This window comes from Saccharopolyspora sp. NPDC003752, from assembly GCF_053605825.1.
The window spans coordinates 1-54,158 of sequence record NZ_JBSGJZ010000053.1; the positions used below are offsets into that span (position 1 = coordinate 1).

The 54,158-nt window shown below is 70.3% G+C and carries 54 protein-coding genes, 1 tRNA gene and 1 pseudogene; 25 read left to right on the top strand and 31 right to left on the bottom strand.

All coding sequences use genetic code 11. From position 1 onward, the window contains the following. Window positions 1-235: 235 nt before the first annotated feature. The gene (locus ACWEV3_RS38710; protein ID WP_363907283.1) at window positions 236-436 is read left to right on the top strand and encodes a hypothetical protein; all 201 of its coding nucleotides are present in this window, start codon (window positions 236-238) and stop codon (window positions 434-436) included. An 8-nt stretch (window positions 437-444) separates the two neighbouring features. Here the strand turns inward: ACWEV3_RS38710 and ACWEV3_RS38715 are convergent, their stop codons facing one another. The 5 genes from ACWEV3_RS38715 to ACWEV3_RS38735 all read right to left on the bottom strand — a co-directional run bounded on the left by ACWEV3_RS38715 (window position 445) and on the right by ACWEV3_RS38735 (window position 6,068). Further along, window positions 445-2,034, bottom strand: a complete 1,590-nt coding sequence (locus ACWEV3_RS38715) for an ABC transporter ATP-binding protein (RefSeq protein ID WP_452618664.1) — start codon at window positions 2,032-2,034, stop codon at window positions 445-447. Further along, window positions 2,031-2,894, bottom strand: a complete 864-nt coding sequence (locus ACWEV3_RS38720) for an ABC transporter permease (RefSeq protein ID WP_452618665.1) — start codon at window positions 2,892-2,894, stop codon at window positions 2,031-2,033. Before ACWEV3_RS38720 ends, ACWEV3_RS38715 begins: the two co-directional genes overlap by 4 nt. Further along, a complete protein-coding gene (locus ACWEV3_RS38725; RefSeq protein WP_452618666.1) occupies window positions 2,891-3,847 on the bottom strand; it encodes an ABC transporter permease in 957 nt (318 codons plus the stop codon). Before ACWEV3_RS38725 ends, ACWEV3_RS38720 begins: the two co-directional genes overlap by 4 nt. A 1-nt stretch (window position 3,848) precedes the next feature. Then, a complete protein-coding gene (locus ACWEV3_RS38730; protein ID WP_452618667.1) occupies window positions 3,849-5,459 on the bottom strand; it encodes an ABC transporter substrate-binding protein in 1,611 nt (536 codons plus the stop codon). A gap of 162 nt (window positions 5,460-5,621) precedes the next feature. Next, entirely contained in the window at window positions 5,622-6,068 is a 447-nt protein-coding gene (locus tag ACWEV3_RS38735; protein ID WP_452618668.1) for a histone-like nucleoid-structuring protein Lsr2, read from the bottom strand. Window positions 6,069-6,430: 362 nt separating this feature from the next. Between ACWEV3_RS38735 and ACWEV3_RS38740 the strand changes: the two genes are divergently transcribed. Beyond that, window positions 6,431-6,775 (top strand): histone-like nucleoid-structuring protein Lsr2, encoded by a 345-nt coding sequence (locus ACWEV3_RS38740; protein WP_132482616.1) that lies wholly within the window; start codon window positions 6,431-6,433, stop codon window positions 6,773-6,775. A 116-nt stretch (window positions 6,776-6,891) separates the two neighbouring features. Here ACWEV3_RS38740 and rbsK read toward each other — a convergent pair whose 3' ends face one another. Continuing rightward, complete coding sequence (gene rbsK, locus ACWEV3_RS38745) at window positions 6,892-7,791, bottom strand: ribokinase (protein WP_452618669.1); 900 nt, start codon at window positions 7,789-7,791, stop codon at window positions 6,892-6,894. A 103-nt stretch (window positions 7,792-7,894) separates the two neighbouring features. Between rbsK and ACWEV3_RS38750 the strand changes: the two genes are divergently transcribed. Then, window positions 7,895-8,962: a hypothetical protein gene (locus tag ACWEV3_RS38750; protein ID WP_452618670.1), complete on the top strand. Its 1,068-nt coding sequence runs from the start codon at window positions 7,895-7,897 to the stop codon at window positions 8,960-8,962. Between the two features lie 342 nt (window positions 8,963-9,304). Here ACWEV3_RS38750 and ACWEV3_RS38755 read toward each other — a convergent pair whose 3' ends face one another. The 4 genes from ACWEV3_RS38755 to ACWEV3_RS38770 form a co-directional block, all read right to left on the bottom strand. Further along, window positions 9,305-10,177, bottom strand: coding sequence for a spermidine synthase (locus ACWEV3_RS38755; protein WP_452618671.1), 873 nt, complete (start codon window positions 10,175-10,177; stop codon window positions 9,305-9,307). Between the two features lie 243 nt (window positions 10,178-10,420). Next, on the bottom strand, window positions 10,421-10,816 hold the full coding sequence (speD, locus tag ACWEV3_RS38760; RefSeq protein ID WP_397528706.1) for an adenosylmethionine decarboxylase: 396 nt from the start codon (window positions 10,814-10,816) through the stop codon (window positions 10,421-10,423). Between the two features lie 333 nt (window positions 10,817-11,149). Beyond that, entirely contained in the window at window positions 11,150-12,367 is a 1,218-nt protein-coding gene (locus ACWEV3_RS38765; protein WP_397528707.1) for a type III PLP-dependent enzyme, read from the bottom strand. Window positions 12,368-12,714: 347 nt separating this feature from the next. Then, a complete protein-coding gene (locus ACWEV3_RS38770; RefSeq protein WP_452618673.1) occupies window positions 12,715-14,220 on the bottom strand; it encodes a PucR family transcriptional regulator in 1,506 nt (501 codons plus the stop codon). Between the two features lie 238 nt (window positions 14,221-14,458). Here ACWEV3_RS38770 and ACWEV3_RS38775 point away from each other — a divergent pair, with 238 nt between their 5' ends. The 10 genes from ACWEV3_RS38775 (at window position 14,459) to ACWEV3_RS38820 (ending at window position 24,772) form a co-directional block, all read left to right on the top strand. Next, complete coding sequence (locus tag ACWEV3_RS38775) at window positions 14,459-15,328, top strand: FAD binding domain-containing protein (protein WP_452618675.1); 870 nt, start codon at window positions 14,459-14,461, stop codon at window positions 15,326-15,328. After that, complete coding sequence (locus ACWEV3_RS38780) at window positions 15,319-15,804, top strand: (2Fe-2S)-binding protein (RefSeq protein WP_452618676.1); 486 nt, start codon at window positions 15,319-15,321, stop codon at window positions 15,802-15,804. Before ACWEV3_RS38775 ends, ACWEV3_RS38780 begins: the two co-directional genes overlap by 10 nt. 160 nt (window positions 15,805-15,964) lie before the next feature. After that, on the top strand, window positions 15,965-17,329 hold the full coding sequence (locus tag ACWEV3_RS38785) for an 8-oxoguanine deaminase (RefSeq protein WP_452618677.1): 1,365 nt from the start codon (window positions 15,965-15,967) through the stop codon (window positions 17,327-17,329). Continuing rightward, window positions 17,326-19,632, top strand: coding sequence for a xanthine dehydrogenase subunit D (pucD, locus tag ACWEV3_RS38790; protein ID WP_452618678.1), 2,307 nt, complete (start codon window positions 17,326-17,328; stop codon window positions 19,630-19,632). The genes ACWEV3_RS38785 and pucD overlap by 4 nt, the downstream gene beginning before the upstream one ends. 288 nt (window positions 19,633-19,920) lie before the next feature. Then, entirely contained in the window at window positions 19,921-20,409 is a 489-nt protein-coding gene (locus ACWEV3_RS38795) for a nucleoside deaminase (RefSeq protein ID WP_452618679.1), read from the top strand. Window positions 20,410-20,735: 326 nt separating this feature from the next. Continuing rightward, window positions 20,736-22,181 carry an NCS2 family permease gene (locus ACWEV3_RS38800; protein ID WP_452618680.1) on the top strand — a complete coding sequence of 482 codons (1,446 nt, stop codon included), beginning with the start codon at window positions 20,736-20,738 and terminating at the stop codon, window positions 22,179-22,181. 86 nt (window positions 22,182-22,267) lie between these two features. Then, on the top strand, window positions 22,268-22,843 hold the full coding sequence (locus ACWEV3_RS38805; RefSeq protein ID WP_452618682.1) for a nucleotidyltransferase family protein: 576 nt from the start codon (window positions 22,268-22,270) through the stop codon (window positions 22,841-22,843). Between the two features lie 121 nt (window positions 22,844-22,964). Then, a complete protein-coding gene (locus tag ACWEV3_RS38810) occupies window positions 22,965-23,267 on the top strand; it encodes a hypothetical protein (RefSeq protein WP_452618683.1) in 303 nt (100 codons plus the stop codon). A 104-nt stretch (window positions 23,268-23,371) separates the two neighbouring features. Next, window positions 23,372-23,989 carry a TetR/AcrR family transcriptional regulator gene (locus tag ACWEV3_RS38815; protein WP_452618684.1) on the top strand — a complete coding sequence of 206 codons (618 nt, stop codon included), beginning with the start codon at window positions 23,372-23,374 and terminating at the stop codon, window positions 23,987-23,989. A gap of 87 nt (window positions 23,990-24,076) precedes the next feature. Further along, window positions 24,077-24,772 (top strand): MOSC domain-containing protein, encoded by a 696-nt coding sequence (locus ACWEV3_RS38820; protein WP_452618685.1) that lies wholly within the window; start codon window positions 24,077-24,079, stop codon window positions 24,770-24,772. Window positions 24,773-25,010: 238 nt separating this feature from the next. Here the strand turns inward: ACWEV3_RS38820 and ACWEV3_RS38825 are convergent, their stop codons facing one another. Continuing rightward, the gene (locus ACWEV3_RS38825; RefSeq protein ID WP_093261814.1) at window positions 25,011-25,232 is read right to left on the bottom strand and encodes a DUF3618 domain-containing protein; all 222 of its coding nucleotides are present in this window, start codon (window positions 25,230-25,232) and stop codon (window positions 25,011-25,013) included. A 146-nt stretch (window positions 25,233-25,378) separates the two neighbouring features. Between ACWEV3_RS38825 and ACWEV3_RS38830 the strand changes: the two genes are divergently transcribed. Then, window positions 25,379-25,452: transfer RNA gene (locus tag ACWEV3_RS38830), tRNA-Leu, on the top strand. A 449-nt stretch (window positions 25,453-25,901) separates the two neighbouring features. Here the strand turns inward: ACWEV3_RS38830 and ACWEV3_RS38835 are convergent. Beyond that, window positions 25,902-26,747, bottom strand: coding sequence for a hypothetical protein (locus tag ACWEV3_RS38835; RefSeq protein ID WP_452618686.1), 846 nt, complete (start codon window positions 26,745-26,747; stop codon window positions 25,902-25,904). Window positions 26,748-26,883: 136 nt separating this feature from the next. Further along, complete coding sequence (locus tag ACWEV3_RS38840; protein ID WP_452618687.1) at window positions 26,884-27,348, bottom strand: MarR family winged helix-turn-helix transcriptional regulator; 465 nt, start codon at window positions 27,346-27,348, stop codon at window positions 26,884-26,886. A 114-nt stretch (window positions 27,349-27,462) separates the two neighbouring features. Here ACWEV3_RS38840 and ACWEV3_RS38845 point away from each other — a divergent pair, with 114 nt between their 5' ends. Further along, window positions 27,463-28,284 (top strand): endonuclease/exonuclease/phosphatase family protein, encoded by an 822-nt coding sequence (locus tag ACWEV3_RS38845; protein ID WP_452618688.1) that lies wholly within the window; start codon window positions 27,463-27,465, stop codon window positions 28,282-28,284. Between the two features lie 24 nt (window positions 28,285-28,308). Here ACWEV3_RS38845 and ACWEV3_RS38850 read toward each other — a convergent pair whose 3' ends face one another. Continuing rightward, window positions 28,309-28,728 carry a helix-turn-helix domain-containing protein gene (locus ACWEV3_RS38850; RefSeq protein WP_452618689.1) on the bottom strand — a complete coding sequence of 140 codons (420 nt, stop codon included), beginning with the start codon at window positions 28,726-28,728 and terminating at the stop codon, window positions 28,309-28,311. 90 nt (window positions 28,729-28,818) lie between these two features. Here ACWEV3_RS38850 and ACWEV3_RS38855 point away from each other — a divergent pair, with 90 nt between their 5' ends. Next, on the top strand, window positions 28,819-29,655 hold the full coding sequence (locus ACWEV3_RS38855; RefSeq protein ID WP_452618691.1) for an LLM class F420-dependent oxidoreductase: 837 nt from the start codon (window positions 28,819-28,821) through the stop codon (window positions 29,653-29,655). Between the two features lie 35 nt (window positions 29,656-29,690). Continuing rightward, complete coding sequence (locus ACWEV3_RS38860; RefSeq protein ID WP_452618692.1) at window positions 29,691-30,635, top strand: zinc-binding dehydrogenase; 945 nt, start codon at window positions 29,691-29,693, stop codon at window positions 30,633-30,635. A gap of 259 nt (window positions 30,636-30,894) precedes the next feature. On the opposite strand, the gene ACWEV3_RS38865 is transcribed toward ACWEV3_RS38860, so the two are convergent. Both ACWEV3_RS38865 and ACWEV3_RS38870 read right to left on the bottom strand, forming a co-directional pair. Then, complete coding sequence (locus ACWEV3_RS38865; protein WP_452618693.1) at window positions 30,895-31,131, bottom strand: epoxide hydrolase N-terminal domain-containing protein; 237 nt, start codon at window positions 31,129-31,131, stop codon at window positions 30,895-30,897. A 58-nt stretch (window positions 31,132-31,189) separates the two neighbouring features. Next, window positions 31,190-32,149, bottom strand: a complete 960-nt coding sequence (locus ACWEV3_RS38870; RefSeq protein ID WP_452618695.1) for a TetR/AcrR family transcriptional regulator C-terminal domain-containing protein — start codon at window positions 32,147-32,149, stop codon at window positions 31,190-31,192. Between the two features lie 130 nt (window positions 32,150-32,279). On the opposite strand from ACWEV3_RS38870, the gene ACWEV3_RS38875 reads away from it, so the two are divergent. Next, a complete protein-coding gene (locus tag ACWEV3_RS38875; protein ID WP_452618696.1) occupies window positions 32,280-33,401 on the top strand; it encodes an FAD-dependent monooxygenase in 1,122 nt (373 codons plus the stop codon). A gap of 166 nt (window positions 33,402-33,567) precedes the next feature. On the opposite strand, the gene ACWEV3_RS38880 is transcribed toward ACWEV3_RS38875, so the two are convergent. From ACWEV3_RS38880 to ACWEV3_RS38915, 8 genes and pseudogenes are all read right to left on the bottom strand, one after another. Further along, the gene (locus ACWEV3_RS38880; protein WP_452618716.1) at window positions 33,568-34,920 is read right to left on the bottom strand and encodes an MFS transporter; all 1,353 of its coding nucleotides are present in this window, start codon (window positions 34,918-34,920) and stop codon (window positions 33,568-33,570) included. Window positions 34,921-35,111: 191 nt separating this feature from the next. Beyond that, entirely contained in the window at window positions 35,112-35,999 is an 888-nt protein-coding gene (locus tag ACWEV3_RS38885) for a LysR family transcriptional regulator (RefSeq protein ID WP_358576433.1), read from the bottom strand. Window positions 36,000-36,102: 103 nt separating this feature from the next. Further along, window positions 36,103-36,870: a CoA-transferase subunit beta gene (locus tag ACWEV3_RS38890; RefSeq protein ID WP_452618697.1), complete on the bottom strand. Its 768-nt coding sequence runs from the start codon at window positions 36,868-36,870 to the stop codon at window positions 36,103-36,105. Next, window positions 36,867-37,787 (bottom strand): CoA transferase subunit A, encoded by a 921-nt coding sequence (locus tag ACWEV3_RS38895; RefSeq protein ID WP_452618698.1) that lies wholly within the window; start codon window positions 37,785-37,787, stop codon window positions 36,867-36,869. Before ACWEV3_RS38895 ends, ACWEV3_RS38890 begins: the two co-directional genes overlap by 4 nt. 126 nt (window positions 37,788-37,913) lie before the next feature. Then, a pseudogene (locus tag ACWEV3_RS38900) lies at window positions 37,914-38,036 on the bottom strand (IS481 family transposase); the annotation flags it as partial. Next, window positions 38,033-39,214 (bottom strand): Cmx/CmrA family chloramphenicol efflux MFS transporter, encoded by a 1,182-nt coding sequence (locus tag ACWEV3_RS38905; protein ID WP_452618699.1) that lies wholly within the window; start codon window positions 39,212-39,214, stop codon window positions 38,033-38,035. The gene ACWEV3_RS38905 and the pseudogene ACWEV3_RS38900, both read right to left, overlap by 4 nt. Before the next feature lie 296 nt (window positions 39,215-39,510). Continuing rightward, the gene (locus ACWEV3_RS38910; RefSeq protein ID WP_452618700.1) at window positions 39,511-40,011 is read right to left on the bottom strand and encodes a hypothetical protein; all 501 of its coding nucleotides are present in this window, start codon (window positions 40,009-40,011) and stop codon (window positions 39,511-39,513) included. Window positions 40,012-40,020: 9 nt separating this feature from the next. Then, on the bottom strand, window positions 40,021-40,431 hold the full coding sequence (locus tag ACWEV3_RS38915) for a hypothetical protein (protein ID WP_452618701.1): 411 nt from the start codon (window positions 40,429-40,431) through the stop codon (window positions 40,021-40,023). Between the two features lie 11 nt (window positions 40,432-40,442). Between ACWEV3_RS38915 and ACWEV3_RS38920 the strand changes: the two genes are divergently transcribed. Beyond that, window positions 40,443-40,709: a hypothetical protein gene (locus ACWEV3_RS38920; protein WP_452618702.1), complete on the top strand. Its 267-nt coding sequence runs from the start codon at window positions 40,443-40,445 to the stop codon at window positions 40,707-40,709. A 144-nt stretch (window positions 40,710-40,853) separates the two neighbouring features. Here ACWEV3_RS38920 and ACWEV3_RS38925 read toward each other — a convergent pair whose 3' ends face one another. Then, a complete protein-coding gene (locus ACWEV3_RS38925) occupies window positions 40,854-41,348 on the bottom strand; it encodes a winged helix-turn-helix transcriptional regulator (RefSeq protein WP_452618703.1) in 495 nt (164 codons plus the stop codon). A 109-nt stretch (window positions 41,349-41,457) separates the two neighbouring features. On the opposite strand from ACWEV3_RS38925, the gene ACWEV3_RS38930 reads away from it, so the two are divergent. Both ACWEV3_RS38930 and ACWEV3_RS38935 read left to right on the top strand, forming a co-directional pair. Further along, window positions 41,458-42,054 (top strand): dihydrofolate reductase family protein, encoded by a 597-nt coding sequence (locus ACWEV3_RS38930; protein WP_452618704.1) that lies wholly within the window; start codon window positions 41,458-41,460, stop codon window positions 42,052-42,054. Between the two features lie 122 nt (window positions 42,055-42,176). Further along, the gene (locus ACWEV3_RS38935; RefSeq protein ID WP_452618705.1) at window positions 42,177-42,881 is read left to right on the top strand and encodes an SdrD B-like domain-containing protein; all 705 of its coding nucleotides are present in this window, start codon (window positions 42,177-42,179) and stop codon (window positions 42,879-42,881) included. A 6-nt stretch (window positions 42,882-42,887) separates the two neighbouring features. On the opposite strand, the gene ACWEV3_RS38940 is transcribed toward ACWEV3_RS38935, so the two are convergent. Further along, entirely contained in the window at window positions 42,888-43,517 is a 630-nt protein-coding gene (locus ACWEV3_RS38940) for an NAD(P)-dependent oxidoreductase (protein WP_452618706.1), read from the bottom strand. An 85-nt stretch (window positions 43,518-43,602) separates the two neighbouring features. On the opposite strand from ACWEV3_RS38940, the gene ACWEV3_RS38945 reads away from it, so the two are divergent. Then, window positions 43,603-44,184: a TetR/AcrR family transcriptional regulator gene (locus tag ACWEV3_RS38945; protein ID WP_452618707.1), complete on the top strand. Its 582-nt coding sequence runs from the start codon at window positions 43,603-43,605 to the stop codon at window positions 44,182-44,184. Between the two features lie 64 nt (window positions 44,185-44,248). Next, on the top strand, window positions 44,249-44,791 hold the full coding sequence (locus ACWEV3_RS38950) for a DinB family protein (RefSeq protein ID WP_452618708.1): 543 nt from the start codon (window positions 44,249-44,251) through the stop codon (window positions 44,789-44,791). A 37-nt stretch (window positions 44,792-44,828) separates the two neighbouring features. On the opposite strand, the gene ACWEV3_RS38955 is transcribed toward ACWEV3_RS38950, so the two are convergent. From ACWEV3_RS38955 to ACWEV3_RS38965, 3 genes are all read right to left on the bottom strand, one after another. After that, the gene (locus tag ACWEV3_RS38955) at window positions 44,829-46,088 is read right to left on the bottom strand and encodes a M20 family metallopeptidase (protein ID WP_452618709.1); all 1,260 of its coding nucleotides are present in this window, start codon (window positions 46,086-46,088) and stop codon (window positions 44,829-44,831) included. Window positions 46,089-46,177: 89 nt separating this feature from the next. Next, entirely contained in the window at window positions 46,178-49,015 is a 2,838-nt protein-coding gene (locus ACWEV3_RS38960) for a penicillin acylase family protein (protein WP_452618710.1), read from the bottom strand. 325 nt (window positions 49,016-49,340) lie between these two features. Then, window positions 49,341-50,414, bottom strand: coding sequence for a LysR family transcriptional regulator (locus ACWEV3_RS38965; protein WP_452618711.1), 1,074 nt, complete (start codon window positions 50,412-50,414; stop codon window positions 49,341-49,343). A gap of 543 nt (window positions 50,415-50,957) precedes the next feature. Between ACWEV3_RS38965 and ACWEV3_RS38970 the strand changes: the two genes are divergently transcribed. Continuing rightward, window positions 50,958-51,548, top strand: a complete 591-nt coding sequence (locus ACWEV3_RS38970; protein WP_452618712.1) for a hypothetical protein — start codon at window positions 50,958-50,960, stop codon at window positions 51,546-51,548. 116 nt (window positions 51,549-51,664) lie between these two features. On the opposite strand, the gene ACWEV3_RS38975 is transcribed toward ACWEV3_RS38970, so the two are convergent. Both ACWEV3_RS38975 and ACWEV3_RS38980 read right to left on the bottom strand, forming a co-directional pair. Continuing rightward, window positions 51,665-52,528 (bottom strand): fumarylacetoacetate hydrolase family protein, encoded by an 864-nt coding sequence (locus tag ACWEV3_RS38975; protein WP_452618713.1) that lies wholly within the window; start codon window positions 52,526-52,528, stop codon window positions 51,665-51,667. A 238-nt stretch (window positions 52,529-52,766) separates the two neighbouring features. Further along, complete coding sequence (locus ACWEV3_RS38980; protein WP_452618714.1) at window positions 52,767-53,228, bottom strand: MarR family winged helix-turn-helix transcriptional regulator; 462 nt, start codon at window positions 53,226-53,228, stop codon at window positions 52,767-52,769. Between the two features lie 80 nt (window positions 53,229-53,308). Here ACWEV3_RS38980 and ACWEV3_RS38985 point away from each other — a divergent pair, with 80 nt between their 5' ends. Beyond that, window positions 53,309-54,091: a dioxygenase family protein gene (locus tag ACWEV3_RS38985; RefSeq protein WP_452618715.1), complete on the top strand. Its 783-nt coding sequence runs from the start codon at window positions 53,309-53,311 to the stop codon at window positions 54,089-54,091. Window positions 54,092-54,158: the final 67 nt, after the last annotated feature.

Here is a 54,158-nt window from a genome sequence, read left to right on the forward strand (position 1 = left end):
TTTCCCGGCCCGTGTCGCTCTGACTTGGATAAAGTTACACACCCCCGAAACACCCCCTGCAACCACCCCCCCTTAAACATCAAAACACCAGGTCAGAGCCGATCTTGGGGCGCTTGCGCGGGATGACCGCCCGGACCGCGGTTCGAGTCCACGTTCGTGTGGTCCTGCTTCGTCGCCGCGAATCGCCCGGAAAGCGCCGGTAGCCTCCCAGACGATCGTCTGAACGGGGGTAGCAGTGGACTCCACACCGATCTACACCGAGCTGCGCGAGACGCTTGGGGACCCGGAAGACCGGAACTGGGGTCCCAGCGCCCCGCCCGAGTTCGCCGCCGCCCTGGCTGAGCGGGTCGAGCGACCGAAGGCCGAGGCCAAGAAGGCTGCGCGCACCGGGCCCGGTGCGCGCAGCAGGTCGCGACGGCACCGCGCCGAGGACTGACCGCTCCTTCAGGACGCGGCCCGTCGCGCGCGCTGGCGGATCGGGTCGGGCACCGGAGCCGCGGCCAGGAGTCGTCGCGTGTATTCGTGCTGCGGGTCGCCGAGCACCTGGGTGCGGTCTCCCTGCTCGACCACCTCGCCCCGGTGCATGACGGCCACCCGGCGGGCGAGCAGGTTCACCACCGCCAGGTCGTGGCTGATGAACAGGCAGCTGAAGTTCAGCCTGGCCTGGAGCTCTTGGAACAGCCGGAGCACCGCGTCCTGCACCGACACGTCGAGCGCGCTGGTCGGTTCGTCGGCGATCAGCAGTCGCGGCTCCAGCGCCAGCGCCCGCGCGATGCTGACGCGCTGGCGCTGCCCGCCGGACAACTCGTGCGGGTAGCGGCCGCGCATCGACGCCCCGAGCTCCACCGCGTCGAGCAGGTTGTCGACGCGCTCCGCCAGTTCGCGGCCACGTGCAGCTCGGTGCAGGCGCAGTGGCTCGGCGATGCTGTCCGCGATGGTCATGCGCGGGTCCAGCGATGAGCCGGGGTCTTGGAAGACGATGCCGATGTTGCGGCGCACCGAGCGCAGCCGTCGCGCCGGCAGTCGGCTGATGTCCTGGCCGTCGAGCACGATCCGGCCCTCGGCCGGGGTCAGCAGGCGGGCCACCGCCTTGCCCACAGTGGACTTCCCGGAGCCGGATTCGCCGACCAGCGCGAGGACTTCGCCGCGTTCGACGTGCAGCGACACCCCGTCGACGGCGCGCTGGCCGGCGTAGCTCACGACCAGGTCTTCGACCCGGAGCACCGGCTCCGCGGGCTCGGCTTCGGTGCGCTCGCCGATCTCCAGCCTCGGCACTGCCGCCAAGAGCGCCTTGGTGTAGTCGTGCTCGGGCGCGCGGAACAGCTGCTCGACGGGGGCCTGCTCGACCAGGACGCCGCGGTGCATCACCACCACCCGGTCCGCGAGGTCCGCCACCACCCCCATGTCGTGGGTGATCAGCAGGATCGTCATCCCGCGGCGTTCGCGGAGGTCGCGCAGCAGGGCCAGGATCTCGGCCTGCACCGTCACGTCCAGCGCGGTGGTCGGTTCGTCGGCGATCAGCACCCTGGGCTCGCAGGCCAGCGCCATCGCGATCACCACCCGCTGCCGCTGCCCCCCGGAGAGCTGGTGCGGGTAGTGCTTCAGCCGTCGGCGCGGCTCCGGGATGCCGACGACGTCGAGCAGTTCCGCCGCGTGCTCGCGCGCCTCGCCGGCCGGCATGTTCCGGTGCAGCCGGATCGCCTCGACGAGCTGCCAGCCGATGGTGAAGACCGGGTTGAGCGAGGTCATCGGCTCCTGGAAGACCATCGCGAGCTGCTTGCCCCGGATCCGCCGCAGGTCCGGGGCGCTCAGCTCGGCGCCGTCCAGCTCGATGCGCCCGGTGACCTCGGCGGTCGGCGCGAGCAGCCCGAGCGCGGACATCGCGGTGACGCTCTTGCCCGAGCCGGACTCGCCGACCACCGCGAGGATCTCGCCGGGCGCGATGCCGAAGCTGACGCCGCGGACCGCCTCCGCGACGCCGTCCTCGGTGCGGAAGCGCACCCGCAGGTCGGTGAAGGAAAGCACGTCGCTCATCGCTGCCCCTTCGGATCGAGGGCGTCGCGCAGGCCGTCGCCGAGGAGGTTGAAGGCGAGCGTCGCGAGCACGACCGCCAGGCCGGGGAAGACCACCAGCCAGGGCGCCTGCGCGAGGTACGTCTGCGCGGCCGACAGCATCACGCCGAGCGATGCCTCCGGCGGCTGCACGCCCAGCCCCAGGAACGACAGCAGCGCCTCGCCGATGATCGCCAGCGGGATGGCGACCGTGACCTGGACCAGCAGCGCGTTCACCGCGTTGGGCAGGATGTGCCGGAACATCGCGGTCGTGCCGCGCCCACCGGCCGCGACGCAGGCGGCCACGTAGTCCTCGCCGGCCAGCCGCAGGGTCTCCCCGCGCATGACGCGGATCAGGTTCGGCACCTGCGACAGGCCGATCGCGATGGCCGCGTTCACCATCGACGCGCCGAGCACCGCGGCCAGGCCGACGGCCAGCACCAGGAACGGGAACGCCAGCAGGGTGTCGGTGAGGCGCGAGACGACGGTGTCGGCGAAGCCGCGGTAGTAGCCGGCGATCAGGCCGAGCGGCACTGCGACGACCACCGCTAGCAGGACCGACAGCACGCCGACCACGATCGACGCGCGGATGCCGTAGATGACGCGCGCGAGCTGGTCGCGGCCGAGCTCGTCGCTGCCCAGCGGCAGCACGACCGACGGCTGCTGGAGGACCTGGTCGAAGTTCACCGCCGCCGGATCCGCCGGCGCGATCACCGGCGCGGCCGCCGCCACCAGCACGAACAGCGCCGACAGCACGAGCCCGACGACGCCGGTGCGGTGCCGCAGCAGGCGGCGCAGCACCCGTCGCGAACCGCTCACCCGCGGCAGATCCGCCTGGGTCATCCGGCACCTCCACGGACTCTGATTCGCGGATCCACCACCGAATACAGCAGGTCGACGAGCAGGTTCACCAGGATGTAGCCGGCCGCGGAGACCAGCACCGCGGCCTGGATCACCGGGTAGTCGCGGGTGAACACGGCATCGACCATCAATTTGCCGAAGCCCGGCAGCACGAAGATCTGCTCGGTGACCACGGCGCCGGAGATCAGCGTGCCGAGCTGCAGGCCGAGGATCGTCAGGACGGTGATCAGGCTGTTGCGCAGGCCGTGGATGCCGACCACGCGCAACTCCCCGGCGCCCTTGGCGCGCGCGGTCCGCACGTAGTCCGAGCCCAACGCGTCCAACATGGACGATCGCATCTGCCGCATCAGCACCGCGGCCAGGCCGCTGCCGAGCACGAACGCGGGCAGGATCAGCCGTTGCAGGTTGCCCAGCGGCGACTCGGTGAACGGGACGTAGCCGGAGGCGGGCAGCACGCCGAGCCAGACCGCGAACACCAGGACGCACATCAGGCCGAGCCAGAAGTTCGGGATGGACAGGCCGAACAGCGACGCGCCGTTGCCGAGCCAGTCCACCGCGGTGCCGCGGCGCACGGCGCTGAGCACTCCGGCGGTCAGGCCGATCAGCGCGGCGAACAGCAGGCTCAGCACGGCCAGTTCGAGTGTCACCGGCAGCCTGGTGAGGATGATGTCGCCGATCGGCAGGCCGGTCTGGGCAGATTCGCCGAGATCGCCCTGCAGCACGCGGCCGACCCAGGCCGCGTACTGCACGTGGATCGGCTCGTCGAGCAGGTGGGCGCGGCGGATCTCCGCGATCACCGCGTCGTCGGCCTCGATGCCGGCGATCGCGACGGCCGGGTCGCCGGGCAGCGCGCGGAGCCCCGCGAACACCACCAGCGACACCAGCACCAGGGTCACCGCGGACTGCAGGATCCGGTGGAGCGCGTAGCTGCGCATGTCATCCCCCCGCCTGGACGTGGCCCGCGGACTTCATCCGGATGATCCCGTCGGGGAAGGTCTCGACGCCGGCGAGCTGCGCGGTGTGCGCGGTGTAGTACTGCGTGCGGTAGAGGTAGACGACGTTGTTGCGCTGGTGCAGGGCGTCGACGATCTGCTCGTACAGGGCCCGGCGCCGGGGCACGTCCTGCTCGCTGCCGGCCTGCTCGATCAGCTCGTCGGTGGCGGGGCTGAAGTCGCCGCTGTAGTTCTGCGAGCCGCCTTCGGTGTGGAAGGCGGCGATGTTGCCGTCCGGGTCGGGCCGGCCGGACCAGCCGACGAAGAAGGTCTGGAAGCGACCCTGCCGCGCCTCGCTGATCGCCGTCGCCGACTCGGTCGGGCGCAGCACGACGTCGAAGCCCACCTGGGCGGCCATCGCCTGGATGACCTGGCCCGCCCGGAGCTGGGTCGGGTCGTTGGCCAGCGTCATCTCGAACCGCACCGGTGTCCGCACGCCGGTCTCGGCGATGAGCCGGCGGGCCCGCTCCGGGTCGTGCGGCGGGCATTCCTGGGTCTTCGGGGTGGCGTACTCGCTGCTGTCCGGGATGGGCCCGCAGGCGGCCCGGAACAGCCCGTTGAAGGCGATCTTGTTGAGCGTGCGCCGGTCGATGGCCAGCGACAGGGCTTCCCGCAGCCGGGGATCGTCGGCGAGCGGGCCGGTCACCTCACCGGTCTCGCCGCCGACGTTGCGCACGTTGACGGTGATGCCGTAGTACTGCAGCGTCGGCTGGTTGAGCAGCACGATTCCGTTGTCCCGCAACAGGATCGGCACTTCGGGAGTGGGCGCCTCCCAGATCACGTCGAACTCGCCGGAGCGCAGGTTGGCCATCCGGATGTTGTCGTCGGGGACCGTCCGGTACACCAGCCGATCCAGGCGGACGCGATCGCGGTCGTAGTAGAACTCGCTGCGGTCCAGCACGATCCGGTCCTGCGCGACGCGTTCGGTGAACCGGAACGGCCCGACGCAGACCGGGTCGTCGGTGAAGTCCGCGCCGCGTTCGTCGAGCTTCGCCGGGGACATGATCATGCCGGCGCGGTCGGCGAGCATGCTGGTCAGCGGGGCGTACGGCCGGGACAGGGTGAGCCGCACCGTGCTCGGATCCACGACCGCCACCGATTCGACCGCGTTGAGCTCGGTCTTGCGGGCCGAACCCTTGAGCTCGCGGTGCCGGTCCAGGCTCTTCTTGACTGCGGGCGCGTCGAGCGGGGTGCCGTCGTTGAACAGCACCCCGGTGCGCAGCGGGATCGTGAGTTCCCGGCCGTCGGCGGAGATCTGCGGCAGCGCGGCGGCCAGTTGCGGCACCAGGCGGACGGATTCGTCGACGTCGTAGAGCTTCTCGCACATGCTGCTGAAGATCTGGCGGCTGGCCAGCGTCGACGCCAGCGTCGGGTCGAGCTTGTCCGGCTCCTGGTCGAGCGCGATCACCGCCTCGCCGCCGCGCACCGTCGGAGCCTGCACGGAGGAGCGCACCTCGGCGGCGGTCTGCTCGACGTCCACCAGCGGGGCGCAGCCGGTCGCCGCGATCGCGGTGGCCAGCGCCACCAGCACGCCTCGTCTGCAGTGATCCGCCACGCGCGTCTCCCGCCTGCCGCCGGGGTAAACGCGAGCACCGTATTTTGACCGGACCGCGCGTGTCCAGATCCGTGATCATTCCGGCATCTTGCGGAATTCGCTCACGGCATGGCACCGGGCCGGGATGAGCGCGGTTTCGCCGAACGAACCTGCCCGGTGAGCTCAGTCGACGGCGGAGGAGAACGTCGGCAGCGAAACGGCCGGCACGCGGGCGGCGTCCGACTTCGCTTCCTCGGCCGACGTCGTGTCGAAGAGCGTTTCCTCGACCGGCTCCGACTGCTCGGCGGGCTCCGGTTCGGGCTCGGCGGCCTTCTTGCTGAGGTGCTCGCGGGTGCGCTGCGCGGCACCGCGGATCTGCTCCGTCAGCTGCTTGTTGGCCTGCCGGGCCTGTTCCTCTTCGCGCTCCTGCTGGCGGGTGCTGCGCACCGGCTCCGGCTTGGGCGCCCGCGCGGCCTTGATGTAGCGATCGAGCACGGCCCGGAGTTGCTTGGTGTGCTTCTCGTTCAGGTCGATTTCGTAGGTCACACCATCCAGTGCGAAGGTGACGGTGTGGTTGGCTGGGGACCCGTCGATGTCATCGACGAGTTCGACCTGAATCCGCTCGGCCATGATCACCTGTCTCGGGAACGTGCCCCGCCTCGATCCGCGACACTTGCAGGTAAGACTACTGCGAGCCCTGACCACGTTGTAGCACGCGGCATCGCTGTTGTCTCGTACTTAACCATAGAACAACGCGGCGACCTGTCGATAACCGCCGGGCGGGTCACGCGCCACCTCACATGCCGGCGAGCGCCCGACCACCGACTGACAGTAACCGCTGCGGGGCAATCCTGGAAAGTAATCCAGCGCACATCGCAGGAAATTCCGGCCGCGGCTGGATCATTCTTGCGCCGATCGTTTATTGTTCGCTCGCTCTTCTCCGCACGAGGTTCGCGGAGAAGACGGGGAATCGAGCCGGAATGAGGGTTACCGTGGCGCAGAAAGTCACCGTTCAGCTCGTCGACGACGTCGACGGCACAGCAGCCGACAGCACCGTGGAGTTCGCCTTGGACGGGGTGAACTACGCAATTGACCTGTCCACCGAAAATGCGGCCAAACTCCGCGACTCGCTGGCGTCTTTCGTGGCCAACGCCCGGAAGACCGGTGGCCGCAAGCGCGTCGCCGTCAAGCCGGGCAAGCCCTCGGCGACGCCGACCGCGGCCGACCGCGAACGCAACCAGGCCATTCGGGAATGGGCCCGGAATCAGGGCATGCAGGTTTCCGACCGGGGCCGCATTCCGGCGGAGGTCGTCGAGGCCTACGACAACGCTCAGTGAGCACGTGCCACGGGCGGCCGGTTCGAACTCGGGACCAATCCGGCCGCCCGTGAAACTCGTGCAATGACTCCTCGTAACGCGGTCTTGAACGAGCAGTAATTGTCGCGGTGAATCCCTTATGCGGACGCCAAGAAGTCGGTGATTTCCTGACGGGTCGGCATCGAGCTGCTGGCCCCGTTGCGCTGCACCGACACCGCCGCACCGGCGGAGGCCAGCCGCAGTGCCTCGGGCATCTCGGCGCCCTCGCCCAGCGCTGCGCTCAGCACGCCGACGAAGGTGTCGCCCGCGGCCGTGGTGTCGACGGCCTCGACCGGGAAGCTGGGCGCCTCCACGCGCGCTCCGTCGCGGTTGCCGTACAGCGAGCCGCGGGCACCGAGGGTGATCACCACTTCTGGAACCAGCTCCAGCAGCGCGGCGAGCGCGCGGTGCGGGTCGTCGTCGCCCGCCAGGATCGCCGCCTCGTGCTCGTTGGGCACCAGCAGGTCCACATTCGACAGGATTTCCCCGGGCAGCGGCACCGCCGGGGCCGGCGTGAGCACCACGCGCACTCCATTGCGGCGTGCCGCCGCCGCGGCCGCGGCCACGCCGGGGAACGGAATCTCCAGCTGCAGCAGCAAACTCCGCGATCCGGCGATCAGTTCCTCGTCGCCCTCGGCGAGCCCGTCGACCGTCCCGTTGGCACCCGGCACCACGACGATCGAGTTGCCGCCCTCGTCGTCCACCACGATGTGCGCCGTGCCACTGCGCCCCGGCACCGTGCGGACCCCCGTGACGTCCACAGTGGATTTCTGCAGGGTGTCGCGGATCTGGGTGCCGAATTCGTCCTCGCCGACCGCGCCGATCATGCGCACCGCCGCGCCTGCCTTCGCCGCGGCGATCGCCTGGTTGGCGCCCTTGCCGCCTGGCACCGTGTGGAACTCCCGCCCCAGCACCGTCTCACCGCGCTTCGGGGCCGTCCCGACGTAGGCCACCAGGTCCATGTTGCAGCTGCCGAATACGGCCACAGTCGTTGTCACGTGGTTCATCATGGCCGATGAGGGGCCCTCGATCGGCTGACGGGTCCCCGCCTGCCGGACGACGTAACATGCCGACCAACCGTCGAGGAGAGGGCGAGAAGCGGTGGACTATGCGGTGACAGCGGAGCTCGCGCCGCCGGCCGAGGTCGTGGAGCTCGACGCGCTGCAGCAGGAGGGGATAGCGGCCGTGCTCGACCGCCACCTCGCGCTGGTCGAGGGGGTCTCCGGTCCGGGGGATGGCGACATCGACGTCCTCGACTACCGCATCACGGTGCACCTGACCGGCGCGAGCGTGGTGCTCGCGCTCGACGCGCCGTCGCTGCTGGCGGCCGAGGAAGCGGCCGCCTCGGTGCTCGACGAGCTGATCGGCGAGTGCGAGGTGCTCACCGGCTGGTCGGTGGCGCACTCGGAGGTGCGGATCACCGAGGACGAGTTCAACCAGCGGCTCGCCGCGGCCTCGGACATCAACGAGGAGTTGGAGGCGGCGGTCGAGGAGGCGCTGGAGACCTCCGCCGAGCCCGCGATGGACGCCGAGCACTGGCGCGTCCGGCTCACCAGGCTGGCCCCGCAGCTGCGGGCGTTCGAGGCGAGCGCGTTCGGCGCCGATCCGGACACCCACGCGCTGGCCGCCGGGGCGCTGATCCACGCGGTGCGGGTGGTCACCGACGAGATCTTCTACGACGAACTGGCCTTGGCGGTGAACAACGCGACGGTGGCCGACGCGGTCGGGCTGCTGGTGCTGGAGGAATTGCCGCCCTGCTACGACCACTGCTACGACGCGTTCTTCGCCCGCGCTTTCGTGCTGTCGTCGGCGGCGGTCGCGGTGCGGCTGACGGAGCCGAACTGGACTCCGCCGCGCACGGTCGCCGAGGCGCTGTCGTTGCGGCTGGTGGTCAACGAGGCGCGCGTGGTGCTGGAGGCGGCTGAGCTGATGAGCTGGGACGACAGCGAGACGGTGTTCGCCGCCTTCGCCGGGCGGGCCTTCGGCGACACCGACCACGACGAGCTCTACGAGGTGGACCTGCCGCTGACGGAAGATGCGGAGCCGGAGGTGGCGGAGCAGGTCTCCAAGGTCGAGGCCGAGCTGCGCGCGCGGGGCGTGGCCTTCGACCAGTGGTTCATCCCCCGCGACGGCAACCCGGGCCGCCACCCCTACTTCGGCTCGCTCTAGGCCGCAATTTCAATGAGGTTTTTCCAACCTCGTTCTGCGTAGCGGTGCGGGTAGCGGAACCTCAGAGGCTCCCTGGACTGTGGGTGCCCTGACTTATGTATGTCCAATACACGGCGTCAGGGCCGTCCTCGCCAGGAAGCCTCTGAGAACCCGCGGCGGTGCGAGCTGCGTAGGTGGGCTATGCGCCTGCGGCGCATGCGACACCCCATCGACGTGCACCTTTGCGACCCGCGGCTGCGGGCCGACCAGGGTGAAAAACGCTCAATGGAAATCAGAGCTCTGATTTCCATTGAAATTGCGGACCGTGGAACCTGGGTTCCGCAATGCGGAAGGGTGGAAGGTTTAGGTCTGGTTGCGGACGGAGTACGGCGGGACGGTGCAGCCGATGAGGCTGGCCTCGTCGATCGTCTCCGGCCGGTAGGCCGACTGGGAGAACGCCTCCAGCATCACGTTCGTCGGGTCGTCTATCTGCTCGACCCGGCCGAACAGGAACGCCCACTCGTGCTCGTCGGAGCCGAAGTAGGCGACGGTGTCGAACACCGACCGGAACCGGTTGTAGGCGCGGATCAGCGTCTCGTTGCGCCACACCGTCGGGCACCCGGCCTGGAACGCGACCACGCCACCGGCCGCGAGCACCGCCTGGCAGCGCCGGATGAACTCCAGGCCGTACAGCCGGTTGTGCTGGCCGTCGGCGTCGTCGGCCCGCTCGTCGGGCAGGTCGACGACGACGATGTCGTAGCCCTCCGGCGGCGCCTGGTCGAGGAAGCCCCAGCCGTCCGCGTAGTGCAGCTTGATCGGCCCGTCACCCTGCTCGACGCGGGCGAGCTCCTCGGTGCTGTAGCCGTACGGCAGGTGCTCGGCGCAGATGCGCACGCACTGCTCGTCGATGTCGACGTGGTCGACCCGGCCGGCCCCGGCCGCGACCGCCATCTGGCTGGCCACGCCCTCGCTGGAACCGATGATCAGCACCCGCTCGACCTGCGCGGCGAGCAGGAACGCCGGCACCATCATCGCCTCGTGGTAGACCAGTTGGGAGAACTCGGTGCTCTGCCGGTCGTCGTCGCAGAACAGCGAAACGCCCTGGCCGGTGCGGCCGATGACCACGTGCTGGTAGTCGGTGTCGCCCTCCCACAGCACCTCGTCGACCCGCCACAGGCGCTGCAGGTCGTCGCCCATCGGCTCCTTGATCCACCGGTGCCCGTCGAGTTCGATCAACGGTGCTCCTCCTTGATTCGGCTTGCCCGGTAAGGCATGTCTTCAAAGCGGCGAAGCCGCTTGGCCCACGCACGCACGGTGACCACCCGCGGTTCTCAGACTGTGCCCACCCCGCCGGGGTTCTCCGGGAGAACCTGCCCCGACGCTGCATATTGGACGTCGGGACTCCCGGACCGAGTAGGCATCTCAGGTTCCGCTACGGGATCACCTGCGCAAAACGCGCTCCTGACTGTCCTGGCGACTTCACGAGGCGAGGCCCGCGTAGTCGCGGCCCCGCTGAATGGTCTGGACGTTCTGCGAGGCCGGTTTCAGCGCCTCGGCGAGCAGTTCGACCGCGCGCTCCGGCTGGGCCGTGTGCCCGCAGGTGAAGACATCGATGAAGATCGAGCCGTCCTCCGGGTACGTGTGCAGCGAAGCGTGGGACTCCGACAGCAACGCCAACACGGTGACACCCTGCGGCTCGAACCGCTTGGCGATCATCTGGCACACGGTGGCGTGCGACTGGCTCAGCGCGTCGTGCAGGGTCTCGCGCAGGAACTGCTCGTCGTCGAGCAGATCCGGATCAACGCCCTCCAGCTCGGCAAGGACATGCTGGCCGGTGAACAACCCAACCGGCGGCGTCCCGGTGTCAACGGACATCTATCGACCTCCCATCATTTCGCAGATTCCAGCGCTCAGAAGTTGAGCGGGTCGGTTTGCGTGGCGGTGTGGGTAGCGGCCCCCCTGCGGGAGTTCCTGCCGCCTTCTCGACTCCGGGATCCCCGACACACGTATGCCCAATACGACGCGTCGGGGCTGTCCTCGCGAGAAGACACCTGAGAACCCGCGGCGGTGCAAGTTGCGTGCATGGCCGAAAGCGGCTCACGCCGCTTGCCTGACGGCAGGCTCGCGTTGAGCGCACTGACTCTCCCATCCCGCACGATCTCCCAGTCGGCACTGTTCGGTGTCGGCTTCTCGAAGTTGCCCAGGCGATCACGGCTGTTCGTCGCCGTCGACGCAATACGTGGGCAGCGGGGTGAATCCGTTGAAACCCACCGATGAATAGCTCGCGGTGTACGCGCCCGCGCTGAGCAGATCGACCCAGTCTCCGCCGCGCAGCGTTCGCGGCAGCTCGTACCTGGTGCGCTGGTAGAGCACGTCGTCGCCGTCGCAGGTCGGCCCGGCGAGCACCACCGGGCCGCGCGGGTCGCCGTCGCGGGAGGTGCGCAGCCGGTAGGTGATGGCCTCGCCTTCCGTTTCGGCGAGCCCGTTGTAGCGACCGATGTCCAGGTAGACCCAGCTGCGGTCGCCGTCGACGGCGTCGCTGACGAGCACGACCTCGCTGCGCAGCACGCCCGCGTCGCCGACGATGAAGCGGCCCGGCTCGATGAGCAGTTCCGGCCGCTGGGCGCCGAAATTGCGGTCCAGCGACTCCTCGATGCGGCGCACGTAGTCGGCCAGCGGCGGGGCGGATTCGGTGTAGCCGGCGGGCAATCCGCCGCCGAGGTTCACCATCCGCAGCCGCACGCCGTGCTCGGCGCAGTCCTCGAACACCCGCCGGGCGGCGCTGATCCCGTGCTCCCACGCGGCGGGTTCCAGCTGCTGCGATCCAATGTGGAAGGACACGCCGTAGGCGTCCAGGCCGAGTTCCCGCGCGCGCCGCAGCAGCTGCGCGGCGGTCTCCGGCGAGCAGCCGAACTTGCGGCCGAACGGGGTGCGGGATCCCTTGTTGTCCACCAGGACCCGGCAGAACACCCGCGAACCCGGCGCGACCTCGGCGATGTTGGCCAGGTCGGCGGCGCTGTCGGTGACGAACAGGCGGACGCCCTGCTCGTAGGCGCGGGCGACGTCGCGGCGCTTCTTGATGGTGTTGCCGTAGGAGATGGACTCCGGGGCCGCGCCCTTGGCGAGGCACAGGTCGATCTCGCCGGGGCTGGCGACGTCGAATGAGGCCCCCAGGCCGACCAGTTCACCGACCACTTCGGGGGTGGGATTGGCCTTGACCGCGTAGCAGATCCGGGCGTCCGGCAGGGCGGTTCGCAACTGCCGGTAGCGGTCGCGCACCTGCGCCAGATCCATGACCAGGCAGGGGGTTTCGGGGCGTTGCCGGTCGAGGAACTGCAGAATCGGGTCCGGCGCGGCGGATTCGGTCTGCTGCGCGGTGCCGCTCGGGCGGTCCGTCACACCGGTGGTGGCGGACAGATCGGTCAATCCCGGTACCTCCGTCTCGGCTGGTGGGGTTGGGTTTTCCCCGGGGTCCGACCCGCTGGGGCGCGTCCTCGGAGCGCGACTGCGACCAAGCACAGTACCCCGCTCACGCACAGATTTCGAACCGCGCCCGCCCCTTCCCCCGGACAGCGGAACCGAGTGTGAGCACTCCCACGGGACCGCGCCGATGTCGTCGCTTTGCGTGGCCGGAACCCGACTTCCCGTGATCGAGTCGCAGGTGGATTTTCTGCCTGGTCACGCCCCGTGAGCACTTGGAGCCGCCATGGCAACCAAGAACATTCACGAGTGCTCACCTGGCGAAACGTCCGTCCACGGCGGAACATGCGGCGCTACTCGGCGGGCTCGCGGTCGAGTTCGAGGGCCAGGTAGAAGTCCACTCGGGACGGGAAGTCGGCGAGGTCCCGTCCGGTGATCTCCTCGATCCGCTGGATCCGGTAGCGCAGCGTGTTCACGTGCACGTGGAGTCGCTTGGCGCAGCGCGACCACGATCCCGAGCAGTCGAGGAAGGTCCGCAGGGTGCGCACCAGGTCTGAGTTGTGCGCCGAGTCATACGCGATCAGATCCGCGAGCAACCGCTGGCGGTAGGAGCGGCGCAGCTCGTCGGGCGCCGACGCCAGCAGCACCTCGTGCGACGCGAGCTCCGCCGCCGCGACGACCTCCGCGCGCCCTCGGCGCCGCTGCGCGAGCCGCCGCGCGTACCCCGCCTCCTCCAGCGCTCCGCGCAGGGCCGTCGCCGGGCTGACGTCGCTGACGCCGACCGCCAGCCGCCGCCGGCCCAGGCCGGGCTCCGTCTCGGCGGCGATGCGGCGCAGCAGCGCGTCCAGCTCCGCCAGGTGGGCTTCGTCGTCGACGAACAACGCGGTCGCACCGTCGCCCAGCGGCGCCGTGACCGACGCCATGCCCGTCGCCGCGGCGATCTCGCGCAACAGCGTCGTCGACTCGGCCGGGTCGCCGACGCTGAGCGCGACCGCTCGCAGCGGCTCGTCGGTCGGCAGTCCCGCGGTCTCCAGCCGCGCCGCGACCTCGGCCTGCGTGGAGGTGCCGTCGAGCAGCCGCCGAAGGGCCGCTTCCACCGAGCGGCCCGCGATCCGGCGGGCCTCGTCCACCCGCGCGCGCAGCAGCGCCACGACCGTGCTCAGGTCGGTGGCGATGGCTTCCTTCTCCTCGTCCCAGTCACCGATGTCGCCGCGCGCCAGCACGAACCAGCCGGCGGCGGGCGGCTCGATGCCGGACTCCACCGGCCACAGCACGTGCGCGTCGCCCGGCCGCACGGTGCGCGGGAGGCGGCCGGTCGCGAACTCGCGCAGCGCCGCGCAGCGGGTTTCCTCCGGCAGGTCGGCGGTGCCGCCGACGATCCAGCCGACCGCGGACAGCACCCAGCAGTCGGTGCCGAGCTCGTCGGCCGCCATCCGCAGCACCTGGTCGAGGTCGGCGCCGCCAGCAGCCGCGGAGACCAGCTCGCGGCGCGGCGCGGAGCGGCGCTGGATGCGGTCGGCGAGCGTGTTGAAGCTGACCGTCAGCGGCACCTCGAAGGCGGGCAGGCCGTGCCGCCGGCACGCTTCGACCAGGTCCGGCGGGGCGTGGCCGAGGCGCGCGGTGCCCGCGGCGAGGCCCGCCACCCCGGCGTCGACCAGCGCGGCGACGAACGCCTCCGAATCAGCCGGCTCGTTTCGCCACATCAGGCCGCTGAGCACCAGCTCGCCGCCGTGCAGGTAGCGCCGGGGATCCAGCAGGTCGGTGATGTAGACGCCGCGGACCGGGCGGGCCATCTCCTCCGCGCCGTTGAGCAGCACCAGTCCGAGTTCCGGATCGGCGAGAAGGTCGTTCAGCTGCACCTGCGCACCTCGGATCCCGCTGCCGGCGCGAGGCAGCCACCTGTTCCCGGTGCGGAGCTCCGCGATGTTTCGGCGGGATGGCCGAACGGCGCACCGCGGCTCCGCGCGTTTGGAGAAACATACAACTCCCGTCCGCCCACCGAAAGGCTTTTTCGGGCCTTCCACCGCTAGTCACCGAGCGCTCCCCGGCTGTGTACTGACTCACACCTTTTCACCGGCCGTGACAAGGAGTACAACCGTGGAATTCCTCCGCCCCGCCTCGTGGCGGGAGGCGCTCGAAGCCAAGGCCGCGCATCCGGATGCGACGCCGATCGCCGGCGGCACCGACGTGATGGTCGAGATCAACTTCGATCACCGCCGCCCCAGCACGCTGCTCGACCTCACCGGCGTCCCGGAGCTGACCGGCTGGTCCGAGGCGGACGGGGAGCTGCGCATCGGCGCGGGCCTGCCCTACACCAACCTGATCAACGAGCTCGGCGACCGGGTGCCGGGCCTGGCCATCGCCAGCCGCACCGTCGGGTCGCCGCAGATCCGCAACCGCGGCACCCTCGGCGGCAACCTCGGCTCCGCCTCCCCCGCCGGCGACGGCCACCCACCGCTGCTGGCCTCCGACGCCCGGATCGAGGTCGAGTCCGTGCGCGGCAAGCGGCTGATCCCGGCGACGGAGTTCTTCACCGGCGTCAAGCGCAACGCGCTGGCCGAGGACGAGCTGATCGCCGCCGTGCACATCGCCCCGGCGACCGGCGCGCAGCAGTTCTCCAAGGTCGGCACCCGCAACGCGATGGTCATCGCGGTGTGCACCTTCGCGATCGCGCTGCACCCCGACCGCAAGCAGGTCGGCACCGGGATCGGCTCGGCCGCCCCGACGCCGCTGCGCGCGCTCGCGGCCGAGGAGTTCCTGAGCGCCGAGCTCGACTGGGAGCAGCGGCGGCCGTTGGAGGAGTCGGTGGCCCGCCGGTTCGGCGAGCTGGTCGCGCAGGCCGCGTCGCCGATCGACGACGTGCGCGGCACCGCCGACTACCGCCGCCACGCGCTGGCCGTGATGGCCCGCCGGACCCTGTCCTGGGTCTGGGACGACCACTGCTCCAGGAGGCAGGAATGCGCCTGAAGTTCACCGTCAACGGACAACCGCACGAGGCCGACGGCGTGTGGGAGGGCGAGAGCCTGCTGTACGTGCTGCGCGAGCGGCTGGGCCTGCCGGGCTCGAAGAACGCTTGCGAGCAGGGCGAATGCGGTTCCTGCACGGTCTACCTCGACGGCGTGCCGGCCTGTTCGTGCCTGGTGGCCGCGGGGCAGGCCGAGGGCCGCGACGTGCGCACCGTGGAGGGCCTCGCCGACGGCGAGAAGCTGGACGAGGTGCAGGAGGCGTTCGTCGAGGCCGGTGCCGTGCAGTGCGGTTTCTGCACGCCGGGCCTGCTCGTGCAGACGCACGACCTGCTGAACCGGAAGCCGGACCCGTCCGACGCGGAGATCCGCGAGTCGCTGGCCGGGAACCTGTGCCGCTGCACCGGTTACGAGAAGATCATGGACGCCGTTCGGCTCGCCGCCAAGAAGAAGACGACATCGGGCAAGGCTCACTCATGAGCAGCAACCCTGCGTCAACCCCACCCCCTCCCAACCGCACCTCAGGGGACCGTGACGCAACCCAGCCACAAGAAACCGCCGAACGCGAGATCAATCCCGAACGCGACCACCGCTGTGAATCGCGGAGAGGCGGAATGGAATCGCGGAGAGGCGGAATGACATGAGCCGGACCATCATCGAGGGCGGCGCCGTGGTCACCGTCGACGACTCGGGCACCGAGTTCGCCGAGGGCCACGTCGTCGTCGAGGGTGACCGCATCGTCGCGGTCGGCCCCGGTTCCGCGCCGGCCCAGCAGGGCCCGGTGCGGCGCATCGATGCGTCCGGCTGCCTGGTTACTCCCGGCCTGATCAACACCCACCACCACCTGTACCAGTGGGCCACCCGGGGATACGCGGCGGACGCGACGCTGTTCGGCTGGCTGACCGAGCTGTACCCGGTCTGGGCGGGCATCGACGAGGAGATCACGCACGCCGCCGCGTCGGCGGGCCTGGCCCGGATGGCCCTGTCCGGCTGCACCACCGCCGCCGATCACCACTACGTCTTCCCGCGCGGCGGCGGCGACGTGTTCGGCGCCGTGGTCGCCGCGGCCGAGCGGATCGGCGTGCGGCTGCACGCGGTGCGCGGCTCGATGGACCGGGGCCGCTCGCACGGCGGCCTGCCGCCGGACTCGGTCGTCGAGGACCTCGACGCCGCGCTGGCCGGCACCCAGGAGGCGATCGACCGGTTCCACGACCCGAACCCGGGCGCGCAGGTGCGCGTCGCGGTGGGGCCGTGCTCGCCGTTCTCGGTCAGCACCGACCTGATGCGCCAGGCCGCGGAGTTGGCTCGCCGCAACGGGGTCCGGCTGCACACCCACCTCGCCGAGACCACCGACGAGGAGGAGCAGTGCCGGGCCGAGTACGGCCGCACGCCGGTCGAGTACGCCGACGACCTGGGCTGGCTCGGGCCGGACGTGTGGCTGGCGCACACGATCCACCTGTCCGAGAAGGGCATCGCCCGGCTCGGCGAGACCGGCACCGGCGCGGCGCACTGCCCCACCTCCAACGGCCGGCTCGGCGCCGGGATCGCTCCGGTGCGGCCGCTGCTGGACGCCGGTGCCCCCGTCGGGCTGGGGGTCGACGGGGTCGCTTCCAACGAGGCCGGCGGTCTCGGCGAGGAGATGCACCAGGCCCTGCTGACCGCCCGCGCCCGCTACGGGCCGGAGGCGCTGTCGGTCCGCGACGCGCTTCGGCTCGCCACCCGTGGCGGCGCGCGGTGCCTCGGCCGCGACGACGAGCTGGGTTCGCTGGAGCACGGCAAGCTCGCCGACATCGCGGTCTGGCGGCTCGGCGGCCTCGACCACACGGGCATCGCCGACCCGGTGGCCGCCCTGGTGCTCGGCCGCCTGCCGAAGCTGGAGCGGCTGCTGCGCGGCGGCAGCGTCGTGGTCGACGACGGCCGGCTGATGCCGGTGTCGGAGGCCGAACTCACCCACGAACTCGACCGGGCGAGCGCCCGGATCCGCACCCGGGAGGTGTCCGCATGAGCAGCAGCCATGCGCCTGCTCGCAGTCCCCAGGAGCTCAACGACGCCATCGGCGGCGGCATCGGCGAATCTCCTCTGCGCCCGGACGGCACCATCAAGGTGCGCGGTGAGTTCGCCTACTCCTCGGACCTGTGGGCCGAGGACATGCTGTGGGGCGCGACCTTGCGCAGCCCGCACCCGCACGCCCGGATCCGTTCGATCGACATCGGGCCGGCGATGGCGATGGCCGGCGTGCAGACCGTGCTCACCGCCGAGGACGTGCCCGGCGACAACTGCTTCGGCCTGAAGTACGCCGACCAGCCGGTGCTGGCCTCCGACGTGGTGCGCTACAAGGGCGAAGCGGTCGCGCTGGTCGCGGCCGACCACCCGGAGACGGCGCGGCGCGCGCTGGAGAAGATCGTCGTCGACTACGAGGTGCTGGAGCCGGTGCTCGACGCCGAGCGCGTCGCGCACGACGACACGCTGCCGAAGCTGCACCCGGACGGCAACGTGGTGCGGCACCAGAAGATCGTCAAGGGCGACCCGAAGGCGACGGCCGACGTCGTGGTCTCCGGCGTGTACACCGTCGGGATGCAGGACCAGGCGTTCCTGGGGCCCGAGTCCGGACTGGCCATCCCGGCCGAGGACGGCGGCGTCGACCTGTACCTGGCGACCCAGGACCTGCACTCCGACCTCCGGCAGACCGCGCGGGCGCTCGGGCTGCCGCCGGAGAAGGTGCGGATGACCATGTCCGGCGTCGGCGGCGCGTTCGGCGGCCGCGAGGACCTGTCCATCCAGGTGCACGTGTGCATGCTGGCGCTGCACCTGGGCAAACCGGTCAAGATGGTCTACAACCGCGAGGAGTCGTTCTACGGCCACGTGCACCGGCACCCGGCCAAGATGTACTACGAGCACGGCGCGACCCGCGACGGCAAGCTCGTGTACGTCAAGGCGCGGCAGTACTTCGACGGCGGCGCGTACGCCTCGAAGACGCCGGTCGTGGTCGGCAACGGCACCACGCTCGGCGCCGGGCCGTACAAGGTGCCGAACGTCGACATCGAGGGTTGGGGGCTCTACACCAACAACCCGCCGTGCGGCGCGATGCGCGGACTCGGCGCGGTGCAGCCGACTTTCGCGTACGAGTCCCAAATGGACAAACTCGCCGACGCGCTGGGCATGGACCCGGTCGACCTGCGCATCGCCAACGCCATCGAGCAGGGCGACTCGATCCCGACCGGTCAGGTGCTGGACTTCCCCGCGCCGGTGGCCGAGCTGCTGGCGCGCGTGCGGGACCTGCCGATGCCCGACGAGCGCACCGGGCCGGTGGACATCCGGGACATGCCCGGCGGGGCGTCCAACACCACGCACGGCGAAGGCGTGGTGCGCGGCGTCGGCTACGGCGTGACGATCAAGAACATCTGCTACGCCGAAGGCGCCGACGACTTCTCGACCGCGCGGGTCCGGTTGCAGGCCATCGGCGGTGAGCCGGCGGCCATGGTGCACACCGCCGCGGCCGAGGTCGGGCAGGGCCTGGTGACGGTGCAGCAGCAGATCGCGCGGTCGGAGCTCGGCGTCGAGCGGGTGACCATCCACCCGAACGACACCAGCGTCGGCCCGGCCGGCTCCAGCTCCGCCTCGCGGCAGACGCTGGTCACCGGCAGTGCCGTCAAGGCGGCCTGCGACGCGGTGCGGGAGGCGCTGTTCGCCCGGGTCGCCGAGCGCTACGACGTCGAACCGGCGCTGCTTTCCCTGCAGGGCGGCAAGGTCGTGTCCGAGGCCCACGGCGTGCTGGCCGACCTCGTGGAGGTGCTCGGCGACGACGTCATCGAGGAAACCCGCGAGTACCACCACCGGGAGACCTTCCCGATGGACGAGAACGGCCGCAGCGATCGGGTGCACGTGCAGCACGCGTTCTCCGCGCACCGCGCGGTGGTCGACGTGGACCTGGATCTCGGCCTGGTCAAGGTCGTGCAGCTGGCCTGCTCCCAGGACGTCGGCAAGGCGATCAACCCGGACGCGGTGATCGGCCAGATCCAGGGCGGCAGCGCGCAGGGCATGGGGCTGGCCGTGATGGAGGAGATCAAGGTCGTGGACGGGCACATCCGCAACCCCTCCTTCACCGACTACCTGATCCCCACGATCCTCGACACGCCGCCGATGGAGATCGACGTGATCGAACGCGCCGACCCCAACGCGGTCTACGGGCAGCGCGGGGTGGGCGAGCCGCCGACGATCTCCACCACGCCCGCCGTGGTGGCCGCCATCCGCGCCGCCACCGGCAAGGAACTCCCGCACACCCCGGTGGCTCCCGAGCACATCGTGTGACCAGACCTGCTGGGGCGGCGGTGCCGGGCCGCCGCCCCAGCAACCCAGCAGAATCACCGGAAAACCCGGCGAGAAATTCAAAGTGATTTGCGTGGCGGTGCGGGTAGCGGCCCCCCTGCGGGAGTTGCTGCAGCCTTCTCGCTGTGGGATCCCCGGCATCATGAATGCCAATTCACCACGTCGGGGCTGTCCTCGCGAGAAGACACCTGAGAACCCGCGGCGGTGCAAGCCGAGTCCCACACCGCAAGCGGCTCCCGCCGCTTACTGAAAAGATCATAGGAGGAAGCAATGTCCGTGGACGTCGCAACGGGCGCCGAGCAGGACTGGATGGCGCAGGCCATCCACCTCGCCAAGACCAATGTGGACAGTGGCGGCGGCCCCTTCGGCGCGTTGATCGTCCGGGACGGCGAGATCATCGCGACGGGCACCAACAAGGTGACCGTCGACCTCGACCCGACCGCGCACGCCGAAGTGACCGCGATCCGCAACGCCTGCCGGACGCTGGGCACCTTCAAGCTGGACGGCTGCGTGCTGGTGACCTCGTGCGAACCGTGCCCGATGTGCCTGGCCTCGGCGCTGTGGGCGCGGGTCGACCGGGTGCTGTTCGCCGCCGACCGGGACGACGCCGCCGACGCGGGCTTCGACGACCGCGCCTTCTACGACGCGTTCGAGGATCCCGAGACGAAGTGCCCGACGCCCGTCGTCCGGGTGGAGATGGCCGACCGCAACGCCGCCTTCGACGCCTGGCGCGGCAAGACCGACCGCGTCGACTACTGACCCGCGAGCCGATCCAGCAATTCCCCAGCCAGCGAGAAGATTCCGACAACGACGTCCTGAGCAGAGGCATCGGTAGCGACGACCGGGTCGCCCGAAGCCTGCGGACGGGCCACACCGACAGTTCCCCGCTGTTGCGCCGGAGCTGGGCCCGCCCGCCGTCCCGATGAACCGATCCTGGGACAGCGAAAACCAATCGATCAAATGCCCCGCACCGATTTCGGCGAATTCCCGCCGGGCCCTCCCCTGCCCGGAAAACGCCGGAAACAAGTCCGGGCGGCACCGAATCCGGTTGCCGCGCGGGGGCGCCCACCGGCATGGGAGGACTCATGACCCAGCAAGTGCAACCGGAAAGATCCGCCGACGCCGGCACTTCCGGATTAGACCGCTTCTTCCGCATCACCGCCCGCGGTTCCACCTTCTCCCGCGAACTGCGCGGCGGCCTGACCACGTTCGTCGCGATGGCCTACATCGTGATGCTCAACCCGCTGATCCTCGGCTCGTCCGCGGACGCGACCGGCGCCGCGCTGACGCCCGAGCAGCTGACGACGGCCACCGCGGCCACCGCCGGCGTGATGACCATCGTGATGGGCCTGGTCGGCAACGCGCCGCTGGCCCTGGCCTCCGGGCTGGGCGTCAACGCCGTCGTCGCCTTCACCATCGCGCCCGCCATGACCTGGGCGCAGGCCTTCGGGCTGGTGGTGCTCGAAGGCATCGTGATCGTCGTCCTGGCCGTCAGCGGCGTCCGGGAGAAGATCATCAACGCCATCCCGGCCGCGCTGAAGACCGCGCTCACCGTCGGCATCGGCCTCTACATCGCGCTGATCGGCCTGGTCAGCGCCGGATTCGTGACCCGGAAGCCGGACGCGGCCAACACCACGGTGCCGGTCCAGATGGGCCAGGGCACCGAGGGACACCTGCTCGGCGTGCCGATCGCGATCTTCTGCGTCAGCCTGCTGATCATGCTGGTGCTGCTGGCGCGGCGGGTGCCCGGCGCGATCCTCATCGGCATCGCGGTGAGCACGGTGCTGGCGATCGCGGCGAACTCGGCGTTCGACATCGCCCCGAAGCAGTGGGGCACGATCGTGCCCGAGCTGCCCGACCACGTCGTCGGCAGCCCCGACTTCAGCCTGTTCGGCAACGTCGATCTGTTCGGCGGGTTCGCCGCGGCCGGCGGCATCGCGGCCACCGTCTTCCTGTTCACCCTCGTGCTGTCCGGGTTCTTCGACGCGATGGGCACCATCACCAGCGTCTCCTCCGAGGCCGGGCTGGTGAAGGCCGGCAAGGTCGAGGGCATGGGCCGGATCCTGGCCGTGGACGGCGTCGCCGCCGCGGCGGGCGGGCTCACCGGCTCGTCGCCGAACACGGTGTTCCTGGAGTCGGCCACCGGCGTCGCCGAAGGCGCCCGCACCGGCCTGGCCAGCGTGGTCACCGGCCTGCTGTTCTGCGCGGCGCTGCTGTTCACGCCGCTGGCCGCGGTGGTGCCGGCGCAGGCCGCCGCGCCCGCGCTGGTGATCGTCGGCGCGCTGATGATGGCCCAGGTACGGCACATCCCCTGGGACGACCCGGACTACGTGATCCCGGCGTTCCTGACCATCGCGGTGATCCCGTTCACATACATGATCACCAACGGCATCGGCGCGGGCCTGGTCGCGTTCGCGGTCATCAAGATCGCCCGCGGCAAGGTGCGCGAGATCGGCTGGCTCGTCGGCGTCCTGGCGATCGTCTTCGCCTTCTACTTCGGCGTCGAGGGCATCGAGGCCCTGGTCGAGTAGCTGCCACTCGACCAGGTACCAGGTGGAGGGCGCCTTTCCCCGAGAGGCGCCCTCCACCGCCTTCTCCGGATGGGTACGGTGCGTGCGTGGGAGTCGCGGGAGTCGTGTTGGCCGCCGGTGCCGGACGCCGCTTCGGGATGCCGAAGGCGCTGGTGGAGTATCGCGGATCGCTGCTGGTCGACCGGGCCGTGCGAGTGCTGGCCGCGGGCGGCTGCGCGCCCGTCGTGGTCGTCCTCGGCGCCGCCGCGGACGAGGTCCGCGAACGGGCCGAGCTGACCGGCGCGACGGCCGTGGTCAACCCGGACTGGGCCACCGGCATGGGCTCGTCGCTGCGCACCGCGCTCGACGCGCTCGCCCCGACCGATGCCGACGCCGCCCTCGTGCTGCCGGTCGACATGCCCGGCATCAGCCCGGAAGCCGTGCGGCGCGTCGCCGCGCTCGCGAGCCCGAGCGCCCTGGCCGCCGCCGCGCACGACGGCGCGCGCACCCATCCCGTGCTGTTCGGCCGCGACCACTGGGCCGGGGCCCGCGCGGCCGCCACCGGCGACGCCGGCGCCCGCGGCTACCTCAAGGGCCGCGAAGTCGCGCTGGTGGCCTGCGACGACGTGTCGGCGGGCTTCGACATCGACCGTCCTGAAGACCTCGCCCTGGGCAACCCGTAAAGTCGACGGCCACGCGCGACCGGCCTGCACGCGGCTGCCCAGCGCCGACAGCGATCGACGCAGCCCTCGCCGGTCCGCGACGTCACACGAACGCCCGAGCACGCCGGAGGCGGAGGCATTCATGGCAAGCGGACACATCACGGCCGACTACGTCCCGGACGGCGACGACTGGCTGGTCACGGTCACGACCGGCGCCGATCGCCGGACGGCCCGGGCGCCGGGCCTGATCGCGGCGCGCGACCAGGCCGATCAGTTCATCGAGCAGCTCTCGCCCGGCAAGGCGGGTCGCATCGTGATCCACCTGCTCGACGGCGACGGCTTCGCCTTCACCAGCGCATACCTGCAGGCCAGGCACGGCCTGTCCGACGAGGCGACCCGCAGCGCCGTGGCCGCCGCGACGGGCCACGCGCGCGGCGCCAGGTGACCGCGCGGAACATCCCGATTGCGTGCACAGTGGACGAAAGCGGCGCGGACCTTAGGATGTCCGGTGTGAAAGCGGCGAGCAGTGCACGCGAGGAGGAACCAGCGTTGGCCAGCGTCGAAACGAACCGGCCGGCCAGCGGCCGGGGGCGCCCGCGCGATGCCACCCGCGACGCGGCGCTGCGCCAGGCCGCGATGGAGGTGCTGGCCGACGTCGGGTACCGGGCGTTGACCATGGACGCCGTCGCCGCCCACGCGCGGGCGGGCAAGGCCACCATCTACCGCCGCTGGGACTCCAAGCTCGACCTGGTCATCGACACCTGCACCCAGCTGGTGCGCCGTAGCATCCCGGAACCCGACCGGGGCACCATCGAGGCCGACCTCGGCGAGTTCCTCCGCAACTTCGCGTCGTTCCTGACCGGCCCGGTCGGCAAGGCGGCGCAGGCGCTGGTCGGCGAGCTCCCGCACGAGCCCGAACTGGCCGCGGCGTTCCGCGAGTCCTTCCTGCTGCCGCAGCGCGACATGCTGCGCCGCATCATCGAGCGCGGCGTGCAGCGCGGCGAGATCCGCGCCGACTCGCCGGTCGACACGGTCGTCGAACTCGCCGGAGCCAGCCTGATCTACCGCCTGATGCTCACCGACGAGCCGCTCGACACCGGCTTCGTCGACCGGCTGCTGCACGAGGCCCTGCTGCCGCTGCTCCACAGCGCCGCGCCCCGGCGATGATCCCCGGTTCGCACGAGTCGGAGCACCACGGCCACGCGCTAGGGTGAGGCCACGCGGTGAATGGAGGTCTGCGTGGCGCGGGGATCGGTGACGGAGCTCAATCGCTGGCCGGTGAAGTCGCTGCGCGGTGAGCGCGTCGAAGCGGCCCGGTTCGACGACCGCGGCATGGCGGGCGACCGCGCCTACGCGCTGCTCGACGAGCGCGCCAAGCGTTCGGGCAAGGTGCTGACGGTCCGGCAGAACGCGGTCATGCTGAGCTGGTCGGCGAGCTACGGCGACACCGCCGATCCGACCGAACCGCCGACCCTGCGCGGCCCGGACGGCGCGGACTGGTCCTGGACGGACCCGAAGCTCACCGACGCCCTCGCCGGCTCGCTGGACATCCCGCTGAGCCTGCGCGCCGCGGACGGGCAGCAGGACCGCGGGCCGACGGTGCTCGTGACCTTCGAGGCCTCGCGGGTGGGGCTCTCCGACGAACTGGGCGCCGACGTCGATCTCCGCCGGTTCCGCACGAACATCCACGTGACGACCGACCTGCCGGCGTTCGCCGAGGAAACCTGGGAGCACGGCACCGTGCTCACCGTGGGCGACGTGGAACTGGCGGTGACCGGGGACAACTCCGGGCCGTGCATCCGCTGCGCGGTCCCCAGCTGGGACGCCGACGGCCGCGAGCGCTGGCGGGAACTGCAGACCCACCTCATCGACCGCCACGACAACAAGTTCGGCGTGATCATGCGCGTCACCAAACCCGGCGAAGTCCGGGTCGGCGACGCGGTGTCCTGAGTCTTCTGGGCCGCAAACCCTGTTTCCAGGCTCGTTTTGCCTGGCGGTGCGGGTACGGAGCCTCAGGCGCCTTCTCGCTGTGGGATCCCCGACTGCCAATTCACCACGTCGGGGCTGTCCTCGCGAGAAGACGCCTGAGAACCCGCGGCGGTGCAAGCTGCGAGGGCGGGCCGAGCGGCTTCGCCGCTTCAGAGCCCGCCTTACCGCACACCGCCTCAATCCGAGAGGCCCACGGACCTCAGCGGAACAGCTTGCGCACCACCGCAACGGTGACGAGAGCACCGACGCCGATCAGCACGTAGCGCACCCTCGGATCGCTGAGCTTCTCCTGCAGGCTGGACTTGCCGTACTCGACGAACCGCTTCGGGTTCGCCTTGTCGCTCAGTTGGTCCAGCGTGCTGGCCAGCGCTTCACGCGCCTGCTCGATGTCGCGCTCGATGGCGTCTGGATCACGGGCCACGTGTCCTCCTCACCTTCACCTGGCTGCTGACACCGTAGAGCACCGCCGAACCGGCCACGCACCAGCGGTAAGCGTGTCGCGCCCGCAACCCCGGTCGGGAACGCGCCTCCTGCCAAGATCACCCCACGCGCTAGGCTGTGCCGTGCGGGGCCGTAGCCCAATTGGCAGAGGCACTAGGTTTAGGTCCTAGCCAGTGAGGGTTCGAGTCCCTCCGGCCCCACGAGACTCTGGGCGGGGTGTGTTCGCGGAAAGCGCGAACCCTTTCGTCTCGTCATTTCATCGCGGGGGCCGAGCCCCCGCGGACCCCCACGGTGCGGTGGCCGTCTTTCGTCCGCTCCCTGCCGTGCCGAGCGTTCCCGGCCTGCTCATCGACCAGCACTCCGATCGGTGGCCGCTATCCCCGCTTCGCTTCCCTCGGCTGAGTTCGGCGACCGCTATCCCTCCTTCGCCTCTGCCAGCTGGGCTCGGCGACCGCTATCCCCGCTTCGCCTCTGCCAGCTGGGCTCGGCGACCGCTATCCCCGCTTCGCCTCTGCCAGCTGGGCTCGGCGACCGCTATCCCTCCTTCGCCTCTGCCAGTTGGGGTCGGCGGCCGTCTTTCCTGTCCTGCTTTCCGTCGGTTGGTCGGCGGAGCTTTCGGGGGGCTTCTGGGGGCTCGTCACTTCTGCGCTCACCTCGTCACCAGCAGTTCGGTCGGCACTCCCAGTGCGGCGGACCGCTCGTATTGGACTTGGGGGTTGACGAGGACGTAGCCCCGGACGGGCTCCAGGATTCCTGCCGCAATCGCTGTCGCGTGGTCTTGGCCGGGGCACTGGTGCGGCCCCGCTCCGAAGGGACAACCGCCCGTCGCGAGGTCGATCTCGACGACCTCCCCGGTGGCAGATGCCCGTCGGCGGGTCATCCGTACCGGCGGATCGTGCCGCAGCGTTTCGGCGACGATCGCGTCGACCGATCGCTGGCCGTCCGCTCGCAGCATGGCCAGGGCCGCGTTCCCGACCAGGCCCGCGGTTGCGTCGCAGGTCTGCACCAGCAGTCCGATCCTGGCCGCGGTCGGTTCGTCGGGCACCCCACCGAATGCTTCGACGAGCCGGGCGACCGCCTCGTCCGCGGGTTCTTCCGCCCCGGTGCCGGGTTGGTAGGCCTTGGCCACCGCCGCGACGACATCGGCGGGAACCGGAGGCATGCCGAGGGCGGCGACGAGCACGTCGATCGGTACCACGCGAGCCAGCCGCGCCATGAGATCGAACGGGCCGCCGCCGATGACGTCCAGCAAGGCGCACGTGCGTTCCACTGCCAGCCGGCGCAACCTGGCCGGCTCCACCTCGGCCAGCAAGCTGGTGGCCTGCCGTCGACGTCGGTCGTGCTCGGCGCCATCGGCGAAACGCGCGACACTCCTCCTCAGCCAACGAATCCCCGAGGCCGGACCACCGTTCGGAACGCGTGGCATGGTCAATGCGGGATCGGCGAGCGCCGCCGACACCGCGGCGTGGTCGGCGATTCGGGTCTGCGATGACATGCCGGTCACCGTAGGACCGCGTCGTTTCGGTGTGCGCCGAAACGACACCGCACCGCGAACGCGGACCGGCCTGGCACCGCCGAACCCGCCACGCATCGCGGCGTGGGTCCACTGTGGCCGGCTCTTCGAAACGGCGTCAGGCGCCGCGATCCGGCTCGGCCGCCTTCTCCAGGTCGCCCCAGCCGATGATCACTTCGAGGCCGCGGAGGAACGTCTCCGTCTCGTCAGGGCCCAGCTCTCGCTCCAGGCGCTCCCGAAGCCGGGCGACCCGTTCCTGGGCCACCTCCCGCTCTTCCCTCCCCCGGTCGGTCAGGTGGACCAGGCGGCCCCGGCCGTCGGCGGGATCGGGTTCGGTGCGGACGTAGCCGGCGCGCTCCAGCCCGGCGACCTGGCGGCTGATCGCCTGCTTCGAGACGCCGGTCATGCGGGCCAGCCGGCCGACCGATCGGGGCTCCTCGCCCAGGTTCCGCAGGACGTTGACGCCTTGCGCCGGGGAGTGGTCCCGAAAGCCGTCCTCGCGCAGGCCGTCGGCGATCAGGCCGTACACGACCGCGAACGCCCGGGAGAGGGCTCCGGCCAACGACAACTCGGAGGAAGACACGAGCCGAGTGTAGTCAACTCGTTGACAAAATCGGCAGCCGTCGACCAACATGGCCAATCGTCAACCAGTTGACCACTACTGCCGGAAAGCGAGCGCGACTCCATGGAGCTCCGGGTGCTCACCATCAACGTCCAGAACGTCCAGGGCGACCCGCGACGAACCGAGCAGATCAACCGCGAGCTGCGGCGCCTCGACCCGGACCTCGTCGCCTTCCAGGAGGTCGTGCAGACACCCGAGCGCAAGCAGCTCGACGAACTCCTCGCCGGCACGGGCCTGCACGGCACCCACCAGAGCGATGTCATGTCGTACGAACCGCCGTGGATCGACCGCTACGGCGGGAGCGCCGTCGCCACCCGCTGGCCGCACGCCGTGCGCGAGGTCCTGGACATGCGATTGGCCGGGGCAACCGACGTGCCGTGGTGCACCTTGGCCGTCGCGGTGCCCACGCCCGCGGCGGGAGAGCTCCTCTTCATCGGCACGACCGCCGCGTGGCGCCTCGACGCCGAGCAGGTCCGCGAACAGCAGGCGATCGCCCTCACCGATCTCGACGCCCGGCACCGCCGAGCCCTACCGACGATCATCGCAGGCGACTTCAACGCCGCGCCCGAGGCCGCCAGCATCCGCTACCTCAGCGGCCTGCAGTCCCTCGGCGGGCGAAGCGTCCACTACCACGACGCCTGGGCCGTCGCCGGCACCTCGCCCGGGTACACCTGGACGGCCGACAACCCGAACGCTCGCGACGTCATCGATCTGGCCGTGCGCCAGCCCCACCACCGCCGGCGGATCGACTACGTGTTCATCGGCTCGTGGCACCAGCATCCGGACGCCCACTGCCGCGTGCGTTCGGTCGAGCTCGCCTTCGACGAGCCCATCGATGGGATTTGGGCGAGCGATCACTACGGCGTCATCGCCGACCTGGAGATCGACGCCGGCTGAACCACTCCCCAAGCCCGCGCCGCTTCAGGTTGAGCCGCATTGGGCCCACGAGTTGGCGGTGCACGAACTCGGCGAGCCAGACGGCCCGTTACCCGGTGGACGACCTGGCGCGTTGCTAGCCGCAGAGGCACCGGACGCACGCGTCGACGAAGATGCGCACGGTGCGTCGATCGTCCCGCGCGCGCCGGACAACGGCGAGTTCGCTTGGCGAGAGCCCTTCGACGGGGCGGCACACGATTGCGGCAGCAGCGCCGCACCCGCTGCGGTCAACGCGACGGTGCGGTGGTCCCGTTCGAACAGCGTGACCCGCAACGAGGTCTCCAGCTGGCGGATCTGCTTGCTCAACGACGGCTGGGCGATGAACAGCCGGGCGGCCGCCCTGGTGAAGTTCAGCTCCTCCGCCACCGCGACGAAGTAACGCAGGTCCCGAACATGGACATCCATAGCCGAAGGCTATAGCCGCATGTCTTGGACGGCTGCCGCCGAGCCGCCCGACGATGAGGCGCGACCATCGACGACAGGAGGACATCGGGCATGGAACTGGGAGTATCGGGGCTGAACGCCAAGGCCACGCTGGGTCCGGCCGAGACGGTCGGGCTGGCGCGGCTCGCCGAGGATCTCGGCTATTCATCGTGGTGGGCGGGCGAGCACGTGGTGCTGCCGAGCCCCCGGGTGGCGGCATCGCCGATGGAGCCGACGGACCCGATTCTCGATCCGCTGGTGCACCTGTCCTACGTCGCGGCCGTCACCCAGCGGCTGGAACTCGGGACCGGGATCGTGATCCTGCCGCAACGCAACCCGCTCGTCCTCGCCAAACAGGCGGCGAGCCTGGACGTGCTCAGCGGCGGCCGTCTGCTGCTCGGTGTCGGTGCCGGGTACCTCGAACCCGAGATGCGCGCGGTCGGTGTGCCGATGTCCGACCGAGGCAGGCGCACCGACGAGTACCTCGATGCGATGACCTCGTTGTGGACCGATCCGGCCCCCGCGTACCAGGGCCGGTTCGTCGCGTTCCGCGACGTCGACGCGCATCCGCGGCCGACGCGGCCACGAATCGTGATCGGCGGTCACAGCCCGGCCGCGTTCCGCCGCGCGGTAGCCCGGGGCCATGGCTGGTTCGGCAACGGCACGCTCGAAGACCTGCCGCGGCACCTCGCGGGCCTGCGGCAGGCCGCGAGCGAGGTCGAACGCCCGGAACGGCTGGGCCAGTTGGAAATCAACTACATGCCGCTCGATCCGGTCGTGGTGGAACCGCGCTCCGCTGAGCGCTACGCCGACCTCGGAGTGAACCGCCTCGTGATCTACCCGCTGCCGCTCGAGGATCCGTCGGACGTCGCCCGGTTCCTGGAACGCCACGCCACCCTGCCGCACTGACACCACTCGCGTTGCCGCGCCACGAAGGGGAAAGAATGCGCGCCCTGATCCACGACCCCACCGCACCAGCCGGTCTCCGCATCGCCGATACCGAACCGCCCGTCGCGGCGGATTCGCAGGTACTGGTCGAAGTCCACGCTGTTTCGCTCAATTTCGGTGAACTCGCATACCTGACCCAGCAGCGCGGACCGGGCGAGATCCCTGGATGCGACGCAGCGGGCATCGTCGTGCGGCCCGCGGCAGACGGGTCGGGCCCGCCTGTCGGCACCCGCGTCTCGTCCTTCGATTTCCAAGGGGGGTGGGCCGAACTACGCGCGATCGACACCTCAGATCTCGCCACGGTGCCCGAGTCCGTCGAGTTCGGCGCAGCCAGCGCGCTGCCGGCAGCGGGCGTCACCGCGCTGCAGGCACTGCGGCGGCTGGGACCGGTGGTCGGCCGCCGCGTGCTCATCACCGGAGCCTCCGGCGGGGTCGGCCGTTTCGCCGTGCAACTCGCCACCCGTGCGGGCGCACATGTCATTGCTTCGGTCGGCAGCCCGGCCCGGGGTGATGGGCTGGCCGAACTCGGCGCCGCGGAGGTCGTCGTCGGACTGGACGGCATCACCGCCCCCGTTTTCGGCCTGCTCGACAATGTCGGTGGAAGCCATCTGGCCGAAGGGTTCGGCCTGCTCGGCGATGGTGGCATCGCGCTGAGCATCGGGCAGGCGTCCCGCGAGCCGACCACCATCGACTTCGAGGGAGAACGCGTACGAGGCGGACTGAAGCGACTGGAACCGTTCATCGTCCGCAAGCCGTTCGGCCCGGATCTCGCCTATCTCACAAGCCTGCTGGCGAAGGGCCTGCTCGACCCGCAGATCGGCTGGCGAGGCCCATGGGACCGCGCATCGGAAGCGGCGGCGGCACTCCTGGGCCGCCGCATCCCGGGCAAGGCCGTCCTCGACATCGGAATGCGTGCAAGAGCAGTGCCACGACCTTCGTGATCGGTTGAACGAACCAGTCCCGGCGCACCGCTGTTCCGTCACGTGATCCGGCCGACCGGGGCGCGATGGCGCCCCGGTCTCCGGGCCTTCCAGCCGGCACGCGCATTGTCACAACTCGCCGCGCAGCGCGACGAGATCCTCCGCCGCGTGCGTTCGGTCGAGCTCGCCTTCGACGAGCCCATCGATGGGATTTGGGCGAGCGATCACTACGGCGTCATCGCCGACCTGGAGATCGACGCCGGCTGAACCCGCGGCGGGTTCAGCGGAGGTCGCGGAAGAAGGTCCGGACGTCTTCGACGAGGGCTTCCGGTTCTTCCATCGCGAGGAAGTGGCCGCCCTTCTCCAGTTCCGTCCAGCGCACGACGGTGGTGACGAACTGGGGGCGCGCGTTGAGTTCCGCCTCGTGGGCGCGCCAGTCGTACCCGGTGCGCCAGTGCCAGGCGAGGTCCTCGAGGTAGCCGACCGGGACACCGCGGCTCCACCCGACCCGACGCACGAAGTCCTTCCGCCCATCAAACTGGCGCGGTCCCAGGCCGCCCTGCCCGAGCGACGGCTCAACCGAGCTCGCCGGAGCCTGCCGACTTGCCGATCCGGATGGCCAGGCCGTCGAGCAGCGAGCGCAGGCCCAGCTCGAACAGGTCGTCCAGGACCAGGTCGTAGCCTTCGGCGGACAGCGTGGCGAGCATCCTGGTGAATGCCGGGTAGCGCCCCGTGCCGGTGATCGCCTCCAGGCTCGGCGCCTGGTTGTCCATCCACTCGTCCTCGGACAACCCGGAGGCGCCGAGTGCCTGCTGCTCCCGTTCGAGATGGATCGCGATGCCCTGCACGTGGCTGACGAGCAGGACGTGCAGGTCGCACATCGCGGCTGCGCCGAGGTTGAGCCCGTCCAGCGCAGCGAGCGCGAACTCCGCGTGCACCGCCAGGTTGGGCAGCGGCAGCGGCCGGGTGATCGGGGTCAGTTGGGCCAGCCACGGATGCCGCCGGTACAGCGACCACAGGGTGCGCGCGAAGAGCTCCAGGCGAGCTCGCCAATCGGCCGGCGGCTGGGCTGGGTAGCCGCACTCGCCGAACGCGGCGTCGGCCATCAGCACGACCAGCTGGTCCTTGCCGGCCACATGGCGATACGGCGACATCGGCGCGACCCCGAGCCGGGCCGCGACGCCGCGCATCGACAGCACGGCCAGTCCCTCGTTGTCGGCGATCTCGATGGCAGCTCGCACGATCCGGCCACGGGTGAGGTCCTCCGGCCGGCCGCGCGGCGCGGACCGGTGGCCGGGCTTGGTCGCCGCCGGGCGGCTGGAGCCCTCGACCACGTAGCCCGAGCGGGGCTCGGCGCGGATCAGCCCTTCCTGCCGCAAAGCGGCCAGCGCCTTGGCCGCGGTGGCCGCCGCAACGCCCCACTCCGCCGCGATCCTGCGGGTGGACGGCACCTTGGCGCCGGGGGCCGGCTCGCCTTGCGCGATCCTGCGCCGGAGTTCGGCGGCGATGGCCAGGTACCGCGGTTCCGCCGGCATGCACATCTCCCGTCTGTGCTAGTACAGATGGGCAACTGTACTACGCCAGTTTTGGCTGCTGTGCCGACGAAATGACACTGTGTGCGGCGTACGCACGGACGCGTACATCGTCAAGACAGCGGAGAATCCCATGCGGAACGTCCTGATCTCCGGAGCCGGCATCGCCGGCCCGACCCTGGCCTACTGGCTGCAGCGCAAGGGCTTCTCGGTGACCCTGGTGGAGCGAAGCCCCGGGCCGCGCAGTGGCGGTCAGGCGGTTGACATCCGCGGCGTCGCGCTCGACGTGGTGGACCGGATGAGCCTCGGTGAGCCGATGCGGGCCGCACGCACCCGGATGCGCGGTATGTCCATGTTGGACGGTGCGGGCAACGAGCTGTTCCGGTCCGAAGAGCACACGATCAGCGGCGGCCGGTTGGACAACGAGGACGTCGAGCTGCTGCGCGAGGACCTCACCGCGATGCTGCACGCGGCGACGCGGAGCCAGGTCGAGTACGTCTTCGGCGACTCGATCAACGCCCTGCAGCAGGACGAGCACGGCGTCCGGGTCGAGTTCGAGCGCGGCGGCTTCCGCACCTTCGACCTCGTCATCGGCGCGGACGGCCTGCACTCCACCGTGCGTCGGCTCGTCTTCGGGTCGGAGCAGCAGTTCAGCACGCATCTCGGCCAGTACCTGGCGATCTTCCCGATGGCCAACGTCCTGGGCCTGGACGACTGGCAGGTGTGGTTCCGGGACGGGACTTCGGGTGCCGGTGGCGGCGTCTACCCGGTGCGCGGCAACACCGAGCTGCGGGTCACCCTCGGCTTCATGTCCGAGCCGGTGACCTACGACCACCGGGACACCGAACAGCAGAAGCAGATCATGGCCGGGCGGCTGTCCGGTCTCGGATGGGAAGTCCCGAAGCTGCTGTCGGCGATGGCGGAGGCACCGGACTTCTACTTCGACGTGATGTCCCAGATCCGCATGGACCGGTGGACGACCGGCCGGGTGGCGCTGATCGGCGACGCCGGGTATTGCGCCTCGGTGCTGTCCGGCCAGGGCACCAGCCTGGCCCTCGTCGGCGCGTACGTGCTCGCCGACGAATTGGGCCGGTCCGGCATCGACCACACCGCCGCCTTCGCCGCCTACGAGCGGCGGATGCGCCCGTTCGTCGCGCTCAACCAGGCCCTGGCGACCGAGAACCCCGACGGTCCCGCACCGGAGGAGTCCCTGAACCGCGCCAAGAACGGCATCGCGCTGGATGTCGACGCATGAGCCCGGATGACCGGCCCTCGTTGCACGGATGTGGTGCAGTTTCAATTGAAACTGGCATCCCAACGTGGTGATGCCTCATGCAGAGTGCCCGTGTTCGTGCAGTTTCAATTGAAACTGCACGAACACGGGCGTGTTCGGGCTCAGCCGGCGTTCGAGATCGCGCCGGTCAGCAGGCGTCGGCTTCCGCCGACAGGTCTCGGTCCTTCGTCTCCGGGGCCAGCCAGGCTCCGACGACGCCGATCGCCGCGTAGGCGAGCATGATCACCGCGATCGGCCACCACGCCGGGGCCGCCGCCGCCATCACCCCTGCGGTGAGGATCGGGGCCAGGCCGCCCGAGAGGACGGCGCCGACCTCCTTGATCGTCGACATGAACGTGTAGCGGTGCTTGGCGCCGAACATCTCGACCAGCCAAGGGGATTCCACGCCGTAGAGGTTCGGCAGCGGCCCGCCCACGAAGACCGCGAACACGATCGCGATGATCACCGGGTTCTCCGTGTGGATCAACGCCAGCGCCGGCACCGCGAACAGCAGCTGGAACACCGCGAACGCCAGGAAGACCGGCCGGCGGCCGTACCGGTCGCTGAGCTTGCCGAACAGCGGCACCGTCGCGAAACCGATCACCGTCCCGATCATCACGCCGGTCGTCGCGACGCTGCCCGCGAGGCCGAGCGTCGAGGCCGTGTAGCCGACCAGGAAGCCCTTGACCAGGTAGACCGCGCCGTTCTCGGAGACCCGGATGGCCAGCGACAGCAGGAACGGCTTCTTCGCCTTCGCGACGTCCCGCCACACGCCGCCGTGCCCGGTCTCGTGCTTCTGCGCCTCGCGGCGGCGGCGCAGTTCCTCGAACACCGGCGATTCCTTCACCGACGTCCGCAGGTACAGCGCGACGAACGTGGTTACCAGACTCAGCAGGAACGGCACCCGCCAGCCCCAGCTCATGAACTGCTCCTTGGGCATCTGCGACAGCGACAACCACAGCACCGTCGCCAGGAAGATGCCGGAGTTGGTGCCCATCGCGACGACCGAGCCGAAGAAACCGCGCTTGTGCTTCGGGGCGGACTCGACCATCAGCAGCGACGCGCCGGCGAGCTCCGCGCCCGCGCCGAAGCCCTGGACCAGGCGCAGCACGGTCAGCAGCAGCGGCGCCCAGACGCCGATCTGCGCGTAGGTCGGCAGCAGGCCGATTCCGGCGGTGGCCAGGCCCATCATCGCCAGCGTGGCGATGAGCACGACCTTGCGCCCGTGCCGGTCACCGACCCGGCCGAAGAACAGCCCGCCCACCGGGCGGATCAGGAAACCAGAGCCGTAGACGCCGAAGCTCGCGATCAGCGCCACCGCCGGGGACTGCTCGGGGAAGAACAGCGGGCCGAACACCAGCGCCGCCGCCAGGGTGTACAGGGTGAAGTCCATGTACTCCAAGGCGGAACCGAGCCACGAGGACACGGCCGCGCGGCGCAGGTCGGCCGGCGGGACGACGAGCTCGTCGCCGTCCGCGCGCGACGCGGCCGGGGGAATCACGGTGCTCAAGAGATGCGCTCCTCCACGCTGAGGAAACCCCGTGCGGCGCAGGGGTTCTCCGCCCGCGGGCGGTCGAGGACAGGTCGATGTGACTGCTGCCACCGGAGGAGAAGCCTCGCAGGCGGAACTTCGTCTCGTCCAATACAAGATTTGTCGCGGACTGATACGCCGCGGGCATCGATTCCGGGCGATCACGGGGTCGGGAGCACCTCCTCGGCGATCCGCAGCACCGCCGCTGCCGCCGGGGAGAGGTGCTCCTGGCTCCACGCGATGGCCTCCTGCGTCCGGTACGGCCGGCCGGCCAGCGGCACGAAGACGACGTTGCTGATCACGTCGATCACCGAGGTGACGGTCAGCGTCACCCCGAGCCCGGCGGCGACCATCGCCATGATGGTGCTCGTCTCGGGTCCGTACTGGACGATCCGGGGCGTGAAACCGGCGTCCACGCAGGCGTGCACCATCAGGTCGCGGAGGCTGGACACGCCGCCGGGCGGGTAGGCGATGAACCGCTCCTCGGCCAGCTCGGCGAGCGCGACGGACTCGGCCCCGGCCAGCGGGTGGTCGGGCGCCACCGCGACGATCAGCTGTTCGTCGAACACCACCCGCGTCGAGACGCCCTCGCGGACCGCGGGCAGCCGGACGAAGGCGAGGTCGAGGCTGCCGTCGGCGACCATGTCGAACCCCGCCTGCGAGTACACCTGGCCGACGACGACGAGCTCGATCCCGGGCTTCTCCGCGTTGAGCCGCTTCACCAGGCCCGGCAGGCACGCCAGCGGCCCGACGCCGCCGACGCCGATGCGCACCGTCCCGATCTCGCCGTGCGCCGCCGACGCCGCCACCGCCGCCGCTTCCTCGACGGACTTCAGAACCTTGTGCGCGGCGGGCAGGAACGCCTCGCCGACCGGGGTGAGCGTGACCCGGCGCGTGGTGCGGGACAGCAGCGACGCGCCCAGGGACCGCTCCAGCTGGCGGATCTGGCGGCTCAGCGGCGGCTGCGTGGTGTGCAGGCGCTCGGCGGCGCGGCCGAAGTGCAGCTCCTCGGCCACCGCGATGAAGGCCTCGATGTGCCGAAGATCCATGGCTACCTACCTGGTGCGAGTGCGGACCGAGCACCGGTAGTTCTAGCACCGACGAGCCTGCGCCGGGCCTCGGCGCGAGGCCCGGCGCAGACATCGATGCTGGTCAGCGCAGGTAAATGCGGTTCGGGTCGAGTTCTTCGCGCAGCAGCCGCAGCTCGTCGCCGGACGGCGGCGCGATCTCTGCCAGGTCGCCGGCGACCTTCAGGTCCCAGCCGGTGGCGGCGCGGACCTGCTCGGCGGTCACGCCCGGGTGCACCGCGACCAGTTCGAGCTCGTCGTCGATGCCGTCGCGCGCCATGATCCCCAGGTCGGTGATCACCCGCGTGACGCCCTTGCCGTGCGGTTGCACGCCGCCGCCCGCCTCGCGGGCCCGGCGCGGGCTGGGCGAGGTGCAGAAGTCCAGCTCCTCGACGAACGTGCGCGCGGTGTGCCGGCGCATCACGACGAAGATCTCCCCGGCGTTGGCCATCACCTCGATCGCGCCGCCGGAACCGGGCAGCCGCGCCTTCGGTTTCGCCCAGTCCCCGATGAGCGACGAGTTGAGGCCGCCGTACCGGTCGATCTGCGCGGCGCCGAGGAACCCGACGTCGATCCGCTGTCCCTGCAGGATGTAGCTGAACAGCTGCGGCATGCCCAGCACGCACTCGGCGCCGGTGACGAGCATCGAGTCGGCGATGCTCTGCGGCAGGTCCACCGGGTGCGCGCCGGTCACGCCCGACTCGTAGACGATCTCGATCTCCGGCGACACCGTGCGCTGGGCCAGCGAGACTGCCAGCGTCGGCAAGCCGTGCCCGGCGAAGACCACGCGGCGGCGGGCCAGTTCTCGCGCCGCGGTCACCGCGAGGAGTTCGCTGCTGGTGGTGTCGGTCATCGCCGCCTCCCGTAATTGACCGGGGTCGACAGCTGCTCGTCGATCTCCAGCCGGTCCCAGTAGCCCTCGCCGAGGCTGGCGATGAACCCGGCGTGGTCCTCGGTGCCGCGGATGTGCCGGTCGATCCACGCCCGCAGCGCGGCCGCGTCGCGGGCCCGTTCCGACCACTCGCGCTGGAACCGGTCGTCGCGGTCGTAGTAGCCCTGCACCGGCGCCGGGTGCGCGCCGCGCGGGCACACCACCACGGCGTCGACCACGTGCGAGGGCACGATGGTGCGGTTGGGGTCGGAGCGGACCACGTCGTCGTCGACGACCTCTTCGACGGTCACGATCACCGACCCGCCGGCGAACGCCACTTCCTGCTGGACGCCGAGCATGCCCCAGGCCTGCACGTTCCCGGCCCGGTCGGCGCGCTGCGCGTGGATGATCGAGACGTCCGGGTTCAGCGCGGGCACCACGTGGATCTCGCCGCCGCCGTAGGGGTCGGTGACGCTCTTGATCAGCGGGTTCAGCGCGACCAGGTCGCTGCCGGTGTAGGAGCGGATCGGCGCGAACGGCAGCTTGGCCGCGCCGGCGGCGTAGCGGGCGACCATGCCGCCGTGGCTGTACTCCTCGAACTCCAGCGGCTCCGGATCGTGGTGCTCGATGCGCCGCCGCAGCTCGTGCAGCGACCCGGCGGAGCTGTTGCCGACGAACGACGAGATCAGCTTGGTCACGCACCCGGCCGCGAGCAGCTGGTCCACGAGCGTGTCGCCGGTCATCCGCGCCAGGGTCAGGCCGGTGACGCCCTGCCGGATGATCTCGTGCGCGGCGGCGGTCGGGACCAGGTGGCCGAAGCCCTCCAACGCCACCGTCTGCCCGTCGCGGACGTGCCGGGTTATCGCCTCGGCAAGGCTCAGTGTCTTGTCGGTCGGCACGTTCGCCCCTCCGTTGCAGCTGGCCGAATCACGTTGCGAGCCTTGCACATTCGCGCGCGCCCGGACCAATACCGATTCGGTGGGGAATAGATGCCCAACCGGCATCAACGGCCCGCGTTCCGGTCATTTGCTGGCGCAGGCCCGGGAGATTCCCATCTCGGCGGCGACATGTGCGATGGGGCGGGTTTGGCAACGCTCGATGAGCCGTCGCCGCCCCTCGATACTCAGTGGGGCGTTGGTGTGGGTCATCGGATCGCCTGGCCGACATGGGGTGCGATGACTCGCAACAGCGGCAGCGCGATCGCCAGCGCGACCGCGACTAGGAGACTGCTGACCCACACGGGAGCGAGATCGCCAGCATCGGCACTGAGAGTCGCTGCGGCAATCACAGGCCCGCCAGCTGCCCCGATGTTGAGTGCAGCGGTTGCATACGACCCACCCATGGTGGGTGCGCCCTCGGACTCATGGAGCACCCTGGCGATCAGGGTGCTGCCCACCGCGAAGGACAGAGCTCCCTGCATGAATACCAGGAGCACAAGCGCCACGGGGTGCGCAGCCAGGGTCGCCAATGCGATCCAGCCGAGGAACAGCACCGGGCCGCAGACCGCGATGACGATTCCGGGACGTTGGTCCGAGAACCGTCCCGCGACGGTGACACCGACGAAGGAGCCGACACCGAAGACCGTCAGCACCACCGGAACCCAGAGCGCTCCCAGGCGGGCTGTACCGGTGACGATCGGCGCCAGGAAGGTGAAGGTGGCGAAAGTGGCGGCATTGACCAGGGCGGTGAGCAGGATCACCAGGATCAGCCCTGGCTTCGCGAGTTGGGCGATCTCGGTCCGAAGAGATACGAGGGCCGGCGTGCCTTGAGTGGATTCTGAGGCATCGGCCGGGCTGCCCTTGGCGATACCGAGCGCAGCGGGAATGCAGAGTAGCGCGATCGCCCAGAAGGTTGCCCGATAGCCGAGCAGTGTGCCGAGCAGCGCGCCGCCTGGAGCTCCCGCGATGGTTGCCGTCGTCGTGCCTGAGAGCAGGACAGCCAGCGCGCGTCCTTTCTGATCGGCTGCGACGAGCGCGGCTGCGGTGCTCAATGCGACGGCGAGGAATCCTGCGTTGGCCAGTGCGGCGATAACCCGGGTGACCAGCAGCACCGCGAAACTTGTCGTCAGGGCGCCCACGATGTGCGTGACTGCGAAGACCAGCACGAAGAACAGGAGAGTTGTCCGGGCGGGCCACCGGCGGGCCAGCGCCGCCATTAGCGGCGCCCCGGCGATCATGCCGACGGCGAATGCCGAGGTGAGCAGGCCAGCTGACCCGATTGATACATCAAGACTGTCGGCGATGTCCGGCACCAGACCGGCGAGCATGAACTCAGAAGTGCCCATGGCGAAGACCGCCACAGCAAGCATGCGGAGAAGGAGAGGCATCGAGACTCCGAGGTGAGAGAACGACGAGGAAACGTCTCGTCACCGCGGCCAGCGCCCCGGAGGGTGCGCACAATTGCCCCGCAGCAAGGCTGCCGGGATGCGAACTAGAACTCAGGGGTTCAGGGGCTGACGGCGTGACCGAAAGCCCCTACCCGGTCTGACTCGGGGAGCACGAGGAGCCAGGTTACCTGTTTCGGGCTCGACGTGGTCGCCACGGGAGCTCAACTACACCATTGGTGATGAACGGCACCAACCGTGACGCAACCACGCGTCGTCAACGTCCCGTCCCGCAACAGCTAGTCGCCGGAGTAACCCCAGAAGGCGATCTGCGCGGGCGCTCCCCCGATGTGCAGCGGCATGCAGACGGCGCTCCACCTCGGAGTCAGGTCGGGCAACGTTCCCGCTTCCTCCGCCCGGTCGAAGATCTCCGGCGTGGGCCGGTCGGTGTCGAAGTGCTCCCGCATCTCGGCCGCCGACAGCGGGCGGATCGTGCCGTGCTCGTCGGAATCCCCCGCTCCGATAACCGTTTCCATGTCGAGGATCGAATGCGTGCCCTCTTCCTGCGCGAGTTCGTCCTGCCACAGTTCGTCGACCGAGCCCGGCCTGGCCTTCGACGGCAGGTGGTCGTAGAACTCGTACGGCCAGTAGTAGTCGCCGGCCGCGAAGACCTCTCGCTCCAGCGATTCCACCGCTTCGCGGATATCGCCGCGGTACGCGGTCCGGTAGCTCCAGCCCGATGCTCCCATGATGATCCCTTCGTCCGAGGTGTCGGCGACGCGCACCGTAGTGCCCCGCACCGACACCGGTCAGGGCGTGATGGTCAGGGAGGCGAGGACCTCGTCGGTCTGCGTCACCTCGGTGCTCGGCTGCTTGCCTGCACCCACACCAGGCGGCCCGCCGCGGACATCAGCGCGTCCTGCACCACGACCGCGCCGCAGCGCTGCGTCCGCAGCGTCAGCAAGCCCTCGACCTCGACCGGCTGCGCCGGTCGTGGGCGCGCAGTGGTCGCGCGTCACGCGGTCGTCGAAATCCGTTGTGCTCAGCGCGGTTCCCGGCGGCAGCACACCCGCGAACACACCTTGCCCGGTGTCGTCGGGGTTCGGGAAACCGGTCGCCGACTTGGCCACCAGCACCGCGGGCTGCGGCGGCCCGGCGGCGCCGAGCGTCGCGGGATCCCACGTGGAGTCGGCCGACTGCTTCGCCCACTCCCTCGGCACGCGGAATCCGAATGATCGACACCGGCAGCCGTCGCCGGCGCTTCCGCGGCGGGCGGGGCACCGGCGCTCCGCCCGCCACCTGCCGGAGCTCGGCGACCACGGTGGCCGCGTCGGGTTGGCGGTCCTCCGGATCCGGCGACAGCGCACGCAGCACCACATCGTCCACATCGGACGGTATGGCCGCGACGAAGGCGCTCGGCGGGCGCGGCGCGGGCCTGCGGGCGACCTCCGCCGCGCTCGCCGAATCGTGCGGATTCCGGCCGGTGAGCGCCACGTAGAGCAAAGCGCCCAGCCCGTACAGGTCGGTGCGCACGGAAAGCGGCGTGCCCGGGCGGGCCTGCTCGGGCGCCATGAACGCGGGCGTGCCCCCGGCCAACGTGAGCAGCGACGGCTGACCAACGCCGCCGAGCGCGGGAACGGCGTCACTCCCGCGCGAGTTCCGCCTCGTAGGCGGCGCGCAGGCGGGCGAAGACCGATTCGGTTCCGGCCGGCCGCGGGATGCCCAGGTGCTGCTCCCGCAACTCGTCCATGAACTCGTCCCACAGCTCGGGGCCGCCCCGTTCGAGCAGTTCGGCGCGGATGGCCAGCTCGCGCGTCACCGGCAGGTGGCGGCGTCCCCAGGCGCCGAGGTGCGCCATGATCGGGACGAGCTGGATGGCGGTCTCGGTGAGGCTGTAGATCACCTTCTGCTTGTGGCTCGGGTCGGCGGCCTTCGACACCAGCCCGTTCTCGACGAGGCGCTGCAGCCGCGACGCGAGGATGTTCGAGGCGATGCCTTCCTCGGAGTTGTTCAGCAGCTCGCGGAAGTGCCTGCGGTTGCCGAACATCATGTCCCGGATGACGACCAGCGACCACTTGTCGCCGAGCACCTCGACGGCGAGGTTGATCGGGCATCCGGATCGGCGCTCGTCCTTCACCGGGACCTCCTTCGATCAGAAACCGCTTGCACTCTGCATCCGGTACCGCGTATGGTCCCACCGCCGGTTGCAAAACGCAATCGGATGGGACGACGAACACGGAGAACTCATGTCCAAGGTGGTTTGCGACATCGCCGTTTCGGCCGACGGATACGCTGCCGGGCCCGGCCAGAGCCACGAGAAGCCCTTCGGCGACGGCCCGGTCGACCGGCTGACCGCCTGGATGTTCGAGACCGCGGACGAGAACAAGACCGAAATGGACGCGATCACCGCGGTCGGCGCCAACGTGATGGGGCGCAACATGTTCGGGCCGATCCGCGGCGAGTGGGACCTGGACTGGACGGGCTGGTGGGGCGACGAGCCCCCGTACCACGCCCCGGTCTTCGTGCTCACCCACTACCCGCGCGAGCCCCTGGTCATGGCGGGCGGCACCACCTTCACCTTCGTCACCGACGGCATCGAATCCGCGCTCGACCAGGCGAAGAAGGCGGCGGGCGACCGCAACGTCGCGATCGCCGGCGGCGTGGCCACGGTCAACCAGTACCTCAGCGCCGGGCTCATCGACGAGCTGCGCACCCACATCGCCCCCGTCACGCTCGGCGCCGGAGAGCGGCTGTTCGACGGCGTGCCCGCGCTGGACCTGGAACTGGTTTCGGCACGTCCCGCCTCGCTGGTCACGCACATCACCTACCGCGTCCGCCGCTGAGAACGCGAATCGTGAGCGCTCCTGGTCACCACAGCAACCGAAAACACTCACGACAGGGCAACCACTACCGGGCGAAGCGCGTCTTCGACGCAGAACGGGTACCCACTGCGAGCGGAGGCGTGATGACGGGAAGAGGCGCGGTTTTCGTGGCGGCGAGCGCGTTGGCGCTGCTGGGAACGGCGATGCCGGCGGCAGCCGAGCCGCCGACCGGGACCGTGCGCGGGCTGCACTACTTCGACCGCAACGCCGACGGCGTCTGGCAGCCCGGCGAGCCGAGCGGTGGCAGCGCGGTCGGGCTGTACCACCTGGACGGCAGCTGGGTGGCGACGGTCGGGACGAATCCCGATGCCACGTACGAGATTCCGGGCGTGCCGCCCGGCCGGTACCGGGTCGGCATCAACCCGATCGGCTACCAGATGACGACTCCGGACGAGGTCATCATCGACGTGCGACCCGGCGAGACCAGCCGCGCGGACTTCGGCAAGCTCGGCAGCGACATCACCGGCGTCACCTGGCACGACCTCAACGCCGACGGGCAACGCCAGGCGGATGAGCCGCTGCTGCCCGATATCCGCTTCTGGATCGGCAGGTGGGGCAGCGGCTCCGACGGCACCGGGCACTACGCGATGCCGAACCAGGGCACCAGCACCTACGTCCTGCGGTTCGTCCCGCCCGAGGGCATGGGCTTCTCGCCGCAGCACGTCGGCGCGCCGGAGACCGACTCCGACGCCGACCCGGCCGATGGCACCGCCACCGCCGTCGTCGCGCTGACCGACGGCAAGATCAACCAGATCCCGAACCTCGACATCGGGCTGATCACGAAGTAGCCGGGTTCAGTTGGCGACCGCGATCGCCTTGCCCACCGAGCCCGGATCGGCGAGCTCGCGCAGCAGGCAGTCGGCCACGTTCGCCCGCGAGATCCGCTTGGCGCCGCGCACGTTCCGGTCGACCGCCGTCCGGTACCGGCCGGTGCGCGGGCCGTTCGTGAGCTGCGGCGGCCGGATGATCGTCCAGTCCAGCCCGCTGGCCCGGACGACTTCCTCCATGTGGCCCATGTCCGTCCAGGGGTTCCGGAGGATGCGCCACAGGATCGGCTTGACCACGTGCTTGGTCACCGGGCCGTCGCCATCGGAGAGCATGCCGCAGTTGCTGACCACGAGGAACCGGCGCGCACCGGCGGCGGCCATCGCGTCGAGGATGCTCCTGGTGCTGTCGGTCTGGATGGTGGTCGGCTTCAGGTCGCGCGAGCCGATCGCCGAGATCACCGCGTCCCGGCCGGCCACGTGCGGCCGTATCGCGGCGGGGTCCATCACGTCGGCGGTCACCACGGTCAGCCCCGGGTGGTCGTGGGCGAACCGCGCCGGGTCCCGCACCACGGCGGTGACCTCGTGCCCCGCCGCGCAGGCCTGTTCGAGCAGGTGCTTCCCGGTGCCGCCGGTCGCCCCGAAGATCGTGATCCGCATGTTCCGCACCCCCATCGAGTTGGTGAGTGTTCACTAACCATTATGGTGGGTGAACACTCACCAACTTGTCAACGAGAGGTGCGCCGTGGGAACTCGCGACCGGATGCTCGACGCCGCAGCGCACGTGATGCGCACCCGCGGCCTCGCCCGCGCCACCACCAAGGAGATCGCCAAGGAAGCCGGCTACTCGGAAGCCGCGCTGTACAAGCACTTCCGCGACAAGACCGACCTGTTCCTCGGCGTCCTGCTGGAACGCGTGCCCAGCAACATCCACGAGCTGCTCGCCGCGCTGGACGAGCGCGCGGGACGCGGGGCCGTGCGGGAAACGCTGGAGGAGGTCGCGGCCGAAGCGATCGACTTCTACACCGACACGTTCCCGATCGCGGCGTCCCTGTTCTCCGAACCGGCCCTGCTGGCGGCCCACCGAACCGCGCTGCAGGAGCGGAACATGGGCCCCAACGTGGTGCGCGAGAAGCTCGCGGCCTACCTCGCGGCCGAGCAGCGAGCGGGAGCGATCGACCGGGGAGCGAACCCGGAAGCCCTGGCGGCGCTCCTCCTCGGCGCCTGCCTCCAGTCGGCGTTCTTCGCCCACTTCACCGACCGACCCAGCCCACCCCCGGCCGACCTGGTCGAAGCCCTCCTCACCGACCCGACCCCGCACCGGTGACCGACCGAACTGCCAGGAGTGTCGGAGGGCGGTGGGAAGGTTCGGTTCTTCGATTGGAGGCATCGTGTCGGAAATCCCAGTCAGCACTTCGCTTCGGTGGGCCGGCGGTGATCGGGCCGAGCCGCCGCTGACCGGCAGCGAGTTGGAGACGCTCAGCGCTTTCCTGGATTGGCACCGGGAAACGCTGGCCCTGAAGTGCGCCGACGTGCCGGCCGCGCAGCTGTCCGCCCGGCTCGTCGAGCCTTCCGGGCTTTCGCTGCACGGCTTGGTGCGGCACCTCGCCGGGGTCGAGCGGTGGTGGTTCCGCATCCAGTTCGCCCAGGAGGACGTGCCGCTGCTGTACTACTCCGACGACGATCCGGACCAGGACTTCGACGACCTGGGCGGCGATTTCGCGACCGCGCTGGAGACCTGGCGGGCGGAGTGCGCGAGGTCCCGCGAGATCGTCGCCGCGGCCGCCTCGCTGGACGACACCGGCATCCGCCGCTCCACCGGCGAGCCGATCTCGCTGCGCTGGGTCATGTTCAACCTGCTGGCCGAGTACGCCCGCCACAACGGCCACGCCGACATGCTGCGCGAACGCATCGACGGCGCCACCGGCACGTGAGGTTCGGCGCGGTTTCCGCGGAAACCGCGCCGAACGGTCAGCTCTTCGCCAGCCACTCCAGGGCCGCCGTGGTCATCGCCGTCACGCCGGTCGTCAGGGTCGGCTCGACGACCGGGGCGAAGAACGGCGAGTGGTTGGACGGGACGTCCCGGTTGAGGGTGCCCGCGTCCTTCGCCGCCCGCCACTTCTCCCGGTCGGTGCCGCCGAAGAACCAGTAGCAGGTCGGCACGCCCGCCGCGGTGCCGAAGAGGCCGACGTCCTCGCTGCCGACCACCGGCGGCAGTTCTTGCACCTGGCCGTCGCCGAGCTCCTTGCGCAGCGCCGCCGTCGTCCGGCCGGTGACCTCGGGATCGTTCACCAGCACCGGGAAGTCCGTGAGCCGCTCGAACTCCGGCTCGCGCTCGGCCCCGGCGGCGATCGCCTCGGCGCGCACGATGCGCTGCACGGCCGCGATCACGTGTTCCCGGACCCGCTCGTCGAAGGAGCGGATGTTGACCCGCAGTTCGGCCTGGTCGGGGATGATGTTGTCCTTCGTGCCCGCCTTGATCGAGCCCACGGTCACCACCGCGGTGTCGCTCGGGGCGACCTCCCGGGACACGACGGTCTGCAGGCGCATCACGGTCGCCGAGGCCATCACGACCGGGTCGATGGCGTTCTGCGGCTGGGAACCGTGCGCGCCGCGCCCGAACATGGTGACCTTCAGGCCGTCGGCGGCGGACATGCTGGGGCCGCTGATCATGCCGACCGCCCCCGCCTCGAACGGGAAGACGTGCTGGCCCAGGCACACGTCCGGCTTCGGGAACCGGTCGAGGAAGCCGTCGTCGATCATCGCCTGCGCACCGGCCCCGATCTCCTCCGCGGGCTGGAACACCGCGACGATCGTGCCCGCCCACCGGTCGCGGGCCGCGACCAGCAGGTCCAGCGCGCCGAGCTGGCAGGTGACGTGCATGTCGTGGCCGCAGGCGTGCATCACCGGGACGTCGTTGCCGTCCGGGTCGGTGCCGCGGCGGGTGCTGGCGTAGTCGAGGCCGGTCTGCTCCAGGACGGGCAGCGCGTCGAAGTCCGCGCGCAGCAGCACCGTCGGCCCGTCGCCGTTGCGGAGCACGCCGACCACGCCGGTGCGCCCGACCTCGGTGGTGACCTCCAGACCCAGCGCTTCCAGCCGGCGTGCGACCTCGGCGGCCGTCCGGTGCTCGGCGAAGGACAGCTCCGGGTTCGCGTGCAGGTCCTTGTACAGCTCGGTGAGATCAGCCCGGATGTCGTCGAGTCGGCCCAACACGGCCTCAAGATCGCCCACAGCGCCTCCGTTCGTCGGACCTCACGGTATGCGCGATCATCCGCACGCACCACACCCGGCCGTTGCACGGGCACCTCGGGGTCGGGCCCTCATCTGTGGGTGGGGAACTCGACGACCTGTTGGTACGTGGGACGGTTCTGCCAGCTGATCTTCTCCTGGCTGATGCCGCCGATCTTGGTCTGCAGGATGGCGTCCGCGCACCACTGGTCGCCGGGCTTGCAGTCCGCGTCGCCGGGATAGGTGTCCGTCGCCGGGGTCCCCGCGGCCTGCCGCAGGGTGTCCAGCAGCATCTGCCGGCACGCACCGGCGTCACCGCCGCCGCACAGCGGCTCGCCGAACCCGCCGGGCACCGGCTCGCCCAGCACCGCGCGGATGTCCTTGGACACCTGCCCGAACCAGCCGAACTGGAACGCCGAGCCCTGGTGGCCCTGGCCGACGTGCAGGTCCGGCTCGCCGTTCTGCCAGCCCGACGGCGACTCGTTGATCTGCATCATGTCCGTCATCGCCCGGTAGGCGTCGGCGCCCACGGCCGGCTCGAACTCGCCGCGCACCAGCCGCGGCCACCACGCGTCCAGCAGCTCGATCGCCTCGGCGTGCGCGTACTCCTCGCTGCCCGGCGAGGTTTCCACCCGCCTGCCGCCGTCGGCGAGCCACTCGCGCAGCCGGTCGACCAGCGCCGACGTCTCCGGATCGGTGACCGGTCGGCTGTCGATGAGCCGCAGCAGGTCCGGGAGCACCCGTTCGGCGCGCAGGTCGGTGACGCCCGCGTCGGCCATCGCCTGCGTCAGCGTGACGCGGTCGAACTTGCCCCCCGACGCGATGTGCTCGGCGACGCGGCGGTCGAGCAGGTCACCCCGCTGCACCGCGCCCTTCTCCGCCTTGGCCCCAGCGGTGCCGGGCGCCTGCTTGTTGTTCCAGCTGATGTAGTAGTCCTGGTTGATCGAGTTCGGGTGCTCGTGGAACGGGGCGTAGGCTGCGGTGTTGTCCGCCGGGTTCCAGCCCTGCCACTCGAACGCCGGGTCGCCTGCGATCGGCATGCTCGGGTCGACGTCGGGCTTGCGCACCACGTTCGCCCCGGAGTTGAAGTACGCCGTGTCGGTCGCGTCGGCGTAGAACCAGTTGAACGTGTAGTTGATGTCGTGGGCGGCGCGCTGGAAGTCCGCCGCCGAGGTGATCGCGCCCGGGTCGTTGAACTTCTGGAACCCGATGATCGAGTCGACCTCGTGCAGGAACGTCGAGCGGGCCCGCGCGAACGCCACCGGCTGCCCGTCGACCGTCGCCCGGTGCGTCACCGGGCCGTAGCGGGTGCGGAAGGACACCAGGCGGTAGGAGCCCTGCGGGGTGTTGTCGCCGAGATTCGGCTGCCAGGCGTTCTTGCGCTCGACGGTCTGCATCGGCAGGCATTCGCCGCGGAAGCGGTAGAAGTTCGAGTCCTTCGTGGCCGGGCGGCCGTCGGGTTCGCACAGCTCGACGGCGTAGGAATCGATCATGTCCTGCGATGCGGTGGTGGCGCTCCAGGCGTAGTCCTGGCCGCGGCCGAGCAGCGTGTAGAAGCTCAGCCCGGCGAAGGACGCGCCCTTCGACGAGATGCCGGGGCCCTGGAGTTCCTGCAGGGTCAGCAGCTGCGGCGAGAAGTAGCCGGTCTGCGGCCCGAAGACGGCCACCGGGTGGCCGCTCTCGGTGTGCGCGCCGGAGACGACGAGCGCGTTGGACATGCCGCGGGCCTGCCCCATGCCGCCGGGCACCACGCCGTCGTCGAAGATGCCGCGCAGGCTCTCCACCGGGTCGTCGGTGGCCGGCGGCGGGTTGCTCGATTCCGCCCGGGCGGCCGGTTCGGCGGCCTCGACGGCCGATCCGGTCGGGTCGAAGATCAGCTGTTGCGCGGACACCGAACCGGGATCGGGCAGCACGACGCCGCGCGGGTCCGCCGGCGTTCCGCCGTAGGGGAACGACTGTCCATCGTGGATGGTGCTGATGGCCTCTGGATCGTTCTCGGCGCGGAAGGCCGCCCAGATCTGCTCGCCGCGCTCCGGGCCGAACCGCTCGTGCAGCGACATCCGCGCGACGGCGTTCTGCACCTCGTTGCCGCCGCCACCGCCGAACTGGGCGCCGACCAGCGACGCCAGCACGACCAGGTCGGTGAGCCTGAACGGCTCGATCCGGCCGGCGTTGGTGATCGGGTCGACGTGCCCGGTGGCGACGTACTCGCCGGGGAAGTAGCGCCCGTTGTAGGACCTGTCGATGTACTCGTTGATCCCGTCCACATAGGACTTCGCGTCTTCGAGGGCCTGGCGCCCGCGCTCGCCGTACCGCGCGACGGTGTCGATCTGCTGCTGCAGCTCCTGCTCGGTGTACGGCGAGACGGCGAAGAACTGCTGCTCCAGCTGGCGGTTGGCCGGCGCACCACCGGCGAACGGCGACACCTCGCCGCGCCCCGCGCGGCGCATCGCGTCCATCAGGAACAGCTTGTCCTCGGCGATCGCGTAGCCCGCGCCGTAGGCAGTGCCGGAGCGCGTGGTGCCGTAGATGTGCGGGATCCCGGCGGTCTTGTCACGTACGATGGTGACGTCTTCGCGCGGCTGGTAGGTCCGCTCGACGTCGTCGGGCCGCACGCCGAAGGAGTTGTCGTTGAAGAAGTCGTCGATGGTTCCCGTCGTCAGCTCGCGGTAACCGCCGGCGAGGCGGTCGTACTCGGCGAGCTGGTCGTCGGAGTGCGGCGGCCGGGTGCCCAGCAGCATGTGCGCGACGAGGTCGGCGAAGGTCGCGTTGCCGTTCTGGCCGGGCGGCAGGATGTGGTGGCACTGCTCCTGGCAGTAGTCCGGGGCGGGTTCCGGGACCGACTCGGCGGTCGAAGCCGGTGCGAGCACCAGGGAACCGACGACTGCCGCTGCGCTGAGCGCGGCCAGGGTGCGCGAACGTCGCGGCATGCCAGGTCCTCTCGGTCGGTTTCGCCGAGTCCGGACGCTAGCCACCCCGAACCAAAACCGAAACCCTTTCACGTTCTCCTAGACCCGAACGGCCCAGCACGAAACCCCGGCAACACCCAGCGAGAACCGGCAACACCCAGCGAGAACCGGCAACACCCAGCGAAAACCGGCAACACCCAGCGAGAACGGCGACACTTGGCGACACCCAACATCGACCGGCACCGACCGGCACCGACCTCAGGATCCTGTGGACAACTCCCCCGACCTGTGGACAACTTCCGCAATTTCAATGGAAATCGGACCTCTGATTTCCATTGAAATTGCGTCAGGACGCCCTGGCGGTGGCGACCTCGCCGCTCTTCCACTTGGTGTTCTCCAGCTCCAGCGCCGTCCACAGCAGGTTCAGCGGGTGTTCGGCGTAGTAGCCCTGCCGCTCCCCTCGGCGCGTGAAGGCGCCCACCAGCACCTGCATCTTCGGGCCGACGTCGTTGATCAGCTCGATGGTGCGCAGACCCTGGCCTTCGGGCAGCCGCCCGTCGCCGGCCGCCTCGCCCACGCCCTGCGTGACGATCATGCAGCCGTGCAGCAGTTCCGAGCGCAGCAGGTCGAACCCGTAGCGGACGTCGTCGATCTCGGCGGCGATGTCGAGCTTGTCCCGGAAGTCGGTGCCGAACCACCCGTGCAGGAACCCGGAGATCAGCCCGCTCGCCGGAACCACCAGCGGCACCGAGTGGAGTTCACTCGCGCGCAACGCGCGGTTCGGCAACTGTTCTCCGGATAAGTTGGTGACCAGGCTCAGCCCGCTGCGCCGCCACTCCATCACGTCGAATTCGGCCAGCACGGCGTCGTCCTCGGACACCAGCGCGCTGCCGCAGACGAGGTCCGCCTGCTTCGTCCGCAACGCATCCAACAACTCGCGGGTCCGCAAGTGCGTGACGCGCAAATCGATTCCACGATCCTGGAATTCCTCGGCGACGTGTTCACCAGCATTGGCGAGGAAACCGAGAGTGAAGCGAGTGGTGCCGACAGTAACCGTTTCGCCACGAAGTCGTCGCGTTTCGCGCACCCCGTCGAGCCAATCGCCCAAGGTGTCCCGCGCGATCTCCACGAACGCTTCGCCGGAGGCGGTGAACAGCACCTTCTTCCCGCGCCCCTGCTTGACGACGAGCGGTTCTCCGCACAGCTGCGTGAAGTTCCGGTTCAAGGTGTCCAACTGCTTCTGCACGCTGGACTGCTCGCGCCCGAGCGAACGCGCCGCTGCCAGCGCCGTTCCCAACTCGTGCACCAGGACCAGCGTCCGCATCTGGTCCATTGTGGTGTCCAGCAAAGCGGACGGTGATTGCAGCAGGCGGCTGCGCAGGTCGGTCGCGGGCAGGCTGGCGGTTCCGGCTAACGGCACGGCATGCGTCCCTCTCTCTATCCCTTTCTCGCGCCGGAGTGTAGTGCGCCGAACTGATCTGCGTGCCAGAACTAATGATCTGCGGAATTTTTCCGAAAAGTGCTGGAATCCGTTGCGGCGCGGTGTAATGATCTGCCTCGCCCCAACGGCGGTCCTTCGACGACCGCCCGGTTCGGTTCGCACCGACCGGTCAGCTCGGGGCATTTCGCACGGACGCGGGCCCTGCGGTGGCGTGAGCACCGCAACCCGCTTGGAGAGGATTCGCGAAGCACCATGCGCATCACCACCGCTGCGCCCTGCCCGGGCGCGGCGTCGGACGAGGCTCGTTTCAGCAGCGCTTGGGCTCGCGCTGCGCGAAATCGCGTCGGACAGCGGGAGCGGCGCGCGGTGGTCGACACGGCCGCCGGCTCCCCCGACGGATGCTCCGCCCGGAAACGGGTCACGCCCACCCGGCGGCACCGCAGCCGCCGGCCGAGGTGATCGCGCCCCGCGGATCCCCCCACCGATCCCCCCTTTCATGAACCCTGGCAAGGAGAAACAGCCGTGACGTACTCCCAGACCGCTCCCCCGGCGGACGGCCCCGTCCAGACCGCGTTGAAGAAGCCCGCCACGCTGCTGGCGCTGGTGGTCATCTCCGCGATCTCCGCGTTGTCCGGCCTGATCGGCGCGATCTACCTGTTCGCAGGCGGCCGCGACCTCGCCGACAGCTACGCGACCGACGTCGCGCTCAACAACCCCTCGCTGGTCGGCCTCGACACGGTCATGGAGACCATGGGCACCGACAACCCCCAGGAGGCCATCGACCTCGCCAAGTCCGTTGACGAGTGGGACACCATGGTCTCGCTCGCGCACGCCGGGCTGATCTTCAAGGCGTTCCTGCTGATCATCTTCGCCGCGCCGCTGCTGCTGTTCACCCTGTTCGCGATCAAGGGCTCGACCTGGTCGCGCGTGCTGGTCACCATCTTCGCGATCCTGTCGCTGATCGGCGGCCTGGCGGCGGCGTTCGACGACGGCGGCCCGGGACTGGTGAACACCATGGGCTACATCGGCCTGGCGACCGCGGTCATCACGGTCGTGCTGTGCTGGCTGCCGGCCAACAACCGCTACGCGAAGGCGCGGAAGCTGGCGGCCTGATCTGGAATCAGCAGCGTCGCACTGGGGGTCGGCGCAGCGGAGTTCCACGAAGACGACGACCCGGCACCGAGGGGGTTCGGTGCCGGGTCGTCGTCTTTCCTGCTACGAGCGGCCTCTCAGGCCGACTTGAGCTGCTGGCGTTGGCGACCGAGACCGTCGATCTCCAGTTCCATCACGTCGCCCGCGGCCAGGTACGGGAACTTCCCGGACAGCGCCACGCCTTCCGGCGTGCCGGTGTTGACCAGGTCTCCCGGCTCCAGCGTCAGGTACTGCGAGAGGTGCCTGATGATCTCCGCCACGCCGAAGATCATGTCCGACGTGCTGGAGTCCTGCCGCGCCTCGCCGTTGACGAACGTCCGCAGCCGCAGCGCCTGCGGATCGGCGATCTCGTCCGCCGGGACCAGCCACGGGCCGACCGGGTTGAACGTCTCGCAGCACTTGCCCTTGGACCACTGCCCGCCGGAGTGGTCCTTCTGGAACGCCCGCTCGGACACGTCGTTGGACACCACGAACCCGGCGATGCTGGCCAGCGCCTCCTCCGCGCTGTCCAGGTAGCGGGCCCGGCGGCCGATCACGATGCCCAGCTCCACCTCCCAGTCGGTCTGCTCGGCGCCGCGCGGGATCAGCACCTCGTCGTACGGCCCGACGACCGTGTTCGGGTGCTTGAAGAACAGGATCGGCACCTCCGGCGGGGCCGAGCCGGACTCGGCGGCGTGCGCGGCGTAGTTCTGGCCGATGCACAGCACCGCCATCGGCCGCGCGATCGGCGCGCCGACCCGCAGGCCGGTGCCGTCGCCGGGGTCGTCGACCGCCGGGAGTTCGCCGGCGGCCAGCGCCGCGCGGGCCCGCTGGATGCCGTCGCCGGCCAGGAAGTCCCCGTCGATGTCGTCGGTGATCGGGCTCAATTCGAACACCCGGCCCTGGTCGTCCGCCACGTGCGGGCGCTCGGCCCCCACCGGACCCAACCTCAGAAACTTCATCTCTCTCCTTCGAAATGCGCGTGGCGGACGCGCTGCGCCACGCAACTTCCTTCGGTCCTGCCGCGGCGTCCGGGCGGCCGGGTGGGGCGCGGTGCGCCCCGAGCCCATCGGCACGGCAGCCCTCAGACTTTCCACGGAACCGGTCCAGAAGGCAATACCCCACGGGCAGGTATGCGCCTTCACATACCAGAAGAGACTTCGGTGTCCTGAAAATTTGATCAGTGACGCGAGTGCGCCGTCAAGGCCGCTCGCGGAGCGCGCGGGTCACCGCCCCCAACCCGGTCGCGATGGCGCGCAGCTGGTCGCGGCTGAGCACGTCGATGAGGTTCGCGCGGACCAGCTCGACGTGACCGGGCGCGGCCTCGCGCAGCTTCTCCCGGCCGGCGTCGGTGAGTCCGGCGATGACGCCGCGGTCGTCGGTGTCGCAGGTCCGGCGGCGCACCAGACCCGCCTTCTCCAGCTGCGTGACCTGGTACGTCAGGCCGCTCTTCGACGTCACCACCTGCTGGGCGAGCTCGGTCATGCGCATCTCGCCGCCGGGCTCGGCAGCGAGCCGGACCAGGATCTCGTACTGCGGGTGCGACAGCCCGGCCTGCTCGCGCAGCTGCTGCTCGACCCGCCGGGCGACCAGGTTGCTCGCCTCCACGAAGGCGTTCCAGGCGGCCATCTCCTCGGCGTCGAGCCAGCGCGGTTCCGTCATGCCCATCAGCCTAGCTTGTTCAAATTCGAACAACAGCGTACCTTCGGGGGTGTAGTTCAAATTCGAACGAGGAGATCGCCATGACCGCTCCGGCGACGGGCCGGATGCCCGCCCTCTACCTCAGCCACGGCGCCCCGCCGCTGGCCGACGACCAGCTGTGGACCGGTCAGCTCGCCGCCTGGTCGCGGGATCTGCCTAAGCCGAAGGCGATCCTGATCATCTCGGCGCACTGGGAGGAGGCCCCGCTGGCGATCGGCGCCACGACGACCGTGCCGCTGGTTTACGACTTCTGGGGCTTCCCCGAGCACTACTACTCGGTCCGGTACGCCGCGCCCGGCGCTCCGGAACTCGCCGCGCGGGTGCGCTCGCTGCTGCGCGGCCCGGACACCCCGGTGCAGGACTTCCCGGAGCGCGGGCTCGACCACGGCGCCTACGTGCCGCTGAAGGAGATGTACCCCGACGCCGACGTGCCGGTGCTGCAGATCTCCATGCCGACGCTGGAGCCGGAGCGCCTGATGCGCATCGGCCAAGCGCTCGAACCGCTGCGCGACGAAGGCGTGCTCATCGTGGGCAGCGGCTTCTTCACCCACAACCTCGCGGCTCTGCGCGCCGAGACCACCCCGAGCTGGTCGACGGAGTTCGACGACTGGGGCAGGCAGGCGCTGGAGGCCCGCGACGTCGACGCGCTGCTCGACTTCGAGCGCAAGGCCCCGGCGGGCCGCCTGGCGCATCCGCGCACGGAGCACTTCGCCCCGCTGTTCGTCACGCTGGGCGCCGCCGGCTCGGACCTCGACCGGCAGAAGATCGCCATCGACGGCTTCTGGTGGGGCCTGGCCAAGCGCTCCATCCAGTTCGGCTCGTGAGGCGGCGATTTCGCGCGAAATCGCCACACCGCACCCGGGGGGAGTGGGGATAGATAGGGAGAGGGTG

Bases quoted from the DNA above. Each gene is read 5' to 3' on its own strand.
- ACWEV3_RS38715 (WP_452618664.1), bottom strand. From the start codon at position 2,034: ATGAGCGACGTGCTTTCCTTCACCGACCTGCGGGTGCGCTTCCGCACC.
- ACWEV3_RS38720 (WP_452618665.1), bottom strand. From the start codon at position 2,894: ATGACCCAGGCGGATCTGCCGCGGGTGAGCGGTTCGCGACGGGTGCTG.
- ACWEV3_RS38725 (WP_452618666.1), bottom strand. From the start codon at position 3,847: ATGCGCAGCTACGCGCTCCACCGGATCCTGCAGTCCGCGGTGACCCTG.
- ACWEV3_RS38735 (WP_452618668.1), bottom strand. From the start codon at position 6,068: ATGGCCGAGCGGATTCAGGTCGAACTCGTCGATGACATCGACGGGTCC.
- speD (WP_397528706.1), bottom strand. From the start codon at position 10,816: ATGTCCGTTGACACCGGGACGCCGCCGGTTGGGTTGTTCACCGGCCAG.
- ACWEV3_RS38780 (WP_452618676.1), top strand. From the start codon at position 15,319: ATGCGCCTGAAGTTCACCGTCAACGGACAACCGCACGAGGCCGACGGC.
- ACWEV3_RS38785 (WP_452618677.1), top strand. From the start codon at position 15,965: ATGAGCCGGACCATCATCGAGGGCGGCGCCGTGGTCACCGTCGACGAC.
- pucD (WP_452618678.1), top strand. From the start codon at position 17,326: ATGAGCAGCAGCCATGCGCCTGCTCGCAGTCCCCAGGAGCTCAACGAC.
- ACWEV3_RS38795 (WP_452618679.1), top strand. From the start codon at position 19,921: ATGTCCGTGGACGTCGCAACGGGCGCCGAGCAGGACTGGATGGCGCAG.
- ACWEV3_RS38800 (WP_452618680.1), top strand. From the start codon at position 20,736: ATGACCCAGCAAGTGCAACCGGAAAGATCCGCCGACGCCGGCACTTCC.
- ACWEV3_RS38810 (WP_452618683.1), top strand. From the start codon at position 22,965: ATGGCAAGCGGACACATCACGGCCGACTACGTCCCGGACGGCGACGAC.
- ACWEV3_RS38835 (WP_452618686.1), bottom strand. From the start codon at position 26,747: ATGTCATCGCAGACCCGAATCGCCGACCACGCCGCGGTGTCGGCGGCG.
- ACWEV3_RS38850 (WP_452618689.1), bottom strand. From the start codon at position 28,728: ATGGATGTCCATGTTCGGGACCTGCGTTACTTCGTCGCGGTGGCGGAG.
- ACWEV3_RS38855 (WP_452618691.1), top strand. From the start codon at position 28,819: ATGGAACTGGGAGTATCGGGGCTGAACGCCAAGGCCACGCTGGGTCCG.
- ACWEV3_RS38860 (WP_452618692.1), top strand. From the start codon at position 29,691: ATGCGCGCCCTGATCCACGACCCCACCGCACCAGCCGGTCTCCGCATC.
- ACWEV3_RS38870 (WP_452618695.1), bottom strand. From the start codon at position 32,149: ATGCCGGCGGAACCGCGGTACCTGGCCATCGCCGCCGAACTCCGGCGC.
- ACWEV3_RS38875 (WP_452618696.1), top strand. From the start codon at position 32,280: ATGCGGAACGTCCTGATCTCCGGAGCCGGCATCGCCGGCCCGACCCTG.
- ACWEV3_RS38885 (WP_358576433.1), bottom strand. From the start codon at position 35,999: ATGGATCTTCGGCACATCGAGGCCTTCATCGCGGTGGCCGAGGAGCTG.
- ACWEV3_RS38890 (WP_452618697.1), bottom strand. From the start codon at position 36,870: ATGACCGACACCACCAGCAGCGAACTCCTCGCGGTGACCGCGGCGCGA.
- ACWEV3_RS38905 (WP_452618699.1), bottom strand. From the start codon at position 39,214: ATGCCTCTCCTTCTCCGCATGCTTGCTGTGGCGGTCTTCGCCATGGGC.
- ACWEV3_RS38920 (WP_452618702.1), top strand. From the start codon at position 40,443: ATGATCGACACCGGCAGCCGTCGCCGGCGCTTCCGCGGCGGGCGGGGC.
- ACWEV3_RS38930 (WP_452618704.1), top strand. From the start codon at position 41,458: ATGTCCAAGGTGGTTTGCGACATCGCCGTTTCGGCCGACGGATACGCT.
- ACWEV3_RS38935 (WP_452618705.1), top strand. From the start codon at position 42,177: ATGACGGGAAGAGGCGCGGTTTTCGTGGCGGCGAGCGCGTTGGCGCTG.
- ACWEV3_RS38940 (WP_452618706.1), bottom strand. From the start codon at position 43,517: ATGCGGATCACGATCTTCGGGGCGACCGGCGGCACCGGGAAGCACCTG.
- ACWEV3_RS38960 (WP_452618710.1), bottom strand. From the start codon at position 49,015: ATGCCGCGACGTTCGCGCACCCTGGCCGCGCTCAGCGCAGCGGCAGTC.
- ACWEV3_RS38975 (WP_452618713.1), bottom strand. From the start codon at position 52,528: ATGAAGTTTCTGAGGTTGGGTCCGGTGGGGGCCGAGCGCCCGCACGTG.
- ACWEV3_RS38980 (WP_452618714.1), bottom strand. From the start codon at position 53,228: ATGACGGAACCGCGCTGGCTCGACGCCGAGGAGATGGCCGCCTGGAAC.
- ACWEV3_RS38985 (WP_452618715.1), top strand. From the start codon at position 53,309: ATGACCGCTCCGGCGACGGGCCGGATGCCCGCCCTCTACCTCAGCCAC.